Origin of the sequence: Prauserella sediminis (assembly GCF_014195435.1) — a bacterium.
GTDB classification, from domain to species: domain Bacteria; phylum Actinomycetota; class Actinomycetes; order Mycobacteriales; family Pseudonocardiaceae; genus Prauserella; species Prauserella salsuginis.
On the sequence record NZ_JACIBS010000007.1, the window covers coordinates 57,672 to 113,520 of the forward strand.

At 71.6% G+C, this 55,849-nt stretch carries 45 protein-coding genes (1 of these 45 running past the window's edge); 32 read left to right on the top strand and 13 right to left on the bottom strand.

What is annotated here, in order from left to right; translation table 11 throughout:
- The 12 genes from metK to FB384_RS23355 all read left to right on the top strand — a co-directional run.
- A protein-coding gene (metK, locus tag FB384_RS23300; RefSeq protein WP_183786976.1) for a methionine adenosyltransferase crosses the window boundary here: on the top strand, positions 1-1,074 show its 3' portion. 126 nt of this gene lie to the left of the window's left edge; 1,074 of the gene's 1,200 nt are visible here — the last part of the coding sequence; the start codon falls outside the window, past its left edge; its stop codon occupies positions 1,072-1,074.
- 153 nt (positions 1,075-1,227) lie between these two features.
- On the top strand, positions 1,228-2,373 hold the full coding sequence (locus FB384_RS23305; RefSeq protein ID WP_183787018.1) for an acyltransferase family protein: 1,146 nt from the start codon (positions 1,228-1,230) through the stop codon (positions 2,371-2,373).
- A 25-nt stretch (positions 2,374-2,398) separates the two neighbouring features.
- Positions 2,399-4,753: a primosomal protein N' gene (locus FB384_RS23310; RefSeq protein ID WP_323985418.1), complete on the top strand. Its 2,355-nt coding sequence runs from the start codon at positions 2,399-2,401 to the stop codon at positions 4,751-4,753.
- Between the two features lie 61 nt (positions 4,754-4,814).
- Positions 4,815-5,750 carry a methionyl-tRNA formyltransferase gene (fmt, locus tag FB384_RS23315; RefSeq protein WP_183786978.1) on the top strand — a complete coding sequence of 312 codons (936 nt, stop codon included), beginning with the start codon at positions 4,815-4,817 and terminating at the stop codon, positions 5,748-5,750.
- Positions 5,747-7,312, top strand: coding sequence for an RsmB/NOP family class I SAM-dependent RNA methyltransferase (locus tag FB384_RS23320; protein WP_183786979.1), 1,566 nt, complete (start codon positions 5,747-5,749; stop codon positions 7,310-7,312). The genes fmt and FB384_RS23320 overlap by 4 nt, the downstream gene beginning before the upstream one ends.
- Positions 7,309-7,872, top strand: coding sequence for a flavoprotein (locus FB384_RS23325; protein WP_323985419.1), 564 nt, complete (start codon positions 7,309-7,311; stop codon positions 7,870-7,872). The genes FB384_RS23320 and FB384_RS23325 overlap by 4 nt, the downstream gene beginning before the upstream one ends.
- 154 nt (positions 7,873-8,026) lie before the next feature.
- A complete protein-coding gene (gene rpe / locus FB384_RS23330) occupies positions 8,027-8,701 on the top strand; it encodes a ribulose-phosphate 3-epimerase (protein WP_183787020.1) in 675 nt (224 codons plus the stop codon).
- A gap of 52 nt (positions 8,702-8,753) precedes the next feature.
- Positions 8,754-9,761 carry a bifunctional diaminohydroxyphosphoribosylaminopyrimidine deaminase/5-amino-6-(5-phosphoribosylamino)uracil reductase RibD gene (ribD, locus tag FB384_RS23335; protein WP_183786980.1) on the top strand — a complete coding sequence of 336 codons (1,008 nt, stop codon included), beginning with the start codon at positions 8,754-8,756 and terminating at the stop codon, positions 9,759-9,761.
- 1 nt (position 9,762) lies between these two features.
- Positions 9,763-10,389: a riboflavin synthase gene (locus FB384_RS23340; protein WP_183786981.1), complete on the top strand. Its 627-nt coding sequence runs from the start codon at positions 9,763-9,765 to the stop codon at positions 10,387-10,389.
- A 2-nt stretch (positions 10,390-10,391) separates the two neighbouring features.
- On the top strand, positions 10,392-11,753 hold the full coding sequence (locus FB384_RS23345; RefSeq protein ID WP_228726638.1) for a bifunctional 3,4-dihydroxy-2-butanone-4-phosphate synthase/GTP cyclohydrolase II: 1,362 nt from the start codon (positions 10,392-10,394) through the stop codon (positions 11,751-11,753).
- The gene (gene ribH / locus FB384_RS23350; protein WP_183786982.1) at positions 11,750-12,259 is read left to right on the top strand and encodes a 6,7-dimethyl-8-ribityllumazine synthase; all 510 of its coding nucleotides are present in this window, start codon (positions 11,750-11,752) and stop codon (positions 12,257-12,259) included. The genes FB384_RS23345 and ribH overlap by 4 nt, the downstream gene beginning before the upstream one ends.
- Positions 12,260-12,273: 14 nt before the next feature.
- Positions 12,274-12,741 (top strand): PH domain-containing protein, encoded by a 468-nt coding sequence (locus FB384_RS23355; protein ID WP_183786983.1) that lies wholly within the window; start codon positions 12,274-12,276, stop codon positions 12,739-12,741.
- Positions 12,742-12,784: 43 nt separating this feature from the next.
- Here the strand turns inward: FB384_RS23355 and FB384_RS23360 are convergent, their stop codons facing one another.
- A complete protein-coding gene (locus tag FB384_RS23360; RefSeq protein WP_183786984.1) occupies positions 12,785-13,570 on the bottom strand; it encodes an exodeoxyribonuclease III in 786 nt (261 codons plus the stop codon).
- 200 nt (positions 13,571-13,770) lie between these two features.
- On the bottom strand, positions 13,771-14,448 hold the full coding sequence (locus FB384_RS23365) for an HAD family hydrolase (RefSeq protein WP_183786985.1): 678 nt from the start codon (positions 14,446-14,448) through the stop codon (positions 13,771-13,773).
- A gap of 203 nt (positions 14,449-14,651) precedes the next feature.
- Here FB384_RS23365 and uvrC point away from each other — a divergent pair, with 203 nt between their 5' ends.
- The 15 genes from uvrC (at position 14,652) to FB384_RS23440 (ending at position 35,144) form a co-directional block, all read left to right on the top strand.
- Positions 14,652-16,703, top strand: a complete 2,052-nt coding sequence (gene uvrC, locus FB384_RS23370; RefSeq protein ID WP_183786986.1) for an excinuclease ABC subunit UvrC — start codon at positions 14,652-14,654, stop codon at positions 16,701-16,703.
- A gap of 56 nt (positions 16,704-16,759) precedes the next feature.
- Positions 16,760-17,617, top strand: coding sequence for an RNase adapter RapZ (gene rapZ, locus FB384_RS23375; protein WP_183787021.1), 858 nt, complete (start codon positions 16,760-16,762; stop codon positions 17,615-17,617).
- A gap of 8 nt (positions 17,618-17,625) precedes the next feature.
- Positions 17,626-18,633 (top strand): gluconeogenesis factor YvcK family protein, encoded by a 1,008-nt coding sequence (locus FB384_RS23380; protein ID WP_183786987.1) that lies wholly within the window; start codon positions 17,626-17,628, stop codon positions 18,631-18,633.
- Entirely contained in the window at positions 18,624-19,610 is a 987-nt protein-coding gene (whiA, locus tag FB384_RS23385; protein ID WP_183786988.1) for a DNA-binding protein WhiA, read from the top strand. Before FB384_RS23380 ends, whiA begins: the two co-directional genes overlap by 10 nt.
- A gap of 176 nt (positions 19,611-19,786) precedes the next feature.
- Positions 19,787-20,869 (top strand): glucosyl-3-phosphoglycerate synthase, encoded by a 1,083-nt coding sequence (locus FB384_RS23390; RefSeq protein ID WP_183786989.1) that lies wholly within the window; start codon positions 19,787-19,789, stop codon positions 20,867-20,869.
- Positions 20,870-20,976: 107 nt separating this feature from the next.
- On the top strand, positions 20,977-22,713 hold the full coding sequence (locus FB384_RS23395; RefSeq protein ID WP_183786990.1) for a hypothetical protein: 1,737 nt from the start codon (positions 20,977-20,979) through the stop codon (positions 22,711-22,713).
- Between the two features lie 113 nt (positions 22,714-22,826).
- On the top strand, positions 22,827-24,476 hold the full coding sequence (locus tag FB384_RS23400; protein ID WP_323985420.1) for a hypothetical protein: 1,650 nt from the start codon (positions 22,827-22,829) through the stop codon (positions 24,474-24,476).
- Between the two features lie 56 nt (positions 24,477-24,532).
- On the top strand, positions 24,533-25,264 hold the full coding sequence (locus tag FB384_RS23405; RefSeq protein ID WP_221213605.1) for a hypothetical protein: 732 nt from the start codon (positions 24,533-24,535) through the stop codon (positions 25,262-25,264).
- 8 nt (positions 25,265-25,272) lie between these two features.
- Positions 25,273-29,715, top strand: a complete 4,443-nt coding sequence (locus tag FB384_RS23410) for a coiled-coil domain-containing protein (protein WP_183786992.1) — start codon at positions 25,273-25,275, stop codon at positions 29,713-29,715.
- A 59-nt stretch (positions 29,716-29,774) separates the two neighbouring features.
- The gene (locus FB384_RS23415; protein WP_183786993.1) at positions 29,775-31,034 is read left to right on the top strand and encodes a winged helix DNA-binding domain-containing protein; all 1,260 of its coding nucleotides are present in this window, start codon (positions 29,775-29,777) and stop codon (positions 31,032-31,034) included.
- 160 nt (positions 31,035-31,194) lie between these two features.
- Positions 31,195-32,199, top strand: a complete 1,005-nt coding sequence (gap, locus tag FB384_RS23420; protein WP_183786994.1) for a type I glyceraldehyde-3-phosphate dehydrogenase — start codon at positions 31,195-31,197, stop codon at positions 32,197-32,199.
- Positions 32,200-32,202: 3 nt separating this feature from the next.
- Entirely contained in the window at positions 32,203-33,441 is a 1,239-nt protein-coding gene (locus FB384_RS23425; RefSeq protein WP_183786995.1) for a phosphoglycerate kinase, read from the top strand.
- Between the two features lie 229 nt (positions 33,442-33,670).
- The gene (tpiA, locus tag FB384_RS23430) at positions 33,671-34,459 is read left to right on the top strand and encodes a triose-phosphate isomerase (protein ID WP_183786996.1); all 789 of its coding nucleotides are present in this window, start codon (positions 33,671-33,673) and stop codon (positions 34,457-34,459) included.
- Between the two features lie 59 nt (positions 34,460-34,518).
- Positions 34,519-34,749, top strand: a complete 231-nt coding sequence (gene secG, locus FB384_RS23435; RefSeq protein ID WP_183786997.1) for a preprotein translocase subunit SecG — start codon at positions 34,519-34,521, stop codon at positions 34,747-34,749.
- Positions 34,750-34,796: 47 nt separating this feature from the next.
- Entirely contained in the window at positions 34,797-35,144 is a 348-nt protein-coding gene (locus tag FB384_RS23440; protein WP_183651390.1) for an RNA polymerase-binding protein RbpA, read from the top strand.
- A gap of 263 nt (positions 35,145-35,407) precedes the next feature.
- Here the strand turns inward: FB384_RS23440 and FB384_RS23445 are convergent, their stop codons facing one another.
- From FB384_RS23445 to tkt, 7 genes are all read right to left on the bottom strand, one after another.
- The gene (locus FB384_RS23445; RefSeq protein ID WP_183786998.1) at positions 35,408-36,664 is read right to left on the bottom strand and encodes a sensor histidine kinase; all 1,257 of its coding nucleotides are present in this window, start codon (positions 36,662-36,664) and stop codon (positions 35,408-35,410) included.
- A gap of 163 nt (positions 36,665-36,827) precedes the next feature.
- On the bottom strand, positions 36,828-37,604 hold the full coding sequence (pgl, locus tag FB384_RS23450; RefSeq protein WP_183786999.1) for a 6-phosphogluconolactonase: 777 nt from the start codon (positions 37,602-37,604) through the stop codon (positions 36,828-36,830).
- Positions 37,601-38,812, bottom strand: coding sequence for a glucose-6-phosphate dehydrogenase assembly protein OpcA (gene opcA, locus FB384_RS23455; RefSeq protein WP_183787000.1), 1,212 nt, complete (start codon positions 38,810-38,812; stop codon positions 37,601-37,603). Before opcA ends, pgl begins: the two co-directional genes overlap by 4 nt.
- A complete protein-coding gene (zwf, locus tag FB384_RS23460; protein WP_183787001.1) occupies positions 38,809-40,338 on the bottom strand; it encodes a glucose-6-phosphate dehydrogenase in 1,530 nt (509 codons plus the stop codon). The genes opcA and zwf overlap by 4 nt, the downstream gene beginning before the upstream one ends.
- Positions 40,335-41,942, bottom strand: a complete 1,608-nt coding sequence (locus FB384_RS23465) for a glucose-6-phosphate isomerase (RefSeq protein WP_183787002.1) — start codon at positions 41,940-41,942, stop codon at positions 40,335-40,337. Before FB384_RS23465 ends, zwf begins: the two co-directional genes overlap by 4 nt.
- Before the next feature lie 9 nt (positions 41,943-41,951).
- Complete coding sequence (tal, locus tag FB384_RS23470; protein ID WP_183787003.1) at positions 41,952-43,061, bottom strand: transaldolase; 1,110 nt, start codon at positions 43,059-43,061, stop codon at positions 41,952-41,954.
- Positions 43,062-43,081: 20 nt separating this feature from the next.
- Positions 43,082-45,181 (bottom strand): transketolase, encoded by a 2,100-nt coding sequence (tkt, locus tag FB384_RS23475; protein WP_183787004.1) that lies wholly within the window; start codon positions 45,179-45,181, stop codon positions 43,082-43,084.
- A gap of 697 nt (positions 45,182-45,878) precedes the next feature.
- Between tkt and FB384_RS23480 the strand changes: the two genes are divergently transcribed.
- The 3 genes from FB384_RS23480 (at position 45,879) to FB384_RS23490 (ending at position 50,153) form a co-directional block, all read left to right on the top strand.
- Positions 45,879-46,910, top strand: a complete 1,032-nt coding sequence (locus tag FB384_RS23480) for a heme o synthase (protein ID WP_183787005.1) — start codon at positions 45,879-45,881, stop codon at positions 46,908-46,910.
- Positions 46,911-47,174: 264 nt separating this feature from the next.
- The gene (locus FB384_RS23485) at positions 47,175-49,541 is read left to right on the top strand and encodes a HelD family protein (RefSeq protein ID WP_183787006.1); all 2,367 of its coding nucleotides are present in this window, start codon (positions 47,175-47,177) and stop codon (positions 49,539-49,541) included.
- A gap of 21 nt (positions 49,542-49,562) precedes the next feature.
- Positions 49,563-50,153, top strand: a complete 591-nt coding sequence (locus FB384_RS23490; protein ID WP_183787007.1) for an FKBP-type peptidyl-prolyl cis-trans isomerase — start codon at positions 49,563-49,565, stop codon at positions 50,151-50,153.
- Positions 50,154-50,234: 81 nt separating this feature from the next.
- Here FB384_RS23490 and FB384_RS23495 read toward each other — a convergent pair whose 3' ends face one another.
- Positions 50,235-51,206: a quinone oxidoreductase family protein gene (locus FB384_RS23495; protein ID WP_183787008.1), complete on the bottom strand. Its 972-nt coding sequence runs from the start codon at positions 51,204-51,206 to the stop codon at positions 50,235-50,237.
- Positions 51,207-51,328: 122 nt separating this feature from the next.
- Between FB384_RS23495 and FB384_RS23500 the strand changes: the two genes are divergently transcribed.
- Both FB384_RS23500 and FB384_RS23505 read left to right on the top strand, forming a co-directional pair.
- Positions 51,329-51,652 (top strand): hypothetical protein, encoded by a 324-nt coding sequence (locus FB384_RS23500; protein ID WP_183787009.1) that lies wholly within the window; start codon positions 51,329-51,331, stop codon positions 51,650-51,652.
- Positions 51,649-52,530, top strand: coding sequence for an ATP-grasp domain-containing protein (locus FB384_RS23505; protein ID WP_258938387.1), 882 nt, complete (start codon positions 51,649-51,651; stop codon positions 52,528-52,530). The genes FB384_RS23500 and FB384_RS23505 overlap by 4 nt, the downstream gene beginning before the upstream one ends.
- 49 nt (positions 52,531-52,579) lie before the next feature.
- Here the strand turns inward: FB384_RS23505 and FB384_RS23510 are convergent, their stop codons facing one another.
- From FB384_RS23510 to FB384_RS23520, 3 genes are all read right to left on the bottom strand, one after another.
- Positions 52,580-53,533 (bottom strand): acyl-CoA desaturase, encoded by a 954-nt coding sequence (locus FB384_RS23510; protein WP_183787010.1) that lies wholly within the window; start codon positions 53,531-53,533, stop codon positions 52,580-52,582.
- 235 nt (positions 53,534-53,768) lie between these two features.
- Complete coding sequence (locus tag FB384_RS23515; RefSeq protein ID WP_323985421.1) at positions 53,769-54,827, bottom strand: COX15/CtaA family protein; 1,059 nt, start codon at positions 54,825-54,827, stop codon at positions 53,769-53,771.
- A gap of 165 nt (positions 54,828-54,992) precedes the next feature.
- Positions 54,993-55,784: an ABC transporter permease gene (locus FB384_RS23520; RefSeq protein WP_183787011.1), complete on the bottom strand. Its 792-nt coding sequence runs from the start codon at positions 55,782-55,784 to the stop codon at positions 54,993-54,995.
- Between the last annotated feature and the right edge of the window lie 65 nt (positions 55,785-55,849).

Sequence of the window (55,849 nt, forward strand, 5' to 3'; positions counted from 1 at the left end):
GTTGCGGTGGAGTCGATGGTGACGACTGGTCAGGTGCATGTGGCTGGTGAGGTGACCACGGCGGCGAACATCGATACGACGGCGTTGATTCGTCAGGCTGTGTTGGATATCGGGTATGACTCCTCGGAGAAGGGCTTTGATGGCGCTTCGTGTGGGGTGAGTGTGTCGATTGGTGCGCAGTCGCCGGATATTGCGCAGGGTGTGGACACGGCGTATGAGTCGCGTCTGGAGAACGCTCTGGATGATCTGGATAAGCAGGGTGCTGGTGATCAGGGGTTGATGTTCGGGTATGCCTGCTCGGACACGCCGGAGTTGATGCCGTTGCCGATTGCGTTGGCGCATCGGTTGTCGTTGCGGTTGTCGCAGGTGCGTAAGAACGGCACGGTGCCGTATTTGCGTGCGGATGGTAAGACGCAGGTGACGATCGAGTACGACAAGGACAAGCCGGTCCGGTTGGACACGGTGGTGCTTTCGTCGCAGCATGCTGAGGGTGTCGATCTGGACAAGCAGCTTGCGGCTGATGTGCAGAAGTATGTGATTGATCCGGAGATCGAGGATCTGGGTCTGCAGGCGGAGAATCCGACGATTCTGATCAATCCGACGGGCCGGTTTGTGGTTGGTGGTCCGATGGGTGATGCGGGTCTGACGGGTCGGAAGATCATTGTTGACACCTATGGCGGGATGGCCCGTCATGGTGGTGGCGCGTTCTCGGGTAAGGACCCGTCGAAGGTGGACCGGTCGGCGGCGTATGCGACGCGGTGGGTGGCCAAGAACGTGGTGGCTGCTGGTTTGGCGGATCGGGCCGAGGTGCAGGTCGCGTATGCGATCGGTAAGGCGGCTCCGGTGGGTCTGTTCGTGGAGACTTTCGGTACGGAGAAGGTGGCGCCGGAGAAGATCCAGGCGGCGATCAACGAGGTGTTCGACCTGCGTCCGGCGGCGATCATCCGTGATCTGGATCTGCTGCGGCCGATCTACGCGCAGACGGCGGCCTATGGTCACTTCGGCCGTCCGGATGCGAACCTGCCGTGGGAGAACACCAACCGCACCGACGACCTGCTCCGCAGCGTGGGCTGACCAGGCCCGCAGCGCGTCTCGGCCGACCGTGGCCGTCCGGCGAGACCCGGGCGGCCACGTCGCTGTGCGTAGTTCCTGTCGCGGGTGAACGGGCCGACACGCCGCGGCCCTGCCGCTCGTCCGGGTGAGGCGGTGCCTTACGCTACGGAACTTGTGGTGAGCACGCAGGGAGTACAGGACACGGCGTCCGGGGCCTCGGGTGGGACGCCGCAGCCCCCGCGCGGCACCCGGTACATCAGCTGGGACGCCATCCGCGTCCTCGGTATCGTCGCGGTCCTGGCGTTCCACGCCACCTTCCTGACCCCGCACACGCTGCCCGGGTACGACATGCCGCCCGGCCCGCTGCAGATGGACTTCCCGTTCGGCGCCTCATTGCTGATCGTCATCTCGGGGTACTTCGCCGCGATGACCGTCGGCAGGAAGCCGCCGCTGCGGTGGTGGCTGCGCCGGCTCGCCCGGCTTCTGCCCGCGTTCTTCGTCGCGGTGATCGTCATCTTCGTGGCGAGCGTGGCGCTGCATCCCGAGGGCTTCTACCGGCCGTCCTACACCGACCTCGCCGGCAACCTCGCGCTGTTGCCGAACCTGCTCGGCGGTGTCGAGTACATCGACCGCGCTCACTGGACGGTGCCGATCCAGGTGTGCGGCTTCACCGCCATCGCGCTGTTGGCCTGGAAGGGCCGCGTGCGAGGGCGGGCCGCGACGGCGGTGCTGTGGGGTGTGCTGCTGTTCCCGCTCGCGCTGCGGTACCTGTTCATGGGTCCCGGGAAGGTCGCGCCCGAGTGGGTCAGCATGCTCATGGACGGCACCGGGCTGGCTCGTGCGCACCTGCTGATCGCCGGGGTCGCGATCTTCCGGTGGTCGAAACAGCGCATGACGTTCACCCAGCTGTTGCTGATGCTGGTGGTCGTGCTCGTGGCGCACACGAAGCACCCACCGCCCGGCGACTCGGTCGTGGCGTTCGCGGTGGCGCTGGTGCTGATCTGTGTGGCCGCCTACCAGCCCATGTGGGACACGCCCCTGCTGACGAACTTCGCCAGGCCGATCCGCTGGCTGGGCGGCATCTCCTACGGCGTGTACCTGATGCACTACGTCATGGGGTCGCTGGTCGCCCGTCACCTCGCTGACCTGGGCGTGCCGTGGTACGGCTGGATCCCGGCGTACGTGGCGGTCGCCGTGTTGCTGGGCTGGGCACTGACCCGGTGGGTCGAACAGCCCGCGTTCACGTTGCTCAACCGCGGCATCGATGCGCTGCCGTCCCGGTCCCCGAAGGGGTCGCGGGCAGCGCACACCGGAGGGTGAGCAGCGCTCTGGTAGAGAAGACGGCGTGAGCGGCCCCGAACCGACCCCACTGTGGGAGCTGGACGATCTGCCCGCGCCGAAACCGGACGGGGCGGCCGGCTCCGGCGCGTCCGGAAGTGCCGGCGCGACCGCGGGTGGCGCGGGGCGCACCACCGGCAAGCGCACCACCGGCAAGCGCGGCGGTGGCAAGAGCAGCACCAAGGGACGCAAGCAGCCGGCCGACCGCGATCCGATCGCCCGCGTGGCCGTCGACGTGCCGCTGCCGCATCTGGACCGGACGTTCGACTACCAGGTTCCCGCGGAACTCGACGCTCGCGCGGTCGCGGGCTGCCGCGTGCGGGTGCGATTCGCCGGCCAGCTGGTCGACGGCTTCGTCGTCGAACGTGCCGCGACGACCGAGCACCGGGGGCGGCTGGCCTTCCTCGAACGTGTCGTCTCCAGCGAGGTCGTCCTGACCCCTCAGCTGGCCGGGCTCTGCCGGGCGATCGCCGATCGCTACGGCGGCACGTTCATGGACGTCGCCCGGCTGGCCATCCCGCCCCGCCACGCTGCCGTCGAGGGCGAGGGCAGTGTCGGATCCGGCGGTGACGCAGGCCGCGGATCACCGCCACAGGCCACGGACCCACAGCCCGCGGATCCGGGCGCCACGGATCCGGGCGCCACGGATCCGGAGGGCGGGAGTGCGAGTGCGGCGGTCGCGGGCCCGGCGACCTCGGAGGCGGCGGCCGGGCCCGGCCATGTGACCGGCGAACGACCCGACGCGACGTCACCCGGCACGAGGCCACCGGACAGCACGCCACCCGACACGACGGCGTGGGAGCGGTACCAGTGGGGCTCGTCGTATGTCAGCGCCTTGGCTGCGGGAAGGGTGGCCAACGCGGTGTGGCAGGCCCTGCCGGGGGAGGACTGGCCCAGGCGGCTCGCCGAACTGGCCGCCACGGTGGCCGCGGCGGGCCGGGGCGCCGTGCTCGTCGTGCCGGACCACCGGGACGTGACGCGACTGGCGGCCGCCTGTGCCGAACTGGCGGGCCCGGCCGCGGTCACCGCACTGTCGGCCGATCTCGGACCAGCCGAGCGGTACCGCCGGTGGCTGGCGGTGAAACGCGGCACGGTCCGCATCGTCGTCGGCACGCGTGCCAGCATGTTCGCGCCCGTGACCGATCCCGCCCTGTACGTGGTGTGGGACGACGGCGACGACCTGCACGCCGATCCGCACATGCCGTATCCGCAGGTGCGGGACGTGCTCATGGTCCGAGCCCACACCGACGGTGCGTCGTTGCTGGTCGGCGGGTTCGCCCGGACCGCGGAGGCCCAGCTGCTCCTCGAATCCGGGTGGGCACAGCCGCTCGTGGCCCCGCGGCAGCAGCTGCGTTCGCGGGCGCCGCGGGTGACCCCGACCGGCGAGGACTTCGACGTCGCGCGGGACCAAGCGGCGCACGCGGCACGGCTGCCCGCGGTGGCGTTCGAAGCGGCGCGCGCCGCCTTGAAGGCGGGGGCGCCGGTGCTGGTGCAGGTGCCCCGCCGCGGCTACGTGCCCGGACTCGCGTGCGCACACTGCCGCGCGCGGGCACGATGCCGGCACTGTGCGGGGCCGTTGGCGTTACCCGGCGGCGGGGAAGCGGGTTCGCCCCGTTGCCGGTGGTGCGGGGTGACCGACGCGGCGTTCCGCTGCTCGGCGTGCGGGTCGGTGCGGCTGCGTGCGGTCGTCATCGGGTCGAAACGGACGGCCGAAGAGCTGGGCAGGGCGTTCGCGGGTGCTCCCGTGCGGACCTCCGGCGGCGGCGAGGTGCTCGACAGGGTGGTTGCGGCACCGGCGATCGTCGTGGCGACCCCGGGCGCCGAACCGGTCGCCGACGGCGGTTACGGGGCAGCGCTGCTGCTCGACGGCTGGGCGTTGCTGGGCAGGCAGGACCTGCGCGCGTCGGAGGAGGCGCTGCGCCGCTGGATGGCCGCGGCCGCGCTGGTGCGTCCCGCGGAGGCTGGTGGCCGTGTGGTCGTCGGTGCCGAGGCGGGCATACCCGTGGTGCAGGCGCTGGTGCGGTGGGATCCCGGCTGGCTCGCGGAGTCGGAACTGGCCGAACGCCGCGAGCTCGGCTTCCCGCCCGCGGTGCGCATGGCCAGCCTCGACGCCTCGCCCGATGTTCTGGCGGCGGCGCTCGACGAACTCGAGCCGCCCGAGAGCGCGGAGATCCTCGGCCCGGTGCCGCTCGGCGAGGTCGACGAGGACGGCAACGCCGAACGCGAGCGGGCGCTGGTGCGGGTTCCGCGCGGCGACGGGCGCGCCCTCGCCGCGGCGGTGCACACGCTCAACGCCGTGCGAGGAGCCCGCAAGGAGCAGGAGCCCGTGCGGATCCGGCTCGACCCCCTCGACCTCATCTGACGCGCGGGCGGCGCTCTAGACTGGCGAGGATGATCGCACCGCTGACCCGTGCGGGCGGCCGATGAGGCTCGTCTTCGCCGGCACACCGGAACCCGCCGTCCCCACGCTCCGCGCGCTGCTCGCCTCGCGGCACGACGTCGTCGCCGTCGTCACCCGCCCGGACGCACCCGCCGGTCGGGGCCGCAAGCTCGTACGCTCTCCCGTCGGCGCGCTGGCCGACGAGCACGGCATCGAGGTGCTCACACCGACCCGCGCGGATGATCCGGACTTCCTGTCGCGGCTGGGCGCGCTCGCGCCCGACGCCTGCCCCGTGGTGGCCTACGGTGCACTGTTGAAGCAGGATGCGCTCGACATTCCCGCCCACGGCTGGGTGAACCTGCACTTCTCGCTGCTGCCCGCGTGGCGCGGCGCCGCCCCGGTGCAGGCCGCCATCGGCGCGGGCGACGACTACACGGGCGCGTCGACGTTCCGGATCGTTCCCGAACTCGACGCCGGTCCCGTGTTCGGTGTCGTGACCGAGCGCATCGGCGCCACCGACACCGCGGGCGCACTGCTCGGCAAGCTCGCCGAATCGGGCGCGGACCTCATGGTGTCCACGATGGACGGCATCGAGGACGGCACCGTCACCGCCGTGGAGCAGCCCGCCGACGGGGTGAGCTACGCGCCCAAGGTCACCGTCGACGACGCGCGGGTGCAGTTCGACCGGCCCGCGCTCGCCGTCGACCGGCACATCCGCGCGGTGACGCCGGACCCGGGTGCTTGGGCGCAGTTCCGCGACGCGCGCTGCAAACTCGGCCCGGTGCGGCCGCTGGAGGCCGACTCCGGTGCGCCCGAGCTGGCTCCCGGACAGCTGCTGGTGGAGCGCAAGCGCGTAATCGCGGGCACCGCCACCGCACCCGTCGAACTGGGCGAGGTGCAGGCACAGGGGAAGAAACGCATGGCGGCGACCGACTGGGCTCGCGGCACGAGAATCGAGCACGGGGAGCGCCTCACATGAGCGACGACGGCAAAGGTGGCAACGGCAAGGGCGGCAACGGCGGCGGCGACCGCCGTCGCCGTGACCGCGGCGGGCAAAGCGGTGCGGGCGGCAGGCCCGGCGGCCGCGGGGGCCGGGGCGGCAGGCCGCAGGACGATCGACAGCGCAGGCAGGGCGGCAGGCCGGATCGTGGCAGGCGGCCCGCGCCGCGCAAGGAAGGTCCGCGCAAACCGCCGGTCGACGATCCGGCGCGCCGAGTGGCGTTCGACGCCCTGCGTGCCGTCAGCGAACGCGACGCCTACGCCAACCTGATTCTGCCGGAGCTGCTGCGGCAGCGGCGCGTGTCCGGGCGTGACGCCGCGCTGGCGACCGAACTCACCTACGGCACGGCGCGCGCCGCCGGACTGCTCGACGAGATCATCGCGTCCTGCGTGGACCGCTCGCTGTCCGACGTGGACGGAGCCGTACTCGACGGGCTCCGGCTCGGTGCGTACCAGCTGCTGCGTACCCGGATCCCGCCGCACGCGGCGGTCGACTCGGCCGTGGAGCTCGTGCGCGACGTCGCAGGCTCGCACGTCGCCGGATTCGTCAACGCGGTCCTGCGCAAGGTGTCCGATCAGGACGAACAGGCGTGGGTCGACCAGCTGGCACCCGACATCGAGACGGACCGGATCGGCCATCTCGCGATGCGCACCGCTCACCCGCGGTGGATCGCGCGCGCGTTCGCCGAAGCGCTCGGCGACACGGGGGACGAGCTCGAAGCGGCGCTGCGGGCCGACGACGCCCGGCCCGAGGTTCACCTGCTCGCGCGACCGGGCGAGATCAGCTCCGACGAACTCGCGGCGATCACCGGTGGCGACGTCGCGCCGTACTCGCCGTACGGCGTGCACCTGCCGGCCGGCAGCGGTGACCTGGCCGCCTCGGAACCCCTGAAGGAGCACCTCGCGGCGGTCCAGGACGAGGGCAGCCAGCTGGTCACGCTCGCGGCAGTGGGCGCGCCCGTCGACGGGTCCGACGCGCGCTGGCTCGACCTGTGTGCCGGACCGGGCGGCAAGGCGACGTTGCTCGGCTGCCTGGCGGCGACGGCGGAGGACGAGGTGGCCGTGGACGCCGTCGAGGTCGCCGACCATCGCGCGCGGCTCATCGAGCAGGCCGTCGACGGGCTGCCCGTGACCGTGCACCGGGCGGACGGGCGCGACCCCGGTCTCGACGGCGGCTACGACCGGGTGCTGGTCGACGCGCCGTGCAGCGGGCTCGGCGCTCTGCGGCGCCGCCCGGAATCGCGGTGGCGCAGGCAGCAGAGCGACGTCGCGGACCTGACGAAACTGCAGGCCGAGCTTCTCGAATCGGCGTTCCGACTCGTACGGCCCGGCGGGATCGTGGCGTACGTGGTGTGTTCCCCGCACCTGGCCGAAACCGACGGTGCGTTCACCACGGCCGTACGGCGTGCCGGGGCCGAGCCCCTCGACGCGCGGGAGTTCTTCCCCGGCGTGCCGCACCTGGGCGACGGCCCTGCGGTGCAGCTCTGGCCGCACCGGCACGGCACCGACGCCATGTTCTGCGGCCTCGCCCGCGCCACGTGACGGCGACAGCCGGCCCGGCGGCGAGCGAGCCACGGGGCATCGAACGCGGCTGTCTTGGTCTCGTCGCGTCGGCGTGCGGGGGCGTGGAGACCCGGCTGGCGGCCGAACTGGCCGAACCCGCGGCCGAACGGGGCTGGCGGCTGGCGATCACGCTGACGCCGACGGCCGCGTCGTGGTTCGACGACCGGCAACTCGCCCGGCTGCAGGCGAGCACCGACCTCGACGTCCGGTGGACCGCGCGGTTGCCCGAACAGCCGCGGCCCCATCCGGATCCCGAGGCGTTCGTCGTCGCCCCGGCGAGTGCCGGCTCGGTGGCGAAACTCGCCCTCGGGCTGGCCGACAACCAGGCACTGACCGTGCTCGGCGACGCCGTCGGCGTGGTGCCGATGGTCGTGGGCCACCGGGTGCAGCCCACCAGGCCGGCCCATCCGGCCTGGCAGGGCCACCTCGACACGCTGGCAGGCGCCGGGGTGGCCGTGGCCGAGCTCGGCGGCGCACCGTGGACGGAGCTGCTGGACCGGCTGCCCGCGACGGCGTTCGGTGAGCACGGTGCCCGGTGAGTCCCGATGAGCACGGTGCCCGGTGAGTCCCGTGCCTGATGAGTGCTCCGGTGCGGTTCACCTCACTCCGGAGTGAGGTGACCCCCTCCCCGGACGGCCGCGGCGCGGGGCGCTGCCTAGGATTCGCGGTGTGGCCTCTCAACCGCTTCACCCGATGATCGCCCCGAGCATCCTGTCCGCCGACTTCGCCCGCCTCGGCGAGGAGGTGGCGGCCGTCGCCCGCGACGGTGAAACCCGTGCCGACTGGGTCCACGTCGACGTGATGGACAACCACTTCGTCCCCAACCTCACGCTCGGCCTCCCGGTCGTCGAGTCGCTGCAGAAGGTCACCGACGTCCCGCTCGACTGCCACCTGATGATCGAGAACCCGGACAAGTGGGCACCCGGCTACGCCGAGGCGGGCGCCTACAACGTCACGGTGCACGCCGAAGCGGCCCACGATCCGGTGATGCTCGCGAAGAACCTGCGCGCCGCGGGCGCGAAGGCGGGCCTGTCGGTCAAGCCCGGCACACCGCTCGAGGATCATCTCGAGACGCTCAAGCACTACGACACGTTGCTGATCATGTCGGTCGAACCGGGATTCGGCGGCCAGTCGTTTATCCCGGACGTGCTCGAGAAGGTGCGCACGGCGCGCCGCCTCGTCGACACCGGCCACCTCACCCTCGTCGTGGAGATCGACGGCGGTATCAACGCCGACACGATCGAACAGGCCGCCGAGGCCGGCGTCGATTGTTTCGTGGCCGGATCCGCCGTCTACGGCGCCGAGGATCCCGGCAGGGCCGTCGCGGCGCTGCGCGATCAGGCGGCCGGCGCGCGCTCGGCGCACTGACGTGCCTGCCGGATCGGCCGACCGCGAGGCCGGGACAGGTGTGGCGGGGGCGATGGCGGCGGCGCTCGCGCTGAGCGAGGGCGTACGCGGCACGACGAGCCCCAACCCACCCGTCGGAGCGGTGATCGTCGACGTCGGGGGCGAGGTCGTGGGCAGGGGAGCCACCCAGCCTCCCGGCGGGCCGCACGCCGAGGTGATGGCCCTGCGCGAAGCGGGGGAGCGGGCGCGCGGCGGCACCGCGTACGTGACGCTCGAACCGTGCGGTCACCAGGGCAGGACCCCGCCGTGCGCGCAGACGCTGCGCGACGCCGGTGTCGCCGCGGTGCGGTACGCGGTCACCGACCCGAACCCGCCGGCGGCAGGCGGTGCCGAGGTGCTGCGTGCGGCGGGCGTGGACGTGGTGGGGGGACTGCTCGCAGACGAGGTCGCGGGCGGGCCGCTGCGGGCGTGGCTGCACTCGGTGCGCACGGGCAGGCCGCACGTCACGTGGAAGTACGCCGCCACGCTCGACGGCCGCGTGGCTGCTGCCGACCGCACGAGCCGGTGGATCTCCGGGCCCGAGTCGCGCGCCGAGGTGCACCGCATCCGCGCGGCGGCCGACGCGGTGGTCGCGGGCACCGGAACGGTTCTGGTCGACGACGCGTGGCTCACCGTCCGCGGCGCCGACGGTGACCTCGCCGACCGGCAGCCGCTGCGCGTCGTCGTCGGCGCGCGGGAAATACCCGGGACCGCGCGCGTGTTGGACGACGCGGCTCCGACCCTGCAGCTGCACACGCACGATCCACGGGAGGTGCTGGCCGCACTGGCCGAGCGCGGGGTCGTCGACGTGCTGCTCGAAGGTGGGCCGACGCTGGCGGGTGCCTTCGCGGGGGCGGGCATGATCGATCGGATCGTGGGATACGTCGCGCCGGCGCTGCTAGGGGCAGGGCCGACGGCGCTCGGCCCTGCGGGCGTGTCGACCATCACCGAAGCCCACCGGTGGCGTGTCGAAGGGGTCACCATGAGTGGGGACGACGTGCGGATCACGGCCGTACCGGCCGCCGGTGAAGGAGGACCCTGACGTGTTCACGGGCATCGTGGAGGAGCTCGGCGAGATCACGGCCGTCGAGGGGAGCGGTGACGCGGCACGACTGCGCGTCCGCGGCCCGGTGGTGACCGGAGATGCGAAGCATGGGGACTCGATCGCGGTGAACGGCGTGTGCCTGACCGTGGTCGAGGTCCACGGCGACGAGTTCACCGTCGACGTCGTGTCCGAGACTCTCGAGCGCACCAGCCTGGCCAAAGCCGAAGCGGGGCGGGCGGTGAACCTCGAGCGTGCGATGGCCGCGGGCGGCCGGTTCGGCGGGCACGTCATGCAGGGGCACGTCGACGGCACGGGGGTGTTCCTGCACCGCGACGCCGATGATCTCACGCATTTCGCGTTTCCCCCGCAGCTCGGGCGCTACATCGTGGAGAAGGGTTCCATCGCGATCGACGGCGTGTCGCTGACGGTCGCGAGCGTCTCGCCGGAGGAACTGACGATCGCGCTGATTCCGACGACGCTGTCGCTGACCACGCTCGGCCGCACCGAACCGGGTGACGTCGTGAACCTCGAGGTGGACGTCCTCGCCAAGTACGTCGAGAAGCAGACCGCCGGTGGAGCAGCGTCGCTTCCGGTGGACAATGGCGGTGGCAAGGAGGACGGGTGAGCATGACAGAGACGTCAGAGACGTCAGCGGCGTCGCAGGCGGGTGCACCGGCCGGATTCGACATCGAGTCGATCGAGCTGGCCATCCAGGACATCGCCGACGGTAAGGCCGTGGTCGTCGTCGACGACGAGGACCGCGAGAACGAGGGCGATCTGATCTTCGCCGCGGAGAAGGTGACGCCGGAGCTGCTGGCGTTCATGGTGCGGTACACGTCCGGCTACGTGTGCGTGTCGCTGACCGGTGAGGATTGTGATCGGCTCGATCTGCCGCCGATGTTCCACACCAACCAGGACGTGCGCGGCACGGCGTACACCGTCACGGTCGACGCCGGAGAGGGCATCGGCACGGGCATCTCCGCCACCGACCGGGCGCACACGATCTCGCTGCTGGCGGACCCGTCGACAGGGCCGAAGGACTTCAAGCGCCCCGGACACGTCGTTCCGCTGCGCGCCAAGGACGGCGGCGTGCTGCGCCGCCCCGGTCACACGGAGGCCGGCGTCGACCTCGCGCGCTTGGCGGGGCTGGCTCCGGCGGGCGTGCTGTGCGAGATCGTGTCGCAGAAGAACGACGGCGACATGGCCAAGCGGGACGAGCTCGAGGTGTTTGCCGCCGACCACGACCTGCGGCTGATCACGATCGCGGATCTGATCGCCTACCGCAGGCGCATGGAGAAGCAGGTCGAGCGGGTCGCCGAGGCACGGATCCCGCTCGCCGCGGGCACGTTCCGCGCGATCGGCTACGACAGCCTGCTCGACGGCATCGAGCACGTCGCGTTCGTCTACGGCGACATCGGCGACGGTGAGGACGTGCTGGTCCGGGTGCACTCCGAATGCCTGACCGGCGACGTGTTCGGCTCGCTGCGTTGCGACTGCGGCCCGCAGCTGCAGGCAGCTCTCGAGGCCGTGGCGGCCGAGGGGCGCGGCATCGTGCTCTACATCCGCGGTCACGAGGGCCGGGGTATCGGGTTGCTGCACAAACTGCAGGCGTACCAGCTGCAGGACGACGGAGCCGACACGGTCGACGCGAACCTTCAGCTGGGCGTGCCCGCCGATGCGCGGGACTACGGCACGGGCGCGCAGATCCTCACCGACGTCGGGGTGCGGTCGATGCGGCTGCTGACCAACAATCCGACCAAGCGGGTCGGGCTGGAAGGCTACGGCCTGCGCGTGACGGGCCGGGTGGCGCTGCCGGTGTCGCCGAACCCGGAGAACCTGCGGTACCTGCAGACCAAGCGCGACCGCATGGGCCACGAGCTGGCGCAACTGGAGAACGCGGACGACGTCGGCGCGGGCTTGATCGAGTTTGGCGAGGCCGCAACCGGCGCCGTCGGCACGGGAACGGAAGACGGTGGTGGAGCGCCGTGAGTGGCGAAGGACGGCCGGACGAGAACGTCGAGGGGCTGCGCGAGTGCGAGAATCTGCGGCTCGCCGTCGTGGCCACCCGCTGGCACACGACGATCACCGACAGCCTGCTGGAGAACGCGCTGCACGCGGCGTCGGAGGCGAACCTGGCCGATGAACCGACGGTGGTGCGCGTGGCGGGTGCGGTGGAGCTGCCCGTCGTGGCGCAGGCGCTGGCCAGGGGACACGACGCCGTCGTGGCGCTCGGCGTGGTGATTCGCGGCGGCACGCCGCACTTCGATTACGTGTGCGATGCCGTCACGGCAGGTCTGACGCGGGTGGCGCTCGACGAGTCGACGCCCGTCGGCAACGGTGTGCTGACGTGTGACACCGAGCAACAGGCCCTGGACCGTGCCGGTCTGGCCGACTCGGTGGAGAACAAGGGACGGGAGGCCACCGTCGCCGCGCTGACCACCGCGGGCGTGCTGCGTGGCCTGCGCCAGCCGTGGACCGAACGGGGCTTCGTGTGAACGCGGGTGACCAGATGACCGCACATTCCGGCGATGGCGTGACCGGCGACGACGTGGTCGTGGCCCGGCCGCGGCGGACCGCGTGGATGGGTATCTCCCTCGGGATCGCGCTGCTCGCGGTGTTCACGGTCGTGGCCGTGTTGCTGCGCGGCTCCGACAGCGGGGCGATCTTCCACCTCAGCGACCAGATCGCGATGGTGTTCGTGGGCCTGCTGCTGGGCCTGGCGTGCGCGTCGTTCGGCACGCCGAAGGTGCGCGCCGACTCCCGCGGCATCGACGTGCGCAACGTCGGCACCACCCGGCATTTCGAATGGGACCAGGTGCTGTCGGTGAGTTTCCCGGACGGCGCCTCGTTCGCCCGCCTCGAGCTGCCCGACGACGAGTACTACCCGCTGCTCGCGGTGCAGGCCGTCGACCGGGACCGCGCCGTGACGGCCGTGCGCGGGCTGCGCAGGCTGCACCGGCGCGCCCGGGAGGACTGATCAGCGCGGGCGCGTCACCGGTGGCGCGCCCGCGCTGATGGGGTCAGAGGTCGACGTCGACGACGACGGGCGCGTGGTCGGACGGGCTCTTGCCCTTGCGTTCCTCGCGGTCGACGTAGGCGTCCGAGACGGCGCCCGCGACGGTGGCGTCGGCGTACACCAGGTCGATCCGCATGCCCTTGTTCTTGGGGAAGGCCAGCTGGCGGTAGTCCCAATAGGTGTACGGGTGGTCGTATTTCAGCGGCCGGGGCACGACGTCGGTCAGCCCGGCGTCCCGCAGCGCGGCCAGCGCCTTGCGCTCGCGCTCGGTGACGTGCGTCGATTCGGCGAACAGCGCGATGTCCCACACGTCGTCGTCGGTGGGGGCGATGTTGAAGTCCCCGAGGACGGCGAGCGGCCGTGCCGGGTCCGCCGCGGTGTCCGCGGCCACCGTGTGGCTGAGCGTCGCGAGCCAGTCGAGCTTGTAGTCGTAGTGTGCGTGCCCGGGTTCGCGGCCGTTGGGTACGTACACCGACCAGACGCGCACGCCGCCGCAGGTCGCGCCGATCGCGCGGGGTTCGACCGCGCCGTCGTAGGCGGGCTGGCCGGGGAGGTCGCGTACGACGTCGTCGAGCCCGGCCTTCGACAGGATCGCCACGCCGTTCCAGCGGCCGGTGCCGTGGGAGGCGATCTCGTAACCGAGTTCGCGTACCTGGTCGGTGGGGAAGGCGTCGTCGGTGCACTTGAGTTCCTGCAGGCACAGCACGTCCGGCCGGGCCGAGTCGAGCCAGGCGAGCAGCCGGGGGAGACGGGCGGTGACCGAGTTGACGTTCCAGGTGGCGATCCGCATGCGGGCAGCCTCGCACAACGAGGTCGATGTATAATGACCTATACGGCACCGCTGTGGTGGCCGTGTCCCTCGCCGCTGTCCGGCGTGGCACGCCGGTCACCGTCCCATACATGCCCGGACGTGGGAGGTCGGCTCGGGCAGGGTGGCCACCGTCGGGTATCCACGGCGGCTGTCCTCGGCTCCGCCGCGGACACCACCGGTTAGAGCGCCAGCAGGCCCGCCACCACCTCGTCGACCCGGCTCGCCACGACGTGGGGGCGTTCGACCAGCGGAGTGAGATCACCTTCGAGGCGCGAGGCGAACCCTGCGAGCAGGCCGGCCTTCACTGCGCCGTGCGTGTCCCACGAGTGCACGGCCACCAGTGCCGTGTCCCCGGGCGTGGCGCCGGCCTGCTCGCACGCCCAGTGGTACACGCGCGCCGGCGGTTTGAACGAGCGGACGGCCTCGGCGGAGAGGACGCCGCGCAGTCGCCCGCTCATCCCGTGTCTGTCGAGAATGGACTCCAGGATGCCGGCGCTGCCGTGGGTGAAGCCGTAGGCGGGCACCTGTGCCTCCGCGAGCAGGGTGAACGCGGTCTCCGCCTCGGGGTGCAGCGGGAGGTCGCCGAAGCCGTCGAGGATGTGGGCGATCGCATCGTCGGTCAGCGTGTGGCCGGACGTGATCGCGAGCTGCGCCGCGGCGACGGCACGGAACGGCGGTGCCTCGCCGGCGAGGGTGTACGCCATGCCGTCGCGCAGCGTGCGCGCGAAGAACAACTCCAGCTCGTGGCCCGGCCTGCCCGTCTCGACGAACCGCTCCCGCAACGGCTCCAGCTGTACCAGCGTCTCGAACACGTCGAACAGCACCACCGACGGCCGCCTCGGCACAGCGCGTTCCATGTCGGCCAGGCTACGTTGCGGCCCCGGGCGCCGCGAGGTGATCGCACGGGAACCGGACCGGCCTCGCGTTCCCACACGGCGCGGCCACCCGGCGGACCCCGCACTCTGCTCTCTGCGTCGCGCACCCCGCACCCGCGACGTCGCAGGGTCGTGACCCGTGGCCCCTGACCAGGGTGTCGGCGGGTCGCCATAGAGTGGAGCCCGTGGCTGACCCGTCGACCTACCGGCCCGCCCCTGGGAGCATTCCGGACGAACCGGGCGTGTACAAGTTCCGCGACGAGCGGCGCCGCGTCATCTACGTCGGCAAGGCGAAAAGCCTGCGCAGTCGGCTGAACTCCTACTTCGCCGACCTCGCGGGGCTGCACCCGCGTACCCGGCAGATGGTCACCACGGCGGCGAGTGTCGAATGGACCGTCGTCTCCACGGAGGTCGAGGCGCTCCAGCTCGAATACAACTGGATCAAGGAGTTCGACCCGCGGTTCAACGTCCGCTACCGCGACGACAAGAGCTACCCGGTGCTGGCGGTGACACTGAACGAGGAGTTCCCCCGGCTGCACGTCTACCGCGGGCCGCGGAAGAAGGGTGTGCGCTACTTCGGCCCGTACGCCCACGCGTGGGCGATCCGCGAGACGCTCGACCTGCTGCTCCGTGTGTTCCCCGCCCGCACGTGCTCGAACGGGGTGTTCCGCCGGCACGCTCAGATCGGCAGGCCCTGCCTGCTCGGCTACATCGACAAGTGCTCCGCCCCGTGTGTCGGCCGCGTCACCGCCGACGAGCACCGCGCGATCGTCGACGACTTCTGCGACTTCCTCGCCGGCAGCACCGACAAGATGGTGCGCAGGCTCGAGAAGGCGATGGCGGAGGCCTCGGAGGGGCTGGAGTTCGAACGCGCCGCCCGGCTGCGCGACGATCTCGCCGCGCTGCGCCGCGCGATGGAGAAACAGGCCGTCGTGCTGGGCGACGGCACGGACGCCGACGTCGTCGCGTTCGCCCACGACGAGCTCGAGGCGGCCGTCCAGATCTTCCACGTGCGCGGCGGCCGGGTGCGCGGCCAGCGCGGCTGGGTGATCGACAAGGTCGAGGAGATGGACGTCGCGGCACTGGTCGAGCAGTTCCTCAGCCAGTTCTACGCCGAACAGCTCGACCTGGCCCGGGAGGCGCCGGGAGGCGGCGGGCCGACCGTGCCGCGCGAGGTGCTGGTGCCCGAGCTGCCTGCAGACGCCGAGGCCATGACCGACTGGCTGTCGGAACTGCGCGGCTCGCGGGTCCGCCTGCGGGTGCCGCAGCGGGGCGACAAGCGCGCGCTCGCCGACACGGTGGAGCGCAACGCCAAGGAGGCGTTCTCCCAGCACAAACTCCGCCGCGCGGGTGACCTCACCGCCCGGTCCGCGGCACTGCAGGAGCTGCAGGAGCACCTCGCTCTCGACACGGCGCCGCTGCGGATCGAATGCGTCGACATCAGCCACACGCAGGGCACCGACGTCGTTGCATCGCTCGTCGTGTTCGAGGACGGCGTGCCACGCAAGACCGAGTACCGCCGGTTCGCGCTTCGCGAGGCCGCCGACGAGGGCGACGTTGCGGCGATCGCCGAGGTCGTCCGGCGCCGGTTCGCCCGCTATCTCAAGGAGACGGCCGACAGCGGCAACGGCGAGACCGCCGGGGACGCCGGCACCGCGGACGCGACGCCGGGGGAACCGGCCCCCGCCGGTATTGCGCCTGCGGAAACCGACGGCGCGCAGGACGGCCCGCCGGGGATCGATCCGGAGACGGGCAAGCCGAAGAAGTTCGCCTACCCGCCGAATCTGCTGGTCGTCGACGGCGCCGGACCGCAGGCGACGGCGGCGTCCGACGTCCTCGCCGAGCTCGGCATCACCGACGTGGCCGTGGTCGGCCTCGCCAAACGCCTCGAAGAGGTCTGGCTGCCGTCCGACGACGAGCCGGTCATCCTGCCGAGGACCTCGGACGCGCTGTACCTTCTGCAGCGAGTGCGCGACGAGGCGCACCGGTTCGCCATCCGGTACCACCGGGAGAAGCGCGGCAAACGGGTGCAGGCCTCCGAGCTGGACGGGGTGCCGGGACTCGGGCAGGCGAGGAAGTCGGCCCTGATCAAGCACTTCGGTTCGGTGAAGAAGCTCAAGCAGGCCAGTGTCGACGACATCGCACAGGTGCCGGGCTTCGGGAAGCGGACCGCCGAGGCCGTGCACACGGCGCTCACAGGGGGACAGAACATGGAGCGAGGGGAGTCAGACCAGTGAACAGTGCGGCAGCCGACAGAGCCGACGCGGCCGACGAGGACGGCCGGGGCTCGGGCATGGAGGTCGCGGTCGTCACCGGCCTGTCCGGGGCCGGCCGGAGCACGGCGGCGAAATGCCTGGAGGACCTGGGCTGGTTCGTCGTGGACAACCTGCCGCCGGAACTGATCTCGACCATGGTCGAGCTCGGCGCGCAGTCGCGGGGTGCGATCACGAAGGTCGCGGTCGTGATGGACGTGCGGTCGCGGGCGTTCACCGACGACCTGGCTTCGGTCATCAAGGGTCTGGACATGCGCGGGTACAAGCCGCGAGTCCTGTTCCTGGAGGCGACCGACGCGGTGTTGATCCGCCGGTTCGACCAGGTGCGGCGGGGACATCCGATGCAGGGGGACGGCAGGCTCGTCGACGGCATCGGCGCCGAGCGGGCGCTGCTGGAACCGCTGCGGGCCGAGGCGGACCTGCTGCTGGACACCTCGTCGCTGTCGGTGCACGATCTGCGCGCCAAGATCGAGGACGCGTTCGGCAGCGAGGCGTCCGCGCAGACCCGGGTGACAGTGCTCTCGTTCGGCTACAAGTACGGTCTGCCGATGGACTCCGACCTCGTAATGGACGTGCGGTTCCTGCCCAACCCGTTCTGGATCCCCGAGCTGCGGGACCACAGCGGCCTGGACACCGAGGTGCGCAATTACGTGCTCGGCCAGGAGGGGGCGGAGGAGTTCCTCGACCGCTATCAGGACCTGCTGCGGTTGATCGGTGCCGGATACAAGCGCGAGGGCAAGCGGTACCTGACGCTCGCGATCGGTTGCACCGGCGGCAAGCACCGCAGCGTGGCGATCTCGGAGGAACTCGCGAACCGGCTGTCCAAAGAGGATGGAACGGCCGTGAAGGTGGTGCACCGGGACCTGGGCCGGGAGTGAACACGGAGATGCGCGCGGTCGCCCTGGGCGGGGGTCACGGTCTGCACGCCACGCTGACGGCGTTGCGGCGGCTCACCGACGACGTCACGGCGGTGGTCACGGTCGCCGACGACGGCGGATCGTCGGGACGGCTGCGCCGCGAACTCGGCCTGCTGCCGCCGGGAGACCTGCGGAAGGCGCTGGCCGCACTGGCCGCGGCGGACGACGGCGGCGCGCGGTGGGCCGAGGTGTTCCAGCACCGGTTCGGCGGTAGCGGCGCGCTGACCGGCCACGCGGTCGGCAACCTGCTGCTGGCCGGGTTGTTCGAGGTGCTGGGCGACCCCGTGGCCGGGCTCGACGAGGCGGCCCGGCTGCTGGGCGTCTCCGGCCGCGTGCTGCCGATGTCGACCGACCCGCTCGACATCGAGGCCGAGGTCACCGGCCTCGAACCCGACGGCGCGGTGAGCCGCATCCGCGGGCAGGTCGCCGTCGCCAGCACCCCGGGGCAGGTCCAGCGCATCACCCTGCACAGCGTGGTGCCGGCCGACAGTCCGGGAGCGGGCGCAGGCGTGACGCCCGCAGTGACGCCCCCGCAGGCGTGCCGGGAGGCCGTCGACGCCGTGCTGTCCGCGGACGCGGTGTTCCTCGGCCCGGGGTCGTGGTTCACGAGCGTGCTGCCGCACCTGCTCGTGCCCGAGCTGCACGACGCGCTCGTGAAGACGTCCGCCACGAAGATCGTCATTCTCAACCTGGTGCCGCAGCCGGGGGAGACGGCGGGCTTCTCACCCGAACAGCACCTGGACGTACTCTTCCAGCACGCTCCCCGGCTCGGAGTGGACGCCGTGATCGCCGACCGCGATTCGGTGCCAACGCCGGCGCGGCTGCGTTCGGCGGCCGCGGCGCTGGGCGGGCGTGCACATCTGGCGTCGATCGCCGCCCCCGGTGCGGTGGGGCGGCACGATCCGGATGCGCTGGCCGGTTGTGTGCGAGACGCGCTCGGTGCGACGAGCGCGAAGGAGGGGCTCTCATGGCGATGACCGCTGCGGTCAAGGACGAACTCAGCCGGCTCGAGCTGACCAAGGTGAGCCCACGGCGGTCCGAGGTCGCGGCGATGCTGCGGTTCGCGGGCGGGCTGCACATCGTGGCGGGCCGGGTCGTCGTCGAGGCGGAACTCGACACCGGTTCGGTGGCCCGGCGGCTCCGTAAAGAGGTCCACGAGCTGTACGGGCATCAGGCCGAAGTGCACATGATCACCTCGGGTGGGCTGCGCAAGGGCAACCGGTACGTGGTGCGCGTGGTCAAGGACGGTGAAGGGCTCGCGCGGCAGACCGGCCTGATCGATCAGCGCGGCCGCCCGGTGCGCGGTCTGCCCGCGCCGGTGGTGTCCGGCGGGATCGCCGATGCCGAGGCTGCGTGGCGCGGGGCGTTCCTGGCCCACGGTTCGCTGACCGAACCGGGACGCTCGTCGTCGCTCGAGGTCACGTGCCCCGGACCGGAGGCTGCGCTGGCGCTCGTCGGCGCGGCGCGCAGGCTGGGCATCCAGGCCAAGTCGCGGGAGGTGCGCGGGGCCGACCGGGTCGTGGTCAGGGACGGCGACGCCATCGGCGCGCTGCTGACCCGCCTGGGTGCGCATTCGAGCGTGCTGGCGTGGGAGGAGCGGCGCATGCGCCGCGAGGTGCGGGCGACCGCGAACCGCCTCGCCAACTTCGACGACGCCAATCTCCGCCGATCGGCCAGGGCCGCCGTGGCTGCGGCCGCCAGGGTGGAGCGGGCCATGGAGATCCTGGGCGAGGACGCCCCGGACCACCTGCTCACGGCGGGCAGGCTGCGGGTCTCCAACCGGCAGGCCTCGCTCGAAGAGCTCGGTCAGCTCTCCGACCCGCCGATGACGAAGGACGCCGTCGCGGGCCGGATCCGCAGGCTCCTCGCCATGGCGGATAAGAAGGCGGCCGATCTGGGTATCCCCGATACGGAGTCGGCTGTGACCGCGGAGATGCTCGACGAGGAAGTGTGACTACGCGCACGTTACCCGGGCCGCGCGGCGACCGTGATCTCGTAACGTAGCGGTTGCGCGGCCGAGCCACGGCCGGAAACGCGGCGCCCCGACGCTCGGGGGCGAACGGTTCGTACCTCATCCCGGAAAGCCGCCCGCGGCGGAACACGATCGGGTTCGACGAAAGGGGGCATCACGTGCACGCGACCGGTACAGGCTTCGACGGCACCGAACTCGCCGTCTCACCCGAGATCGGGACGTGGCTCGAACACCGGTCCGGCCGAGCCGACGATTGGACGGCCGCGGACCTCGTGACCGCCAAGCGCGGGCGCACCGTGAGCGTGGTGATCCCGGCCAGGGACGAGGACGAGACGGTCGGCGGGATCGTGCGCACGATCCGCACCGAACTGGTCGAGCGGGAGCCCCTCGTCGACGAGATCCTCGTGGTCGACTCGCACTCGCAGGACGCGACCGCCGAGGTCGCCGCGGACGCGGGTGCCGCCGTGGTCGCGCAGGACGACGTGCTGCCCGCGCTGCCGCGCCACCGGGGCAAGGGTGATGCGCTGTGGAAGGGTCTCGCGGCCAGCCACGGCGACCTGGTGGTGTTCGTCGACGGCGACCTCTACGACTTCACCGCGGGGTACGTGACCGGCCTGCTCGGGCCGCTGCTCACCCGGCCAGACGTCGACTACGTCAAGGGCTTCTATCATCGCCCGCTCGCCGGGGAGGGGCGCAGGGAGGTCGACGGCGGGGGCCGCGTCACCGAGCTCGTCGCGCGGCCGCTGCTGAACATGTTCTGGCCGCAGCTGTCCGGGTTCGTGCAGCCGTTGGCGGGCGAGTACGCGGGCCGGCGCGAGGTGCTGGAGGCCATCCCGTTCGTCACGCACTACGGCGTCGAGATCGGCCACCTCATCGACCTGGTGGAGTGGCGGGGCCTCGACGCGCTCGCCCAGGTCGATCTGGGACACCGCACGCACCGGCACCAGACCACGCAGGCGCTGGGCCGCATGTCCGCGCAGATCATCCTGACGATGCTGGACCGCCTGACCCGGCACGGCCGGCTGTCGATGCCGGTGCCGCCCGCGACGTTGCTGGCCCAGTTCCAGCGCAGCGTGACCGGACCGGGCAGCGGTGTCGAGCGGGACCTGGTGCTGACCGACCTGACCCTCGAGGAGCGCGATCCGCTCGCGGCCGTCACCCGCGACACCGGCGACGCCGGGGGCGGCGACGTGGCCGCGCCGACGTCGGAGTGCGGCGGCGCTCTGCGCCGGACGGCCTGACCCGCGAGGCGGCTGACGGGCGCGGCATCCGGACGTCACCGGTCCGATCCCGCGCCGCGCCCGGGGGCCTGCGCGGGAGTCAGGGGCCGGGTTGCTAGCTTCCTGACGTGCTCGCTCCCGCGCTGTTGAAGCGCCGTGCCCTCGAACTCGGCCGCCATCACTGGCTCTTCCTCGTGGTGTTCGTCGCCGGTCTCGGCCTGCGTGCGGCCGCCTGGTTGGCGTACCCGCCCGCGTTGCTGTACGGCGATTCGTTCCGATACCTGGACAACGTCGGCACGCATAACCCGACCGGCCTGCACCCGATCGGCTACGACCTGTTCGTCCTCGAACCCGTGCTGGCGGTCGGCGGGCTGGGTCTCGTGTCGTTCCTGCAGCACGTCGTCGGCTTGGGCTGCGGCCTCGCGCTCTACGCACTGGCCCGCCGGCTGGGGGTGCGCCGGAACTGGCTGGCGGCACTGGCGGCGGCACCGGTCCTGCTCGATGCCTACGAGGTGCAGATCGAGCAGATGATCATGTCGGACGTCTGGTTCCAGGTCATCCTGGTCGCGGTGCTGTGGCTGCTGCTCGGCACGAAGCGCGGCGGACAGCCGCCGGTGTGGGCGACCGCCGTGGCGGGTGTGCTGTTCGGCGTCGCGGTGATCTTCCGGATGGTCGCGCTGCCGCTCGCGTTGCCCGCCGTGGTGTTCCTGCTCATCGCGGGCGGCGTCTGGCGGCGCTGGGGTACCTGGGCGGCGTGGCGCACGATCCTCGTGCGGGTCGCCACGCTCCTGCTGCCGTTCGCGCTCGTGGTCGTCGGCTACGGCGCCTACTACGCGAGCTGGTCGGGTCACTTCGCGCTCAGCCCGTCGACCGGCAACGTGCTCTACGCCCGAGGCGCCGTGGTGGCCGACTGCCAGAACCTGGAGCTGGCGGAGCGGCTGCGCCCCGCGTGCCCCGACGAGCCGCTGGACGAGCGGATGGGCAGCGACCGGTACGCGCACATCGGCGCGGACGACGAGTGGCGGGCGCAGTGGCCGGAGGGCACGAACATCGTCCGGATCCAACAGGACTTCGGCAAGGAGGTCATCCGGCAGCAGCCGTTCGACGTCGCCGTCGCGATCATGACCGACTTCCTCAAGGGCTTCCGGGGCTGGCGCGTCGACACCCCGGGTGACGTCTCGGTGGAACGCTGGCACTTCCAGTCCACGTACCAGTTCTACAACCACGAGGAGAAGAGCCGGGAGTACGCGCTCCGCTACAGCGGCGAGGAGCCCGAGTCGCGGCCGACGCTGGGCACGGCGCTGCGCTGGTACCAGCTGTTCGGCGGCTTCACACCGGGCAACGTGCTCGGTGTGGCGCTACTGCTCGCGCTGGCCGCCGGTCTCGGGGTGACCCGCAGGGCACGGGCCAGCGGCCTGCGCTCGGCGATGTTGTTGCCTGCCGGCATGGCACTGGTGTCGCTCGGTGGCGCCGCGGCGTTCGAGTTCTCGTGGCGCTATCAACTGCCCGGCATCACGCTGCTGCCGTTGGCGGGCGTGCTCGCCCTGACGGCGTTGCTGCGGCACCGGAAGCGGCGTGACGCCGATCCGGTCGGCGTACCCGCGCCCGACGGCGGTCCCATGGACGGCGCCGGACAGCGGCACTCCGGTGGCAACGGGCGGGTCGGTCCGGCTGCGGGTGACGGCAACGGCGTCGGAAAGGGCAACGGCGTCGGGAACGGGGCCGCTCACGGCGACGGCGCCGTGAGCGGTAACGGTCACCGCGAGCCCGCGCACGGATCCACCGGCGAGGCGGCAGCCGAGTCCCCGGACGACGAGACCGGCCGGGGCGAGGTTCCCGCGGAGACCGGCCCGGAACGGGGTTGATCCGGCCGACGCGGAAACGACCCTCGCCGGTCCGGCAACCGGTGGGCCCGAAGAAGACGGGAGCGCGGTTCCCCGCCGGAAGCGGCGCGGCGCGGCTGCCTTAACCTCACACCGTGCGAGCTGACGAGACGACCGCCGACCCCGACGAGGGGCTCGCGCGCCGGCTGAAGGCACTCGCGTGCACCGCGCCGTTGCACGACCTGGACGCGCGTAAGTCCAAGCTCGACTGGGCCGATGCGACCGTCTACCAGATGGCCGAGATCGGGCTGCACACGATCGACCAGGTCACGATCGCGATGGACTTCGACACCGGCGCCGACCACCACCAGGTCACCCGCCGGCTGCTGCCGTTCATCGCGGCGCAGGCGCCCGATCGCACCACCGACGAGCACACGCGGGTGGCCCGGTGGGTGCTCGACAACCTGATCAACGTCGGCACCACCGATCGCGGGTTCCGCCGCGTGTACGGAGCCGTCGACGCCGACGGGCGGTACCGCAGGCGGGCGTTCGACTTCAAACTGCTCGTCGAACTGGCCGCGCCGGACGGCGAGGTGTACCTGCGTGCGACGGACGAGGCGATCAACGTGCTCGTCGGTGCGCTGGACACCGACGTCGAATCGGCCCACATCGCCGCCGAGGTCAAACTCGAGAACCTGATCACGCGCGGCAGGCTGGCCGACGCGAAGCTCGCCGCGGAGCAGGCGCGCTACCGCACCGTGCAGTACGGCGAGATCCTGCGCGCCAAGCTCGACGCGACCCGGCGTGACGTGCGGTCGGTCGACTGGGAGCGGGAGTTGCCCGAGCTGCTCGACTCCGCGCTGACGCACATCGAATCCCGGTTCCGCGCGGAGACGGCGATCCTGAAGAACATCACGGCCGCCAGGGACGAGGCGGAGGACCCCGACCACAAGCGCCGTGCCGCCGAGCTCGTCGACATCGTGGCGGACTGCATCCGCAGGCACACCCAGCTGCAGAACCGGTTGCAGGCGGCGGGTGCGGTGTTTCGCGCCGAACAGGACCGGCAGCAGTTCTCCGGCCCGGCTCAGCGCGCCGCCGTCGACGTGTTCGGGCAGTTGCTCACGCCGACCCTGGACCTGCCGCTGGCCGACGCCCTCGCGCCCGTCGAGGCGTACTTCCGGGCGGGGACCGGAACCACGGTGCCGAGCGTGCCGTCCCTGCCGTCGCTGGTGTCGCTGCTGCTGCGGCCCGCTCCGGAACGCGAGCACGTCGTGGGTGAGGTGCCGGATCCCGAGCTGCAACCGGCCGAGGACACCGACGCGTTCACCGACGAGCAGTGGCGGCAGGCCGATGCGCTGCTCGACCTGCCCGAGGTGCCGCGGCGGCTCTCCGGCCTGCTGGAGGAGGCCCGCAGCGCCGACCCGGCCGTCGCGCGGCTCGTCGCCCTGCGTGCCGTGCACGCGTACGGTCCCGAGGTCGGCGGTGCGCTGCGGCAGTCGCAGGGGTCGGTGCTGCTGGCCGTCGACGACGGCACCGAACTGGACGACCCCGAGATCGGCGGTGCCGACCTGCTGCTGATGGCCGCGGTCGTCGACGGCGACCCCGCGGGTGAGGACCCCGGCACCGGCGAGACCGGCACGGAAGCCGATGAGCCCGCGGGCGACGGCGAGGACCAGGCGGGCAGCGGCGGAGCGGAGCGCGAGCCCGCGCTGTTCGACGACACCGAGGCCATCGACGACACCGAGGCCATCGAGGACACCGAGGCCATCGACGACACCGAGGCCATCGAGGAGGCTGCTCTGTGAGCACGGGACATGCGTCGGCCGACGCCGAGGCGGCGGCGCGGCTGCTCGCCTTCGGCATGCGGCCCAAACTCGTGCCGGGACGGGACGTGGTCTACGCGGACCTCGTGCGGCGTTACGGCGAGGACAGCGCGTTCAAGCAGCTCACCCACTCCGTGGCGGCGGGGCTGGGACTGCTGGTGCTCGAGGTGAACGCCCAGGCGGGCGCGGTGCTGGCCGCCACCGACGAGTCGATCTTCGAGATCAAGATGGACAGCTACGCGCGGCAGTCGAAGATCCGGGAACGGCGAGACACGGAGAAGGTCCTGCACGGGCTCATCCACCTGGCGACGGCGGCGCTGGGATATCCGAGACCCGACGACCTGGCCAACGACACCTACATCGGCAGGGTGAGTGTCGAGCAGGTGGACGGGGTCGTGCGGGAGGCGTGCCGGATCCTCGACGAACGGGCCGCGGCGAACACCGACCCGCTCGCCGACGCGCCGGAACTGGAACAGGCGTGGCGCGCGTACGCCCGCAGGCCCGCCGCCGCGGCGACCAAGGACGGCAGGCTCGCCCCGGACACCACGCGCGGGATGGTGACGCGGGCGCTACGGTTCCTGGCCGAGCAGGGATTCCTCGTCCCGGTGAGTTCCGAGCAGGGCGGGACGTACCGGACGACGCCGCGTTACCAGGTGCAGGTGCGCGAGCTGGCGGCCGACGCCGCGTTCGACGAGCTGCTCGCACTCGGGGTCGTCTCGGTCCCGGGTGAGGGTTCGACGCTGCGGGCGTCGGCCACCGACACGCTGTAGGGGAGTGGATGTACGAGCTGTCGCGGGTGCGGCTGCACTCGGTGGGCCCGAGCGGTGCGCGGTACCAGGACGTCGTGCTGGACTTCTCCGGCGTCGGCGACGTGGTGGCCACGCCGACACAGGATGCGCTGTTCGGCGCGGGCATCCACCATGCCGAGGGCGGGCCGCCGCGTCGCCCGTCACCGGCGAGCGTGCTGTTCCTGGAGAACGGCGGCGGGAAGTCGGTGCTGATCAAGCTGATCTTCTCGGTGATGCTGCCGGGCAGGCGGCAGGTCGTCGGCACGACCAACACACGCGTGCTGGAGAAGTTCGTCGGCTCGAAGGACGTCGCGCACGTGGTGCTCGAATGGCAGCACGTGGAGACGGGCGAGCGGTTGATCACCGGCAAGGTCTCCGAGTGGCGCGGCCACGTGGCCTCGTCGGACCCGGCCAATCTGGTCGACTCGTGGTACTGCTTCCGCCCCGGTGCGGACGTCGGCCTGGAGTCGCTGCCGCTGACCGCCGAGGGCAAACTGCTGACGATGTCCGGGTTCCACGACTGGATGACGTCGCTGCACGGGGACGTGCCCGAACTGCAGCTGTTCTGGACCCGCAGGCACCACGAGTGGACCGAGCGGCTCGACCAGCTCGGCCTGGACACCGAGTTGTTCCGCTACCAGCGCGCCATGAACGCGGGCGAGGGTGAGGCGGCGGACGCGTTCGCGTTCAACACCGACGAGGCCTTCGTCGAATTCCTGCTCCGTGCGGTGATCACCGAGGACGAGCCGAAGGACCTCGCCGACGTCGTGGTCACCTACGCCGACAATCTCGCCCAGCGCGGTGAGCTGATGACCGAGCGGGACTTCGTGGCCGGTGCTCTCGATGCGCTCACGCCGCTGATCGACGAGGAGAAGCTCGCGGCGGCGGCGCGGAAGCTCGCCGACGCGGCCCGCGCGGAACTCGAGACCCTCGCCGGTGAGGTCGCGGGTAGGAACGCCGCCGAGTCCGAACGGCTCGAGACGCTGACCGCGCACGTGCAGGAGGTCTCCGACGCCGAACGGCTCGCCGAGGGTGATCATCGGCGCAAGCAGGCCGTGCTCACCGAGTTGCGCAGGCAGGTCGCGGCGATGCTGCGGGAGGAGGCGCAGGCCGAATCCGAGCGCATCGACGCCGAGCTCACGGAGGCGAAGACCCTCGCGGAGGCGTGGCGGGAGACCGGAACCGTGCTGACGCACCTGGGCGCCACGCGGAAGGCCGCCGACATCCGTGAGCTCGTCGGCAGCAGGGAGGAGAAGGCGCGGCCCGCGCTGGAGGCGAAGAACGCCGCCGCGACGGCGCTGGCGCGCGGCCTGCTCGGCCTGGCGCGGGAAGCCCAGCAGCAGGCTGAAGAGGCGGACCGGCAGGCGACCCAGCTGCAGGCCGAGGCCGAGGACGCGCAGCGGGAACGGGACGAGGCGACCTCGGCGGCCGCGAACCGCCGCGCCGAGGCCGACGGGCTGACCGCACGGCTGGACGAGGTGCGGGCGGAGATCGCGCAGGCGACCGCCGACGGGTTGGTGAGCCACGGTGCGGACGTCGCCGAGGCGGCCCGGACGGCCGCGGCCGAGGGCGAGGAGGCGACCGCCGAGCTGGCCAGGAGGGAAGCGGAACTGGAGCGCGTCGCCGAGGAGCTCGGCGCCGCCCAGACCGCCGCGCACGAGGCGCAGCGGGAGGCCGCGAGCGCCCGCGACCGTGCCCAGCGGGCGGCCGAGGAACTCACGCGCGCGCACCGCCGCACCGACGCGCTCGCCGCGGAGCCGCGGCTGGCCGAGCTGCTCGGCACCGACACCGTCACGCTGGAGACCGACACGCCGGCGGTGCTGGAGCGGCTCGCCGAGGCGCGCGGTGAGGCCGAACGCGAGCAGACGACGCTGCGGATGGAGGAGTCGCGGGACGAACGCGCGCTGGGAGCGCTCGGCTCGGGCGGCCTGTTGCCCGCGCCCGAGGAGCTGCAGGCCGCGCTCGAAGTCCTCGAACAGGCCGGCATCACGGCGTGGTCCGGCTGGCGCTACCTGTCCACGCTCGACGCCTCGACGCGCGCGGACGCGGTGCAGCGGGCACCGCAGCTGGTGTCGGGCGTGCTGCTCAACGACCCGGCCCAGCTCGGCCGTGCCCAGGAGGTCCTGACCGAGCACCGGCTGCTGCCCGGTGCGGCCATCGCCGTGGGCACCACCGCGGCGCTGGCCGACCGTGATCTCGACGAGGCACCCGGGGTCGCGTTCCTCGTGCCGCCGAACCCCGCGATGTACGACGAGGACGCGGCCGACGCGGAACGCGAGGCCATCAGCCGCCGCCAGCACGACCGGCAGCGCCGGCTCGCCGACCTGGAGGAGTCGATCGGCCGCGACGCCGCGCTGACGTGGAAGCTCTCCGCCTGGCGCGAGGACTACCCGCCCGGCAGCATCGCCGTGCTGGCCGAGCAGTCCCAGGAAGCCGAGACGGCACGGGATGCTGCCGAGCGGGCGGCCCAGGAGGCCGAACAGGCCGCCGGGCGGCTCACCGAGAAGCGCGACGCGCTGCGGGAACGGGTCCCGGCGTTGCGGACGGAGGCCCGCCGCGCCGAGGACGCCGCGCGCACGCTCGACGATCTCGCGGGCCGCACCGGCCGGATGGCGCAGTGGACCGAGGAGGCGGAGCGGGCCAGGGAAGCGGCCGGGCTGGGGGACCAGCGCGCCGACGACGCCGCGGCGCGGGCAGCCCGGCTGCGGGAGCAGGCCGCCGAGCACCGGCGCACGGCCGACGGCCACCGGCGTACCGCGACCACCGCACGCGGTGAACTGGCGGAGGTGCCCGGCGGCGGATCCGTGTCGGCCGACGACCCGGTGCCCGCGGAACCGGTCGACGCGCTGCGCCGGGCGTTCACGTCCGCGTCCGAGGCCTACTCCCGGGTCGAAGTGGGCGGTGACCTGCGGGCCGAACTCGAGCAGGCCGAAGCGGCCGAGTCGGCGGCCAGAGCCGCACTGGAGAACCTCGACGAGGACGTGCGCGCCCGTGCGGCCGAGCTCCTCGACACGCCCGACGGCTCGGACTCGTCGGCGCGCGCGGCCGCCCAGGCGCGTGCGGTGCGGACCGTGGAGACCCTGGAGGCCGAACGCACCGAGGTGATCGGCAGGCTCGCCACCCGGACGGCCGAGCTGGAACAGCTGCCCTCACCGTCGGGGCCGCTGGACACGGTGACCCGACCGCGGGACGTCGACCATGGCCGGGAGCTCATCGACGAGGCAGGCGACGAGGTGTCGGCCGCCGCGAGGGAGTGGGAGGAGCTGCAGCAGCGGCACGCGGCCGCGCAGGCCTCCCTCGACGCGGCGAAACAGAGCGCCTCCGGTTTCCGGCTGCTGGCCGAGTCGCTCGCGGCGTACGTACCCGCGGGCGAGCCCGCACGGGCGTTCGACGGTGACGTGGAGGAGGCGCAGGCCCGGGCCACCGAGCTCACCGGACGTCTCACCTCGGCGCAGCAGCAGGTCGACGAGGCCGCCGCACGGGTGCGGGCCGCCGCCGACACGCTGGCGCAGTACGCCACGGAGAAGCGGTTCGAGCAGCTGGACACGCCGGTGCGGCAGCAGGTCGTGTCCGTCCGCCGCGACAGCCTGCCCGAGCACGCGCAGGAGTGGGCCGAGGCGCTGCGGCCGCGGCTGCGGACGCTCACCGACGACCTCGCGCAGATCGACCGCCACCGCTCCGGCATCGTCACCCGGCTGCAGAGCATGGTCGAAGGCGCGATCCGCACGTTGCGCTCCGCGCAGCGGGTGTCGCGGCTGCCCGACGGGCTCGGGGACTGGTCCGGCCAGGAGTTCCTCCGCATCCGCTTCACCGAGCTCGACGACGCCGAACTCGCCACGGCCCTTGGCGAGGTCGTCGACGAGGCGGCGGTCGGCAAGACCGCAGACGGCAGGGACGTCAAACGGGACGGGCTGTCACTGCTGCTGCGCGGGGTCCGCGCCGCGGTGCCGAAGGGCTTCCGCGTGGACATGCTCAAACCGGATTCGGTGCTCCGCACCGAACGCCAGCGGGTATCGGAGATCCGCGACGTGTTCTCCGGCGGCCAGCAGCTCACCGCGGCGATCATCCTGTACTGCACCCTCGCGGCGCTGCGGGCCAACAACCGCGGCCGGATGCGGAATCCGCACTCGGGCGTGCTGTTCCTCGACAATCCGATCGGCCGCGCCTCGGCCGGTTATCTGCTGGAGTTGCAGCGCGCCGTCGCGAGTGCACTGGGGGTGCAGCTGGTCTACACGACCGGCCTGTTCGACGCGGGGGCGCTGTCGGAGTTTCCGCTCATCGTGCGGTTGCGCAACGACGCGGACCTGCGGGCGGGCCGCAAGTACCTGTCGGTCGACGCGACGATGCGCAAGCAACTCGAGGAGCTGCCCGAACCCGACGGCACGGCCCGGCTGACGTCGACCCGGGTGTACACGAAGTCGGCGGCGGGCTGAGCGGCACGCCTCGGGCTGACCGGCCCGTGCTTGTCGGGGACCGCTGGTAGACACGGCCCGTGACCCCGACCATGACCACGGCCGAGCGGCGGGCGCGTCTCGCGTGGCGCCATTTCCTGAGCGCACCCGCCGACAGCGTCGCAGCGATCGCCGAGGGCGTGGTCGCGTTCCACGCCACGGACCCGGCCAGCGTGTACCTCGCCGCGGCGGCCCGCCTCGCCGAGTCCGGACCCGGCGGCCACGCCGTCGATGCGGTCGGCGCGGTGGAACACGCGCTGTACGAGGATCGTTCCGTGCTGCGGATGCTCGGCATGCGCCGCACGATGTTCGTCGTCGGCCGCGGCGTCGCGCCCCTCGTGCAGGCTGGTTGTGCCGTCGACATCGAGCGCAAGCAACGGCGACTGCTGTTGCGCCACCTCGAACAGACCGGTATCCCGCATCTCGACCGTTGGCTGGCCGACGTCGAGGACACCACGGTCGAGGCGCTGCGGGCGCGCGGGACGGCGCGGGCGGCGCAACTGGCCGAGGACGAACCCCGCCTGCGTACCGAGATCGTCATGGCCGCGGGCAAGCCTTACGAATCGACCACCTACATCACCAACCGGGTGCTGTTCCTGCTGGCGGCAGCCGGCCGCATCGTGCGTGGCCGCCCCGGCGGATCGTGGCTGTCCACGCAGTACGAATGGTCGCTCACCGACGACTGGCTACCCGGCGGCATGTCCGGGCCGGAGCCCGAGGAGGCGCGGACCGTGTTGCTGCAGCGGTACCTAAGGGCCTACGGCCCGGTGCGGGAGGCCGACATCCGCTGGTGGACCGGATGGACGGCTGCGCAGACCCGCCGAGCGCTGGCCGGTGCCGCCGCCGCGACGGTCGACCTCGACGGCGCGCCCGCGTTCGTGCCCGCCGGAGACGTCGAACCGACGCTCGAACAGGAGCCGTGGGTGGCGCTCCTGCCCGCGCTCGATCCGACACCCATGGGCTGGAAGGATCGCGACTGGTTCGTCGGGCCGCACCGCCCGGCGCTGTTCGACCGCAACGGCAACATCGGCCCGACGATCTGGTGCGACGGCCGCGTCGTCGGCGGCTGGGCCCACCGGTGGAACGGCGAGGGCACCGCGGGAGAGGTCGCGACGCGGCTGCTGGAGGACGTCGGCGCCGAACGGACGGCACTGGTGGCGGCCGAGGCCGAACGGCTCACGCAACGGTTGTGCACCTGGCTGCCCGATGCCGTGGTCGTGCCGCGCTTCCGGACCCCGGTGGAACGGGAACTGAGTGCGGTCGGCGGGCATCCGGCGTCACCGGGTGACCGGGCGATGTGACCTGAGCGATCTTGAACGATTTCTGCAAGGTTCAAGGTGCGCGACGTCTCGCACGGGGTATCCGGGTATGGCCTGGTCGCCACGCTAGGGTGTGGTCGTCCCAAGGATGTGCAAGCCGGCCTTCGCGCCGGGTCGAGAACACTGTGAGGAGAGAGCAGACGTGACGGTTCGCGTAGGCGTCAACGGCTTCGGCCGGATCGGCCGCAACTTCTTCCGTGCCGCGGCGGCCAGCGGCCACGACATCGAGGTCGTCGCCTTCAACGATCTCGGTGACGTCTCCACGATGGCCCACCTGCTCAAGTACGACAGCGTGCTCGGCCGTTACCCGGAAGAGGTCACCACGTCCGACGAGGGCATCGTCGTCGGCGGCAAGACGATCAAGGCGCTCGCCGAGCGCGATCCCGCGAAGCTGCCGTGGGGCGACCTTGGCGTCGACGTGGTCGTGGAGTCCACCGGATTCTTCACCAACGCCGAGGACGCCAAGGCGCACCTGTCCGGTGGTGCGAAGAAGGTCATCATCTCCGCGCCGGCCAAGGGTGAGGACCTGACCGTCGTGCTGGGCGCCAACGACTCCCTGTACGACGGGTCGCAGGCGATCATCTCGAACGCCTCGTGCACCACGAACTGCCTCGCGCCGCTGGCCAAGGTGCTCAACGACGAGTTCGGCATCGAGAAGGGTCTCATGACGACGACCCACGCCTACACGGCCGACCAGAACCTGCAGGACGGCCCGCACAAGGACCCGCGCCGTGCCCGCGCCGCCGCGCTCAACGTCGTGCCCACCTCGACCGGTGCGGCCAAGGCCATCGGCCTGGTGCTGCCGGAGCTCAACGGCAAGCTGGACGGCTACTCGCTGCGCGTGCCGGTGCCGACCGGCTCGATCACCGACCTGACCGTCAACCTGTCGAAGAAGGCCACGGTCGACGAGATCAACGCCGCCTACAAGGCCGCCGCCGAGGGGCCGCTCAAGGGCATCCTGCGCTACAGCGAGGACCCGATCGTCTCGTCGGACATCGTCAATGACCCGGCATCCTGCGTCTACGACGCGCCGCTGACGAAGGTCATCGACGACCAGGTGAAGGTCTTCGGCTGGTACGACAACGAGTGGGGCTACTCCAACCGTCTCGCGGACCTGGCCAACCTCGTCGGTTCCAAGCTGTCCTGAGCCATGGCGGTCAAGTCACTCGACGATCTTCTGTCCAGTGGGGGCACCCCCGCCAACGAGGGCGTAGCCGGTGGAGGGGTCGCCGGGCGGTACGTGCTGGTCCGCTCGGACCTGAACGTGCCGCTCGACGGCGCGACCATCACCGACGACGGCCGGGTCCGTGCCGCGCTGCCGACGATCCGCCGTCTCGCCGAGGCAGGCGCACGGGTGGTCGTCACAGCGCATCTCGGCAGGCCCAAGGGAGCGCCCGACGACGCGTACTCGTTGCGGCCCGTCGCCGCGCGGCTCGGTGAGCTGCTCGGCAGCGACGTCCCGCTGGCCGGTGACGTCGTCGGACGCGAGGCCCGTGACGTCACGGCGAACCTGGCCGACGGCCAGGTCGCCATGCTGGAGAACGTCCGCTTCGACCCGCGGGAGACGAGCAAGGACGCCGACGAGCGCGGCGAACTGGCCCGTGAGCTCGCCGCGCTGGTCGGTTCCGGCGCCGCGTTCGTGTCCGACGGCTTCGGCGTGGTGCACCGCAAGCAGGCGTCCGTCTACGACATCGCCCGTGAGCTGCCCGCCTATGCGGGTGGCCTCGTGCTGTCCGAGCTCGAGGTGCTGCGCACGCTCACCGGTGATCCGCAGCGGCCGTACGCCGTCGTGCTCGGCGGCTCGAAGGTCTCCGACAAGCTCGCGGTCATCGAGGCCCTGCTGCCGAAGGTCGACCGGCTGCTGGTCGGCGGCGGCATGTGCTTCACGTTCCTGGCCGCACAGGGCCAGGGCGTCGGCAGCTCGTTGCTGGAGGCCGACATGGTCGAGGTGTGCAAGCGGCTGTTGGCCGAGGCGGGCGACAAGCTCGTGCTCCCGGTCGACGTCGTCGCCGCCGATGCCTTCTCCGCCGACGCGGCCACTCGCACGGTGGGGGCAGGCGAGATCGAGGACGGCTGGATGGGCCTGGACATCGGTCCGGAGTCCGTGCGCCGCTTCGCCGACGCCGCCGGCTCGGCCGCGACCGTGTTCTGGAACGGCCCGATGGGCGTGTTCGAGATGGCGCCGTTCGCCGGTGGCACCCGCGGTGTCGCGCAGGCGATCGCCGACGGCGGCGCCTTCAGCGTCGTCGGCGGCGGTGATTCCGCCGCCGCAGTGCGGCTGCTGGGACTGCCCGAGGACGGGTTCTCGCACATCTCCACCGGCGGCGGAGCCTCGCTGGAGTATCTGGAGGGCAAGGACCTGCCCGGCGTGGCGGTCCTCGGCGAGTGACGCGCGGACCCGACACGGACACGTGCCGATGCGTGCCGAGGGCGCCAGGCCATACGGCCCGGTGCTCTCGGCACGCACCCTCGAGAAGTTCCACCCCAAGTACCATTCGTGATCCGGAAGGTGGCCGCATGACGCGCAAGCCGCTCGTCGCCGGCAACTGGCTGTGCTGTCCATTCAGGGGGAGCTCCGCTCCAACCCGGACCCCCCTCGTCCCCCGGGAGGTGCAGGTATGACGACGCGCAAGCCACTCGTCGCCGGCAACTGGAAGATGAATCTCAACCACCTCGAGGCCATCGCCCTGGTGCAGAAGATCGCCTTCTCGTTGCCGGAGAAGTACTACTCCAAGGTGGACGTGGCGGTCATCCCGCCGTTCACGGACATCCGCAGCGTGCAGACGCTCGTCGACGGCGACAAGCTGCTGCTCACCTACGGCGCGCAGGACGTGTCCCAGCACGCGTCCGGTGCCTACACCGGTGAGGTGTCGGCGTCGATGCTGGCCAAGCTCGGCTGCACCTACGTGGTGGTCGGCCACTCGGAACGGCGGGAGCACCATGCCGAGACCGACGAGGTCGTGGGCAAGAAGGTGCGTGCCGCGCTCAAGAACGACCTCACGCCGATCCTGTGCGTCGGTGAGCCCCTGGAGGTGCGGGAGGCCGGTGACCACATCTCCCACACGACCACGCAGCTCATCGAGGCCCTCAAGGGCCTGAAGACCGAACAGGTCGCCGACGTCGTGGTGGCGTACGAGCCGGTGTGGGCGATCGGCACGGGCCGGGTCGCGACGCCGGCCGACGCGGAGGAGGTGTGCGCCGCCCTGCGCAACGCGCTGGCGGAGAAGTACGGTGCCGACCTCGCCGGTGGGGTGCGCGTCCTTTACGGTGGCTCGGTGAAGTCGGGCAACATCGCCGATCTCATCGCCTGTGAGAACGTGGACGGTGCGCTCGTCGGCGGCGCCAGCCTCGACGGCGACGAATTCACGAAACTCTGCGCGATGGCCGCCGGAGGCCCGCTACCCTGACAGCGTGTGGCACCCGCTACTCTGGGTGCCCTCGCCACCCGCAGTAGACAGAGGATGACATGCAACTGTTCCTGCAAATCTTGTTGGTCGTGACCAGCGTTCTGCTGATCATCGCGGTGCTGTTGCACCGTGGCCGCGGTGGGGGCCTGTCGTCCTTGTTCGGTGGCGGGATGCAGGCCAGCCTGGCCGGCTCGAGCCGGGCCGAGTCGAACCTCGACAAGGTCACGATCGGCCTCGCCGCGGTCTGGATCATCGCGATCATCGGGCTCGGCCTGCTCCTCAAACTCTGATCGGTCGCGTGCCTAGCGCACGCCGGGTTACTGGTGGGTGAGGTTTGATGGTTGGCGGTAACGCGATCCGGGGGACGCGCATCGGCGCGGCCGGTCCGTCGAGCGAATCCGAGCGTGGCGAGACCGCGCCGCGGAGTGTCGTGTCGTACTGGTGCGCCAACGGGCACGAGTCGCGGCTGTCGTTCGCGCTCGACGCCGAGATCCCGGACGAATGGGATTGTCCGAAGTGCGGTCTGCCCGGTGGGCAGGACGTGCAGAATCCGCCGTCGGCGGGCCGGACGGAGCCGTTCAAGTCACATCTGGAGTACGTGAAGGAACGGCGCAGCGACGAGGAGGGCGAAGCGCTCCTCGAAGAGGCCCTGGAGAAGCTGCGGCAGCGCCGCGGCAGGGCCTGACCCACCGCGGACAGGCACCGGCGACGGGCGGAGGCCCGCACCGCCTGCCTGAGACGTGCGACAGGCTGGCACGGCCGCGAGGCCGGCAAGCGTTGCGTTCGCCGGCGACGGAATGATCGTCGCCGGCGAACGTGTGTCTCACGGTGCAGGCTGGCCGCGCGGGTTCTCGCAACCTCGGCTCGGGCGCGACCGGCCCGAGCGGGCCGCTCGCGCCCGTTGGCCTGCCCACGTGGGCGGTGTCGACGAGCAGGGACGGCGAATGGCTACGACGCCGACGACGCCTCCACCGGCTCGGCGTCTCCCAACGGGGTGACCGGGTAGCGAGCCGTGACACAGAACCCGCCGTCGGCCGTGGGCGCCGACTCGACCGTCCCACCGAGCATCCTGGCCCGCTCGGCAAGGCCCGTCAGCCCGAAACCACCCGAGGGCAGGGGGCCGCTGTCGGCCGTCCTCGCAGGCGGGTCGTTGCGGACCTCCACCAGCAGCGCTTCGTCGTCGGCCGACACCTTCACCAGGGTCGTCGCGCCCGGGGCGTGCTTGCGGACGTTGGTGAGCGATTCCTGCACCGTCCGGTAGGCGGCGGCCGACACCTGGTCGGGCACACCCGCGGGAAGCGTGTCGAGCTCGAGTTTCACCGGCACCTGACAGCCGTGCACGAGATCGGGGATCTCGCAGACCTTCGGTGACCCGCCGTCGTCCTCGGCCGACCCCGACCGGAGGAGACCGACCAGGCCGCGCAGCTCTTCGAGCGTGTGCGTGCTCAGCTCCCGGATCGTGCGCGCGGTCCGTTCCGCGTCACCGCCCGGTGCGGCCGCGGTGAGCACCCCGGCCTGCATCGCGATGAGCGTGATGTTGTGCGACACCACGTCGTGCATTTCCCTGGCCAGGCGGGTGCGTTCCTCTGTTCGGACCATCTCGGCGTGCAGTTTGCGTTCTCGGTCCCGACTCGCAGCCAGTTCGGCCAGGCGGGTGGCGAGTTGCTGCCGGGCGCCGATGAGCAGCCCGATCGCCAGCGGCATGCCGGCGACGACAGTGCTGTAGATGATGTCGAGAGCGTGGAGTTGCCAGCTCAGGGCGACGAACTCGTCCAGCGGCCAGAGGATGAAGCGGCACATCCAGACGACCCAGGCGCCGACCCAGACCTGCCAGTGGGTCTGCTTGCGGGTGGCCAGGAACCCCAGCGCCATCATGGCGGCGACCTGCGCCCAACCCGCCATGAACCCGGGTGCGGCGAGCATCAGCACTGTGAACGGGAACCAGCGGCGCAGCAGGAGCGCACCGCAACTGAGTGCCGACAGGTACACCGAGTAGGTCGGTGCGTCGGCGGGGACGACGAGCCACACGTCCAGAACAGCGATCAGGAACACCGAGACGTCGATCACGGTGCTCCGGACCGCGGTGCGGCTCCACAAGGTCGACAGCGAGTTTCGGATGGCGGAGAACGCGAGGCGTACGCGGTGTGCCACGGAGCGCGGGCCCTGAAGCGAGACGTCAGGGAGAAACGTTCCCTCTGTGGTCATGGTCGAGACCTCTCGTCTTGTGGACCTCACCATGAGAGAACATCCTGCCCCGCAGTGTCTCCCTATTCGAGAAAAAGTGTGCGGATGTTAACGCAACGCGCATAAGTTTTTCGTGTGATGCCCCCTGTGCGTGCCGGCGGCGTCACACCTGCGGGTAGTTTTCCTACACGCGCTGTGACCAGGGAAGTTCGGTCGCGGCCTCGGTGTCGAGCAGCCACAGCGTCCTGCCCGTGCCGCGGGCTCCCGCGACCGGAAGCTCGACCTCACCCACGCCGCGGTGCGCCGCAGCGACCGCGCCCGCCTTCGCGGCCCCGGCGGTCACCAACCACACCTCGGTGGCCCGCCGGATCGCCGGGAACGTCAACGACACCCGGGTCGGCGGCGGTTTCGGGCAGTCCCGCACCGCGACCACGGACCGCTCGGCCTCGTGCGCCGCGGGCGTGTCCGGGAAGATCGACGCCGTGTGCCCCTCGCCGCCGAGGCCGAGGAGTATCACGTCGAAAGTCGGCGCGTCGGCGCCGGACGCCACCGTGGCCAGCACCCGCGCATAGGCGGCCGCGGCGGCGTCCGGATCGTCACCGAACTCGCCGTCGGCGGCCGCCATCGCGTGCACCCGCGCGGGATCGACCGGCACGTGGTCGAGCAGCGCCTCGCGGGCCTGCTTCTCGTTGCGTTCCGAGTCGTCCGCCGGGACGAACCGTTCATCGCCCCAGAACACGTCGAGCCGCGACCAGTCGACCGCATCCTTGGCAGGGGAGCGGCGCACCTGTTCCAGGATCGCGATGCCCGTACCGCCGCCGGTGAGGACCACCGACGCCGAACCGCGGGCCGCCTGCGCGTCGGTGAGCGCGGTGATCAGCCGTGCGGCCGTCGCCGCGGCCAGTACGTCGGCATCGGAATGGACGACGACGTCGCCTGCCGGCGAGGCGGAGGTGCTCATGCCCGGCCCTTCCCTGTCTTCGTGGTGGACTGTTTCGACGAGGACGCCGATGTCGACGAGGACGTGGACTTCGCCTTCGACGACGTGCCCGGCGACCGGGTCGACCCGGACTTCGCCTTCGAGCCGGCCTTCGAACCCGACCTACCCTTCGAGCTCGACGTCGACTTCGTGGTGGTCGTGGCCCCGGTGGACGAGGCCCCGGTGGACGATGCCGAGGCCGACGCGGTCTTCGCCGTCGCGGCCGTCCGGGACGAACTGCGACCCGAACCGCGATCCGAACCGCGGCTCCGGGCACCCGACAGCTTCGCCAAGCCACGCAGCGACGCCTCGTACACCTCGTCCGAGTCGAGCCGCCGCAGCTCTTCGACCAGGCAATCGCGGTTGTCGCGCCGGTGCAGGGCCACCTTCCGCATGGGCTGGCCCGGTTGTGTCAGCGTGCCCGTGCGCCCGTCGGGACGTTCGATCGAGACCGGTCCCGACGGACGGTCCAACGTGACGGACAGGATCCCCTGCGCGCTCGAGCTCTTGTTCCGCTTGACCGGCACGTCCAGGTACTCGGCCAGCCAGCCCGCGAGCAGCTCGGTCGACGGCGAGTCACCCTCGCCGACCACCGTGGCGCCGGTGACCTGCTCGTACGGCGGCAGGTCCAGCGCGCCCGCGAGCTGCGCCCGCCAATGGGTCAACCGCGTCCACGCCAAATCGGTGTCGCCGTCGGTGTACGCCTTGGACCGGGACAGCAGCGACCGGATCGGATTCTTCTCGGCCGCCGAATCGGTGATGCGGCGCTGCGCCAGCTTGCCCAGCGGGTCCTTCATCGGCGACTTGGGACCGTTGCTCGGCCACCACGTGACGATCGGAGCGTCGGGCAGCAGCAGCGGCACCACCGCACTCTGCCCCTGATTCGCGAGCGGACCGTACAGCCGGAGCACGACGACCTCGCTGGCACCGGCGTCACCGCCCACCCGGATCTGACCGTCGATGCGAGGAGCCGCCGTGCGGACGCCCTTCGCCACGACGATCACCCGCGACGGATGCTCGCGGCTCGCCTCGTTCGCCGCGTCGATCGCATCCTCGAGCTGTTCGTCGTCCTCGGCGACGATCACGAGCGTCAGGACCCGGCCCAGCGCCACCGCGCCGCCCCGTTCCCGCAGCTCGACCATCTTCTTGTTCAACTGCGACGTCGTCGTCGACGGCAGGTCGATGATCACGGGCGCCTCCAGTGACGGCCTGTGCGCTCCAACATCCGGTCCGCCGACGGTGGTCCCCAGCTGCCCGGTGCGTACGGCTCGGGACTACCCCGTTCGGCCCAGTGCTCCAGCACCGGATCGAGGATCTTCCAGGACAGCTCGACCTCCTCGTTCACCGGGAACAGCGACGGCTCGCCCAGCAGCACGTCGAGGATCAACCGCTCGTAGGCCTCCGGCGAGCTCTCGGTGAACGAATGGCCGTAGCCGAAGTCCATCGTCACGTCCCGGACCTCCATGGTGGTGCCCGGAACCTTCGACCCGAACCGCATCGTGACACCCTCGTCCGGCTGCACCCGGATCACCATGGCGTTCTCCCCGAGCTCCTCGGTCGAGGTGGAGTCGAACGGCAGGTGCGGCGCCCGCTTGAACACGACGGCGATCTCCGTCACCCGCCTGCCCAGTCGCTTGCCGGTGCGCAGGTAGAACGGCACACCGGCCCACCTGCGGTTCTGCACCTCGAGGGTGACCGCGGCGTAGGTCTCGGTCGTCGACTCCTTGCGGAACCCGGCCTCCTGGGCCAGTCCGGGCACCTTCTTGCCGCCCTGCCAGCCGCCCGCGTACTGCCCGGCCGCGGTCGTCTCGTCGAACGGGCCGACCGCCTTCGTCGCGCCCAGCACCTTGACCTTCTCGGCCCGCAGCGCGCCGGGTTCGAACGAGACCGGTTCCTCCATCGCCGTCAGCGCGAGCAGCTGCAGCAGGTGATTCTGGATGACGTCGCGGGCCGCGCCGATGCCGTCGTAGTACGCGGCACGGCCCCCGAGGCCGATGTCCTCGGCCATCGTGATCTGCACGTGGTCGACGTAGTGGGCGTTCCACAGCGGTTCGAACAGCTGGTTGGCGAACCGCAGCGCCATGATGTTCTGCACCGTCTCCTTGCCGAGGTAGTGGTCGATGCGGAACACCGACTCCTCGGGGAAGACGTGGTTCACCACGGAGTTGAGCTCCTGGGCGCTGGCGAGGTCGTGACCGAACGGCTTCTCGATCACGACGCGGCGCCAGGTGTCCTCGTCGGAGTCGGCAAGCCCGCTGCGGGAGAGCTGCTTGGTCACGATCGGGAACGCCCACGGCGGGATGGACAGGTAGAACGCCGTGTTGCCGCCCGTGCCGCGTTCGGCGTCCAACTGGTGCACCGTCTCCGCCAGCCGGTCGAACGCGTCGTCGTCGTCGAACGTGCCCTGCACGAACCGGATACCTTCCGCGAGCCGGTTCCAGACCGACTCGCGGAAGGGCGTACGCGCGTACTCGGCAACGGCGTCGTGAACGACCTCACCGAAATCCTGGTTCTCCCACTCGCGGCGGGCGAACCCGATGAGGGAGAAGCCAGGGGGCAGCAGCCCGCGATGGGCCAGGTCGTAGATCGCCGGCATCAGCTTCTTGCGGGACAGATCGCCCGTCACGCCGAAGATCACCAGGCTGGACGGCCCGGCGATGCGGGGGAGACGTTTGTCCCTGGGGTCGCGGAGCGGATTGGTCCAGCTGCGCGTCATCGATGGAGCTCCTGTACGGCACGCACCAGCTCGGCGAGACCGGCCGCGCGGTCGGTCAGGTGCAGCCGCAGCACGGGCCTGCCGTGGTCGGCGAGCACCTGGCCGTCGCCGAGGGCCTGCGCCAGCTGAAGCGTGCCCAACGTGTAGGGACGGTCCGGCACCTGCAGGTCCTCCTCGGACGCGCCGGTGAGCTGCAGGAACACCCCGTTCGGATGGCCGCCCTTGTGGTACTGACCCGTCGAGTGGAGGAACCGCGGGCCCCAGCCGAACGTGGTCTGCACCCCGGTCCGCTTGGCGAGCTCGGACCGCAGCAGCGCCGCGGACGCGTCGTCCAGCCGGTCGAGGTAGGCCTGTACGGCGAGATAGCCGCCGTCGGGGACCGTGGCGGTGAACTCCCGCAGCATGTCGGCGAGCGACCCTTCGGCGCTCGTGCCCGCAGAGGCGTAGACCTCCACCGCGCCGGCCACGGCCGCGGGCGCGGAGGTCGCGTGGAGGGCATCCGGATCGTCGAGCAGCGAACGGGCCGCCTTTTTGGCGGCCTCGACGTCGGGCTGGTCGAACGGGTTGATGCCGAGCAGCCTGCCCACCATCGCGACGGCCGACTCCCACAGCAGGAACTGTGCCCCGAGCGAGCCTTCCGCGGCGATCCGTGCGCCGTTGCCTGCCGGGCCGATCGCCACCGGGGTGGCGTCGCCGCCCGCATCGCCGAACCCGGGGGCGTCCGGGCCTTCGACGACGACCGGCAACAGGCCCGTGCCCTGCTTGCCCGTCGACTCGGCGATGAGCTGCTCGGCCCAGTCGCCGAACCCGGTGATCCCCGATCCGGTGTCGGCGAGCACGAGCTTCTCGGCACCACCGTCGTGGGCCGCGGCGAACGCCGCCGCGAGCCGCAACGCCGGGTTCTCCGACGTGTCGGCGGCCAGCACGTCGGCGACCAGCGCCGCCTGGTCGAGCAGCCGCGCGACGTCCGCCCCCGCCAGACCGGCGGGCACGAGGCCGAACGCGGTCAGTGCCGAGTAGCGGCCGCCCACGTGCGGATCGGCGAGGAAGACCTTGCGGCACTGCTCCAGCTCCGCCAGCGGCGAGCCAGGATCGGTCACGACGACGATGCGCCGTGCCGGGTCGATGCCCTCCTCCTCGAAGGCGGCGGCGAACACCCGGCGGTGGCTGTCGGTCTCGACGGTGGTGCCGGACTTCGACGACACGACGAGCACGGTGCGGTCCAGGTCGCCCGCGAGCGCGTCGGCCACCTGGGCGGGATCGGTCGTGTCGAGGACCGTGAGCGACACACCCTCCGTCGCGGTGATGACCTCCGGTGCGAGCGACGAACCGCCCATCCCGGCGAGTACCACGCGGTCCACGCCTTCCGAGCGCAGATCGTTGCGCAGCGCCTCGATCTCACCGATCAGCGGACGCGACGTGCGGTGCAGCCCGGTCCACGACAGACGGATCGACGCCTCCGACTCGGCGTCGGAGCCCCACAGCGTCGCGTCCTGGGCGGAGAGCTCGCTCGCCACCCCGTCGGACACCAGCTTCTCGAGCAACGGTGCCGCAGCGGCCTCGAGTGCGGGATCGACGGTGATCCCGATCTGTTGAGCGCTCATCTCCGCGTCTCAGCCCTTCGCCTTCTCGAGCTGGCCCGACACGGTGTCGAGCAGCTCGCCCCACGACTTGTCGAACTTCTCCACGCCCTCGTTCTCGAGCGTGATGAACACGTCGGTGATGTCGATGCCGGCGGCGGCCAGCTTGTCGAACACGGCCTGGGCCTGCTCGGCGGTGCCGGACACCGTGTCGCCGGTGACGTTCGCGTGATCGGCCGAGGCCTCCAGCGTGGCCTCCGGCATCGTGTTGACGGTGCCGGCGACGACCAGCCCGTCGACGTAGCGCGTGTCGGAGTAGTCCGGGTTCTTCACACCGGTGGAGGCCCAGAGCGGACGCTGCGGGTTCGCTCCGTCGGCCTTCAGGGCCTGCCACCGTTCGGAGGAGAACAGCTCCTCGTAGGCGGCGTAGGCGAGCCGGGCGTTGGCGATGGCGGCCTCGCCACGGAGCCCGAGTGCCTCATCGGTGCCGATCGCCTCGAGTCGCTTGTCGATCTCGCTGTCCACGCGGGACACGAAGAACGAGGCGACCGACTGGATGGCGGACAGGTCGTGGCCGTTGGCCTTCGCCTGCTCCAGGCCTGCGAAGTAGGCGTCGATCACGGCGCGGTAGCGCTCGACCGAGAAGATCAGCGTGACGTTGACGCTGATGCCCTGGGCGAGCGTCTTCGTGATGGCGGGCAGACCCTCCTCGGTGGCAGGGATCTTCACCAGCACGTTCGGCCGGTCGACCGTCTTCCACAGGTCGGCGGCCTCGGCGACGGTCTTGTCGGTGTCGCGGGCCAGCCCCGGGTCGACCTCGATCGACACGCGGCCGTCGAGGCCGCCGGTGCTTGTGTACACGTCGCGGAACACGTCCGCGGCGTTGCGCACGTCCGTGGTGGTCAGCTCACGCACGGTCGCGTGCACGTCGGCACCGCGCGCCGCGAGCTGGCGAACCTGCTCGTCGTAGGCCTCGCCGTCGGACAGCGCGCCCGCGAAGATCGTCGGGTTGGTCGTGACGCCCACGACGTGCTTGTCGCGGATCAGCTCGGCGAGATTGCCGGAGTTGATCCGGTCGCGGGACAGGTCGTCGAGCCAGATCGACACGCCGGCCTGGGACAGAGCCGCAAGGTTGGTGCTCATCAGATGATTCCCCAATCCGGTCAGGAGTTCTTGTCCAGTGCGCGGCGGGCCGCGGCGACCACGGCCTCCGCGGTGAAGCCGAACTCACGGAACAGCGTCTTGTAGTCGGCGGAAGCGCCGAAGTGCTCGATCGAGACGATCTCGCCGCCGTCGCCGACGAACCGGTGCCACGGCTGGGCGATGCCCGCCTCGACGGCGACCCGCGCCTTCACGGTCGGCGGGATCACGGCGTCGCGGTAGGCCTGGTCCTGGCGATCGAACCACTCGACACACGGCATCGACACGACGCTCGCCGCGACGCCGTCGGCTTCCAGCGCCGCCCTGGCCTCGACGGCCAGCTGCACCTCGGAGCCGGTCGCGATGAGCACGACCTCCGGGTTGCCGTTGGACGCCTCGGCCAACACGTAGCCGCCCTTGGCGACCCCTCCGGCGTTCGTGCCCTCGAGCACCGGGACGTTCTGCCGGGTCAGTGCCAGGCCGGTCGGGTGCTGGGTGTCCTCGAGAGCGGCCTTCCACGCGGCGGCCGTCTCGTTGGCGTCGGCCGGGCGCACGACGCTCAGCCCCGGAATGGCGCGCAGCGAGGCGAGCTGTTCGATCGGCTGGTGCGTCGGCCCGTCCTCGCCGAGGCCGATCGAGTCGTGCGTCCAGACGTAGGTCACCGGCGCCTTCATCAGGGCGGCCAGGCGGACGGCGGGGCGCATGTAGTCGCTGAAGATCAGGAACGTGGCACCGTACGGGCGAGTGCCGCCGTGCAGGGCGATGCCGTTGAGGATCGAGCCCATCGCGTGTTCACGCACGCCGAAGTGCAGGTTCCGGCCGTACGGGTTCATCGTGAACATGTCCGTCGACGCGGACTCCGGGCCGAACGAGTCGGAACCGTTGATGATGGTGTTGTTGCTCTCCGCCAGGTCGGCAGAGCCGCCCCACAGCTCGGGCAGCACGTCCGCGACCGCGTTCAGGACCTGACCGGAGGCCTTGCGCGTGGCCACGCCCTTCTCGTCCGGCTCCCACGTGGGCAGCTGCTCGGCCCAGCCCTCCGGCAGCGACCGGGTGCGCAGGCGGTCGGCGAGCTTCTTGCGCTCCGGGTTCTGCGTGGCCCAGGCGTCGAAACGCTCCTGCCACTGCGCACGCTCGGTCTTGCCGCGCTCCAGCGCCTTGCGGGTGTGGTCCAGCACCTCGTCCTCGATCACGAAGCTCCGGTCCGGATCGAAGTCGAGGGCCTTCTTGACGCTGGCGACCTCGTCGGCGCCCAGTGCGGCGCCGTGGGCCTTGCCGGTGTCCATCTTCGTCGGCGCGGGGTAGCCGATCACCGTGCGCAGCAGGATGAACGACGGCTTGTTCGACTCGGCCTTCGCCGCGGCGATCGCGTTCTCGAACGCGACGACGTCCTCACCGCCGTCGACGACCTGCACGTGCCAGCCGTAGGCCTCGTAGCGCTTGGCCGTGTCCTCCGACAGCGCGACGTTCGTGTCGTCCTCGATGGAGATCTTGTTGTCGTCGTAGATCACCACGAGGTTGCCCAGTTCCTGCCTGCCCGCGATCGAGGAGGCCTCGGACGTGACGCCCTCCTCGATGTCGCCGTCGGAGGCGATCACATAGACGTGGTGGTCGAACGGGCTCTCGCCCGCAGGGCTCTCCGGGTCGAGCAGGCCGCGCTCGCGGCGGGCGGCCATGGCCATGCCCACCGCGTTCGCCAGGCCCTGGCCGAGCGGCCCGGTGGTCGTCTCCACGCCGGGTGTGTGCCGGTACTCGGGGTGGCCCGGGGTCCTCGACTCCCACTTCCGCAGCTGCTCGAGGTCGGCCATCTCGAGGCCGTAGCCCGCGAGGAACAGCTGGATGTACAGCGTCAGGCTCGAGTGGCCCGCCGACAGCACGAACCGGTCACGCGCGGGCCACTCCGGGTCGGCCGGGTCGTGGCGCATGGTGCGCTGGAACAGCGAGTAGGCCACCGGCGCCAGGCTCATCGCCGTGCCGGGGTGGCCGCTGCCGCAGTGCTCGACCGCGTCGGCGGCGAGGACGCGGACGGTGTCCACGGCGCGGGTGTCGACATCGGCCCAGTCGGCCGGGTAGTTCCGGCGCAGCAAGGGGTTGTTCTCCGCGGTCGAGGCGTTTTCCGACACTAGAACTCGGCTCCTGATCGTCTTTGGTTGAAGCTGTCTTCGGTGCGCGCCGCGGGTCGGCGGACGCTGTGTTGTCGTGGCGAACGTTGTCGTGGCGAACGGTTTGGGTTGTCGTGGCGAACGGCTGTCCGGCGAACCGTCGCCGGGCGGACGGCCGCCGGGGCGAACCGCTGTCCGGCGAACCGTTGTCCGGCGACCGTTGTGCTTCGACAGTCGCTGTGCTTCCACACCGGCCGTTTCCGCACACACCACACTGTGTTCTGCGGTGCACGCTGTTCTCCGGCGCACGTTGTTGTGCCCGGAGTGTGTGTCCGGACACCACAGCGTGCGTCGGGGCAGTGAGCGTCGTTGCCGCCGTGGACACGTGCTGCGACCGCGTGGACGCCGACACCGCGATCTTAATCGATCAGGCGCCGTGTGCCCATGGTGCTCGCCGGGTGGGTGCCGGCCGGGTGGCCGACGCGGTCAGCGTAATCCGCGCGTCCCGGCGGCGCGCCCGGGCGCGCCGCCGGGACGCGCGCGGTGTGACACGGCCGGCGCCTGCGTGCCCGCGAATGTGACGTGCGCTGCGCCGCGGGGTGCCGTGCGCCGGGGTCCGGCAGGGCTCTACTACCCTTTGTCACGGAAACGGCCGATCCGCGGCCGTCACGGCGTCTGAGCCGTCACGGTCCGACCCGAATCTGACGCAGGGAGCGACATGTCGTTGGTGCACGCTGCGCATCCGCCACATGGGCGCAGTGGTCACACCAGCGCCGGCAACAGCAACGTCGACGGTGCCGAGGTGGCCGGTGGTGGGGGAGCCGGTGCCGAGGGCGGGCCGTCGGGTGGCAGGCGCGGCGTGCGCGGTGCCGTCGCGGCCTACGCGGCCCTGGCGAAGCCGCGCGTGATCGAGCTGCTGCTCGTCACCACGATCCCCGCGATGTTCCTGGCGGGCCGCGAGATCCCGAACCCGTGGCTGCTGCTCGCGACGCTCGTCGGCGGCACCATGGCGGCCGGCAGTGCCAACGCGCTCAACTGTGTCGTCGACGCCGACATCGACAAGGTCATGAACCGCACGAAGAAGCGGCCGCTCGTGCGGGACACGGTGCCGCGCACGAATGCGCTGATCTTCGGGCTCGTGCTCGGCGCGGCGTCGTTCGCGCTGCTCTACGCCACGGTCAACCTGCTGGCGGGGCTGCTCGCGATCGCGACGATCCTGTTCTACATCTTCGTCTACACCCTCGGGCTCAAGCGGCGGACGCCGCAGAACGTCGTCTGGGGCGGCGCTGCGGGCTGCATGCCGGTGGTGATCGGCTGGGCCGCCGTGACCGGCACCGTCGAATGGCCTGCCTTCGTCATGTTCGGCGTCATCTTCTTCTGGACGCCCCCGCACACGTGGGCGCTCGGGATGAAGTACCGCGAGGACTACGAACGCGCGGGCGTCCCGATGCTGCCCGTCGTCGCGAGCCCGCTGCACGTCGCGAAACAGATCGTCATCTACTCGTGGGTCATGGTCGGCTGGACGCTGCTGCTGGTCCCGGCCACGAGCTGGCTCTACGCGGCCTTCGCCGGACTGGCCGGCGCGTGGTTCCTCTTCTACGCCCACAGCCTGTACGCCGGCGTCAAACGTGGCCGCGAGACCAAGCCGATGGCGTTGTTCCACCGTTCCAACACGTATCTCATGATCGTGTTCGTCGCGCTCGCCGTCGACGCCGCGATCGGCATGCCGGTCCTCGGCCTGCCGTTCTGACCTGTTTGTCGCGCCGCTGGGATCGCTCGGGCAGGCGGCACCGCCGCCGTGCGCCCAGGCTGCCGGCGTCGTCCCGGCGTCCCTGACCTCGCGATGCGCGCGTTCGGCTCCGCGACTTCGCCTCCTCGCCCGCCGGGGTACCGGCGTGAGGGGCGACCCGCGGGGTGGGCGGGGTGGGTTACTCATCCCGTCTCCCGGGAATTCATGCGCGGCCGCGGTCGTTGAACCTCGGCCGAACCTCCCCACGTCCGAAAGGCGCCGCCCTTGTCCGTGTCCGCCGACGCTCGGGCCACCGAAACCGGTAAGACCACCGCGATCGCCGAGGAACAGGAATACGTCACCGGTCTGTACACCGCCCTGGACGCCGAGCGCGAGCTCGTCGCCCGGAGGCTGGCCGACAGCCTCCGCGCCGTCGACGACGGCGAACCGCAGGCACAGGCCGAACGCGAGGCAGCGACGACCACCTACAGCGATCGCATGGCACAGCTGAAGTCCGTGGAGCAGGGGTTGTGCTTCGGCCGGCTCGACTTCACCGACGAGCGGCTCGCCCGTGGCGATGTCGAATCGCCGCTGTACATCGGCAGGCTCGGGCTGTTCGACGAGTCCGACGACTACCGGCCGCTGCTCATCGACTGGCGGGCCCCGGTGGCCCGTCCGTTCTACCTGGCCACCGCCGCGTCCCCGGACGGCGTGCGCAGGCGCCGGCACCTGCGCACCCTGACCCGGCGTGTCGTGGACGTGGACGACGAGGTGCTCGACCTGGGGTCCGAGGGCGACAGCGACCACCTCGGCCTGGCGGGTGAGGCCGCGCTGTTGTCCGCGTTGGAGCGGCGGCGCACCGGCGAGATGAGCGACATCGTCGCCACCATCCAGGCCGAGCAGGACCGCATCATCCGCGCCGACATGGGCGGTGCGCTGGTCGTTCAGGGCGGTCCCGGAACCGGTAAGACCGCTGTCGCGCTGCACCGCGCTGCGTACCTGCTCTACACCTACCGTAGGCAGCTCACCACCCGCGGCGTGCTGGTCGTCGGTCCGAACAGCACGTTCCTGCGCTACATCGGCCAGGTGCTGCCGTCGCTGGGTGAGACCGGGGTGCTGCTGGCCACGGTCGGGGAGCTGTATCCCGGACTCGAGGCCGTCGGCACGGACACCCCGGAGGCCGCGGAGATCAAGGGGCGCATCGTCATGGCCGACGTGCTCGCACGGGCGGTGCGGGATCGGCAGACGGTGCCCGACGACGTGATGCGCATCGACGCCGAGGACAACGACGTGCTGACGCTGGAGCGGCGCACCTGTGAGCGTGCGCGGGAGAAGGCGCGGGCCACGCTCAAGCCGCACAACGTGGCGCGCCGCGTGTTCGTCGACACGCTGCTGGACGCGCTCGCGGAGCAGGCCGTGGCTCGGCTCGAGTCCAGCGTGCTCGACGACGTCCCGCAGGTCCCGCTGACCGAGGACGAGGCCGACGACGGCGTGCTGCTCGACGAGCGCGATTACGCGACGATCCGACAGGAGCTGACCGAGGACCGCGCGGTGCGCGCCGCGCTGCACGCGCTGTGGCCCAAGCTGACGCCGCAGGAACTGCTCGCGGACTTGCTGACCGACGCCGATCGGCTGGCCTCGGCCACCGAGGGCTCGCTGTCCGCCGCCGACCGGGACGCGCTCCTGCGCAGCCCCGGCTCGTGGTGGACGCCCGGTGACGTGCCGCTGCTCGACGAGCTCGCCGAGCTGCTCGGTGAGGACGACACCGAGGCCAGGCAGCGGCGCGAACGGCGCGAACGGGAAGAGCGTGCGTACGCCGAGGGCGTGCTGCACGTGCTCGAACAGGACGACGAGATCCTCGACGAGGACCAGATCCGCGTACGTGACGTCCTCGACGCCGAGATGATCGCCGAACGGCAGGAGGCCCGGAGCAACCTGACCGCCGCCCAGCGGGCCGCGCAGGACCGGACATGGACGTTCGGGCACGTCATCGTCGACGAGGCGCAGGAACTGTCGGCGATGGATTGGCGCACGCTCATGCGGCGCTGCCCGAGCCGCTCGATGACGCTGGTCGGCGACGTGTCGCAGACCGGTTCGAGGGGCGGCACGTCCTCCTGGGGCGAGGTGCTCTCGCCGTACGTCGGCGATCGTTGGCGGCTGCGGGAACTGACGGTGAACTACCGCACGCCCGCCGAGGTGATGGACGTCGCGGCCGGGGTACTCGCGGCGATCGACCCCGAGCTGCAGGCGCCGCAGTCCGTGCGCGACACCGGAGTCCTGCCGTGGCAGTGCCGCGCCGACCGCGGCGACCCGGCACCCGTGCTGCGGTCCGTTGTGGATGGTGAACTGGCCGAAGTGGACGGCGGCACGGTAGCGGTGGTCGTGCCCGAGACCCTGGCGGATGTGACGTTCGACTCGATCGCGGCCGACACCGATCGCGTGTCGGTGCTGACCGTCGGCCGGGCGAAGGGGCTGGAGTTCGACGCGGTGGTCGTCGTGGCACCGGACGAGATCATCGCCGAGTCGCCGCGTGGCCTGAACGACCTGTACGTCGCGCTGACGCGTGCCACCCAACGGCTGGGGATCGTCCACACCGGGCCGGTGCCCGCCGCGCTCGATGCCGCGGTGTCAGGTGCGGAAATCGCCCACTGAGCGGGCGGCTAGGGTAGGCGCATGCGCAAAGCTGGCAAAATCCTGATCGCGGCTGCCGCCGCCACGGCGCTCGCGGCGTGCTCGCCGTCCCTGGAGGAACCGACCGACCAGCCGGCGGGCGAGCAGAACTCGCACACGCCCGCACCCGTGTCGGTGTCCGAGAGCGCCGCCTCCGACAGCGCCGACGGCGGCGGGCACGCCGGAGGGGGCAACGGTGCCGCCACGTGTGCGGCCGACGACGTCACGGTCGACACCTCGGCCGCCGAGTCGCAGGTCGAGATCCCGCGTGATTGCGCGGCACCGGCACAGGTCCTCACCCGTGATCTCGAATCCGGGTCCGGTGCGGCCGCGACGCCGCAATCGACGGTGCAGCTGGACTACACCGTGTTCGGCTGGTCCGACGGCAGCGTCGCCGACAGCGGAACCGCGTCGGTCGACCTGTCGGCGCAGGCGGGGGAGATCGAGGGCTGGCCGCAGGGCCTGGAGGGCGTCCGGCAGGGCGGCGAGCGGCTCATCGTGCTTCCGCCCGACCTCGGCTACTCCGAGCAGAGCGGGAACCCGCTCGCCGGTCAGAACCTCGTCGTGGTGGCCGAGATCACCGGCATCGCCTGACGCGGACCGTCCCCACGTCGCGAACCCGCCCCCAGCCGCGCCGGTGAGGCACCGCTGGGGGCGGTCGTACGTCCGCGGCCGTCACGGGACGAGCAGCACCTTGCCGGTGGTGCGGCGGCCCTCGAGGTCCTCGTGGGCGGTGCGCGCGTCGGCCAGCGGATACCGCGCCCCGACCCGGACGTCGAGCGTTCCCGCGGCCACGGCCGAGAACAGCTCCCCGGTACGCCACGTGAGCTCGTCGCGGGTGGCGACGTGGTCGGCGGCCGTCGGGCGCGTGAGGTACAGCGATCCGCCGGAGTTGAGCACCTGCGGGTCGATCGGCGGCACCGGGCCGCTCGAGGCGCCGAACAGCACGAGCATGCCCCGCCTCCGCAGGCACCGCAGGCTCGCCTCGTACGTGCTCGCACCGACGCCGTCGTAGACCACGGCCACGCCCTCGCCGCCGGTCAGCTCGTCGACCGCCTCGGCGAAATCCCGGTCCGTGTAGCGGATCACCTCGTCGGCGCCCGCCCGGCGCGCGAGCGTCTCCTTCTCCGCCGTCGACACGGTGCCGAGCACGCGGGCACCCTTCGCCTTGGCCAGCTGGGTCAGCAGCAGTCCCACCCCGCCCGCGGCCGCGTGCACGAGGATCGTGTCGCCTGCTGCCACGGGATACGTCGAGTTGACGAGGTAGTGCGCCGTGACTCCTTGGAGCATCACCGCGGCCGCCGTCTCGGCGGGCACCGCGTCGGGCACGGGAACGGCGACGTTCGCAGGGATGAGAGCCCGCTGCGCGTACCCGCCGGGATGGCCCTGCCAGGCCACGCGGTCGCCTGGCGCCAGTCCGGTGACGCCGGAACCCACCTCGGCGACCGTGCCCGCGCCTTCGAGGCCCGGCGTGTACGGCAGGTTCATCGCGTAGACGCCGGCGCGCTGATACGTGTCGATGTAGTTGACCCCTGCGGCGGCGACATCGACCAGCACCTCGCCGGGGCCGGGCGAGGGCACCTCGACGTCGGCGGGGGTGAGGACCTCCGGACCTCCGGTCCGCTCGATCCGGATGGCTGTGGGCATGCGGGTTCCTCCTCGGCGAGGTTCGTCGGACGTGACGGCTCCGACCTTAGAGCCCGCACCATGATCGTGACGTGGAGCGCGTCCCTGCCCCGTACTGCGGGACCGGCCCCTACACTGTCGCCGTGGCTGAGACCGAGAGCACCGAGCAGACCCCGGCCGAGCCGACCAAGGCGCAGGTGACCGCCGCGCGCGGGTTCGTCGCCGAGCACGGCGCGCCGACGAAGGCCGTTGTGGAGCGGATCGGGCGCCTGGGCGCCCGCGTCGTGCTGGTGGGCGCCGACGGCGCCATGGGTGACGTGGTCGTGCCGAGCACGGAAACCGGCACGGCGCTCGTCGAGGCGATCGACGACATCGAACCCGCCGAATGGGATTCGGACACCGTGAACGCCACGGTGATCGGCGCGGAGCACCGCCGCACGATGGCCGGTCCGCGCGCTCGCGCGTGATCGGGGCGAAACGTACGGCCCTGCTGGTCGGCTGCAGCCGAGTACCGCAGGGCGACGGGGACGAACGCGCAGTTCCGGACGCCCTCGCGGATGTCGGGGTCGACACGCGGTGGGCCGTCTGGGACGACCCAGCCGAGGACTTCGCGGCCGCCGACATCGTGATTCCGCGATCGACGTGGGACTACACGGAGCGGCGCGACGAGTTCCTGGCGTGGTGCGCGTCGGTACCGGGACTGGCGAACCGGGCGAGCGTGGTCCGCTGGAACACCGACAAGGCCTACCTGCTCGACCTCGCCGCCGCCGGTGTCGATGTCGTGCCCACCGAGCTGGCCGCGCCGGGTGAGACGCCGGAGTGGCCGGACCGCGACTTCGTCGTCAAGCCGTCCGTCGGTGCGGGATCGCGGCGTGCGGCGCGGTTCACACCCGCGGGCCGCGACGCGGCGACGCGCCACCTCCGCGCGCTGCACGACGACGGCCACACGGCCCTCGTCCAGCCGTATCAACCCGCGGTCGACAGCGAGGGCGAGACGGCGCTGGTGTTCTTCGGCGGCCAGTATTCGCACGCGTTCACCAAGGGGCCGATGCTCAGCGGTGCGGACCTGCACGAATCGGGGCTGTTCGTCACCGAGAAGCTGGCCAGCGCCGCTCCGGAGGGGCCGTGGCGGGCGCTCGCGGAGGACGCGCTCGACGCAGCCGCCACCAGGCTCGGCCTGCGCCGTAGCGAGTTGCTCTACGCCCGCGTCGACGTGGTGCGGACCGCCGCCGGTGAGCCTGCGGTCCTGGAGCTGGAGGTCAGCGAGCCGAGCCTGGGATTCCGTCAGGCCGACGCCGGCGCACCCGTGCGGTTCGCGTCGGCGGTGCGGGCCGCGCTGAGGTGACCGGACGGTGCTGCCCGCACCAGCGGGCGGGCAGCACGCGCTCGCGGTGTCAGGCGGCGACGCGCTTGGCGGCGAGCCGCTCGGGCTTGGGCCAGCGGACACCCCGGACCCAGCCGAGCTTCTCGAAGATCCAGATCAGCCGGGCGGAGATGTCCAGCTGGCCGCGCAGCACCCCGTGCCGGGCGCACGTCGGGTCGGCGTGGTGGGAGTTGTGCCAGGACTCGCCCATGGACAGAATCGCCAGCGGCCAGAAGTTGGAGGCCTTGTCGCGACTGGTGAACGGACGCTCGCCGACCATGTGGCACACCGAGTTGACCGACCACGTCACGTGGTGGGAGAAGGCGATGCGGACTAGCCCTGCCCAGAAGAACGCGGTCACCGCACCCCACCAGGACCAGGTCACGAGTCCGCCGATGAGTGCGGGCAGGCCGAGGCTGGCCACGATCCACAGGGCGAAGAACCGGTTGACGATCTTCAGGTCCTCGTCGGCGAGCAGGTCCGGTGCGAACCGCTGGTAGTTCGTGACGTCGCGCTGGAACATCCACCCCATGTGGGCGTGCCAGAAGCCGCGCAGCAGCGCGCCGGGGGAGGTGCCGAACAGCCACGGCGAGTGCGGATCGCCCTCCCGGTCGGCGAACGCGTGATGCCTGCGGTGGCTGGCGACCCAGAAGATCACCGATCCCTGCACGGCCATGCTGCCCGCGATGGCGAGTGCGATGCGCAGCGGACGGCCGGTCTTGAACGCGCCGTGCGTGAAGTAGCGGTGGTAGCCGACGGTCACGCCGAGCGTCCCGATCGTGTAGAAGCCCACGGCGAGGCCGAGGTCGAGCCAGCTGAGTCCCCAGCCCCAGGCGAAGGGGACCGCGATGATCAGCGCGGCGAACGGGATGAGCAGGAACGTCTTCAGCACCAGCATTTGCCCTGTCGTGCGGGCTTCACCGAGAAGGGGCTTCGGTCCGGACGTTCCGGATGTGGTTTCCGGTGCCTGTTCGGCAGTGCTCATGGGGAGGTGCGACCTCGTCTCGATGCGGTGGCAGGGGAGTGGGACGGTCTCGCGCCCGCGGCGGAGGCGGGCGTCGGGGCCGCCGGTGGGCGGCGCCGGTCGGAGAATACCGGCCCGCCACGGGGCCATGGGCACTTCCGTAGTGACAGGTGACGAAACGTACGGTCGGCCGCGGTCGGCGCCGGCGTGAACGATCCGGTGGCATCGGTGATGGCGGCAGGCGGCCGGGCGAGGGTCAGTGGGACGTGGTGCCCGCGGCGGGGCCGGGCGCCGGAGTGTCGGACGGAGTGTCCGCCGGATCCGCGGGCTCCACGGCACCGGCCGGGGCGGGGTAGTGGCTGACTGCGGTGCCGCGGTCGCGAGCGGCGCACCAGAGCGCGGACACGGCGACGATGACGGCGGCGGAGCCGAGGACGTGGAACGACACGAGCTCCTCCGGAACACCGAGTTGGTACTGCACGCTGCCGAGCACGCCCTGGGCCAGCGCGACGACCCAGACCATCGCGTACCTGCGCCGCAGCGCGGGCGGCGGCGGAGTCTGTGCTCGGTGGCGCCGTGCGGCGACCCCGAGTGCGGCGAGGATGGCGAGGAACACGACGAGCAGCCCGCCGTGGATGAACGAGAGCGTTTCGATGGGCGCGTCGAACCGCGGGGTTTCGGGGTCGCCGCCGTGCGGTCCTGCGCCGGTGACGGTGGTGCCGGCGGCCAGCAGTGCGGCGAGGGAGACGACCAGTGCCTGCAGCAGCGGCCGGTGCCGCGCGGGCAGGACGGGGCGGGGTTCGTCGTCGCCTTCGTCGAGGGCGTACAGCAGCTGTGTGGCGAGCCAGACGAGAACGGCGGAGACGAGGAAGTGGATCGCGACCGTCCACCACAACAGGCCCGTGACGACCGTGAGGCCGCCGATGATGGCCTGGGCGACGACGCCACCGGGCATGGTCCACGCCAGTGCGACGAGTCGGCGGCGGCCGGGGTGGTCGAGCTTGATGCGCCAGGCCACGATCACGCAGAGGGCGGCGACGATGCCGACGATGCCGGTGAGCAGGCGGTTCCCGAATTCGATCCACTGATTGAACATCGCGTACTCGGCGTGCTCGACCGGGAACATGCTGCCGGGGAAGCACTGCGGCCAGGTGGGGCAGCCGAGACCGGAGCCGGTGACGCGCACGATCGAGCCGGTGACGCCGATGCCGCCCTGGGTGATGATCGCGGCGATCGCGATGGTGCGTTGCACCGCGCGGGACGGATAGGGCAGGCGGCCGACGAGCGAGGACAACCGCTCCACGAATGCGCTCACACTACAGATTGTAGGGGCAGCGCGGAGCGCTTCCGGTTGGGTGGTGGTGGGAGAGGGGCTGGCCGTAAGAGGTGGCGCGAAGCGCCTCGTTTTGGTAGGTGGCGGGAGAGGTGCCCGAGGCGCCCTTGGGGCATCCAACGCCGCACCTGTGACGTGGCCCCGGAGTCAGGTGAGTTTCGTCGTCCTCGTGGCGACCGCGGCGGCGAGGGCCGTCCAGACGGCGAGCACGGCACAGGATCCCGCGGAGAACGTCCCGTCGACGAGAGCGGCGTGCAGCCCTTCCGCGAGCGCCCCGGACGGCAGGAGCGCGACGACCGTCGCGTAGGCGTCGGGCAGGGCGGACGGAACCATGAGGATCCCGCCGGCGAGCAGCAGGACGAACCACACGATGTTCGCGAGGGCCAGAACCGCCTCCGCCTTCAGCGCGCCGCCGAGCAGCACGCCGAGCGCGCCGAAGCACAGCGTGCCGAGCACGAGCGCGGCGACACCGAACGCGATGCCTGCCGCCGAGGGCGACCAGCCGAGCAGCGCCGCGACGCCGCCGAGAATCAGCACCTGCAGGGTGACGACGACGAGCGCGGCGACGAGCCGGCCCGCGACGAGCAGCCACCGTGGCAACGCCGTGGCGGCGAGTCGTTTCAGCACGCCGTACCGCCGGTCGAAACCGAGCGCGATGGCCTGGCCGGTGAACGCCGAGGACAGCACCGCAAGGGCGAGGATCCGCGGAGTGATCCAGTCGACGCGGGGCATGTCGGCGAACTCGCCCGCGGGCAGCACGTCGAGCAGGCTGAGCCCGAGGAGCAGGGCGAGCGGGATGAGCAGCGTGAGCAGGATCTGTTCGCCGTGGCGCAGCGTGAGTGCCGTTTCGACGCGCGCGTGGGCGGCGAGCATGCGCCCGAGCCGGCCGCGGCCGGGTGCGGGCGTGAAGGTGCCGGGGGCGAAGCGGGACGTCGTCATGTGCGCAGCTCCCGTCCGGTCAGTTCGAGGAAGACCTCTTCGAGATCGCGTCTGCCGACGTGCAG

What these genes read in the sequence shown, in the direction of transcription:
- fmt (WP_183786978.1), top strand. Translation starts at nt 4,815, where the DNA reads ATGAGGCTCGTCTTCGCCGGCACACCGGAACCCGCCGTCCCCACGCTC.
- FB384_RS23320 (WP_183786979.1), top strand. Translation starts at nt 5,747, where the DNA reads ATGAGCGACGACGGCAAAGGTGGCAACGGCAAGGGCGGCAACGGCGGC.
- rpe (WP_183787020.1), top strand. Translation starts at nt 8,027, where the DNA reads ATGATCGCCCCGAGCATCCTGTCCGCCGACTTCGCCCGCCTCGGCGAG.
- ribD (WP_183786980.1), top strand. Translation starts at nt 8,754, where the DNA reads ATGGCGGCGGCGCTCGCGCTGAGCGAGGGCGTACGCGGCACGACGAGC.
- FB384_RS23345 (WP_228726638.1), top strand. Translation starts at nt 10,392, where the DNA reads ATGACAGAGACGTCAGAGACGTCAGCGGCGTCGCAGGCGGGTGCACCG.
- FB384_RS23355 (WP_183786983.1), top strand. Translation starts at nt 12,274, where the DNA reads ATGACCGCACATTCCGGCGATGGCGTGACCGGCGACGACGTGGTCGTG.
- FB384_RS23360 (WP_183786984.1), bottom strand. Translation starts at nt 13,570, where the DNA reads ATGCGGATCGCCACCTGGAACGTCAACTCGGTCACCGCCCGTCTCCCC.
- FB384_RS23365 (WP_183786985.1), bottom strand. Translation starts at nt 14,448, where the DNA reads ATGGAACGCGCTGTGCCGAGGCGGCCGTCGGTGGTGCTGTTCGACGTG.
- rapZ (WP_183787021.1), top strand. Translation starts at nt 16,760, where the DNA reads ATGGAGGTCGCGGTCGTCACCGGCCTGTCCGGGGCCGGCCGGAGCACG.
- FB384_RS23380 (WP_183786987.1), top strand. Translation starts at nt 17,626, where the DNA reads ATGCGCGCGGTCGCCCTGGGCGGGGGTCACGGTCTGCACGCCACGCTG.
- whiA (WP_183786988.1), top strand. Translation starts at nt 18,624, where the DNA reads ATGGCGATGACCGCTGCGGTCAAGGACGAACTCAGCCGGCTCGAGCTG.
- FB384_RS23405 (WP_221213605.1), top strand. Translation starts at nt 24,533, where the DNA reads ATGCGGCCCAAACTCGTGCCGGGACGGGACGTGGTCTACGCGGACCTC.
- FB384_RS23410 (WP_183786992.1), top strand. Translation starts at nt 25,273, where the DNA reads ATGTACGAGCTGTCGCGGGTGCGGCTGCACTCGGTGGGCCCGAGCGGT.
- FB384_RS23425 (WP_183786995.1), top strand. Translation starts at nt 32,203, where the DNA reads ATGGCGGTCAAGTCACTCGACGATCTTCTGTCCAGTGGGGGCACCCCC.
- tpiA (WP_183786996.1), top strand. Translation starts at nt 33,671, where the DNA reads ATGACGACGCGCAAGCCACTCGTCGCCGGCAACTGGAAGATGAATCTC.
- secG (WP_183786997.1), top strand. Translation starts at nt 34,519, where the DNA reads ATGCAACTGTTCCTGCAAATCTTGTTGGTCGTGACCAGCGTTCTGCTG.
- FB384_RS23440 (WP_183651390.1), top strand. Translation starts at nt 34,797, where the DNA reads ATGGTTGGCGGTAACGCGATCCGGGGGACGCGCATCGGCGCGGCCGGT.
- FB384_RS23445 (WP_183786998.1), bottom strand. Translation starts at nt 36,664, where the DNA reads ATGACCACAGAGGGAACGTTTCTCCCTGACGTCTCGCTTCAGGGCCCG.
- pgl (WP_183786999.1), bottom strand. Translation starts at nt 37,604, where the DNA reads ATGAGCACCTCCGCCTCGCCGGCAGGCGACGTCGTCGTCCATTCCGAT.
- zwf (WP_183787001.1), bottom strand. Translation starts at nt 40,338, where the DNA reads ATGACGCGCAGCTGGACCAATCCGCTCCGCGACCCCAGGGACAAACGT.
- FB384_RS23465 (WP_183787002.1), bottom strand. Translation starts at nt 41,942, where the DNA reads ATGAGCGCTCAACAGATCGGGATCACCGTCGATCCCGCACTCGAGGCC.
- tal (WP_183787003.1), bottom strand. Translation starts at nt 43,061, where the DNA reads ATGAGCACCAACCTTGCGGCTCTGTCCCAGGCCGGCGTGTCGATCTGG.
- FB384_RS23480 (WP_183787005.1), top strand. Translation starts at nt 45,879, where the DNA reads ATGTCGTTGGTGCACGCTGCGCATCCGCCACATGGGCGCAGTGGTCAC.
- FB384_RS23490 (WP_183787007.1), top strand. Translation starts at nt 49,563, where the DNA reads ATGCGCAAAGCTGGCAAAATCCTGATCGCGGCTGCCGCCGCCACGGCG.
- FB384_RS23495 (WP_183787008.1), bottom strand. Translation starts at nt 51,206, where the DNA reads ATGCCCACAGCCATCCGGATCGAGCGGACCGGAGGTCCGGAGGTCCTC.
- FB384_RS23510 (WP_183787010.1), bottom strand. Translation starts at nt 53,533, where the DNA reads ATGAGCACTGCCGAACAGGCACCGGAAACCACATCCGGAACGTCCGGA.
- FB384_RS23520 (WP_183787011.1), bottom strand. Translation starts at nt 55,784, where the DNA reads ATGACGACGTCCCGCTTCGCCCCCGGCACCTTCACGCCCGCACCCGGC.